The 57,671-nt window shown below is 71.3% G+C and carries 42 protein-coding genes and 2 pseudogenes (2 of these 44 only partly in view); 18 read left to right on the forward strand and 26 right to left on the reverse strand.

Going from position 1 to position 57,671, the window contains the following annotated elements:
- The 3 genes from G3I56_RS33340 to G3I56_RS33350 form a co-directional block, all read right to left on the reverse strand.
- Positions 1-381: the beginning of a VWA-like domain-containing protein gene (locus G3I56_RS33340; protein WP_164415605.1), read on the reverse strand. It extends 879 nt beyond the left edge of the window; only the first 381 of its 1,260 coding nucleotides appear in the window; it begins with the start codon at positions 379-381; its stop codon lies off the left edge, out of view.
- Positions 378-1,673, reverse strand: coding sequence for an AAA family ATPase (locus tag G3I56_RS33345; RefSeq protein ID WP_239135254.1), 1,296 nt, complete (start codon positions 1,671-1,673; stop codon positions 378-380). The genes G3I56_RS33340 and G3I56_RS33345 overlap by 4 nt, the downstream gene beginning before the upstream one ends.
- Before the next feature lie 64 nt (positions 1,674-1,737).
- Entirely contained in the window at positions 1,738-3,588 is a 1,851-nt protein-coding gene (locus G3I56_RS33350) for a hypothetical protein (RefSeq protein WP_164415607.1), read from the reverse strand.
- Positions 3,589-3,968: 380 nt separating this feature from the next.
- Here G3I56_RS33350 and G3I56_RS33355 point away from each other — a divergent pair, with 380 nt between their 5' ends.
- Positions 3,969-5,366 carry a carboxylesterase family protein gene (locus G3I56_RS33355; protein ID WP_343240124.1) on the forward strand — a complete coding sequence of 466 codons (1,398 nt, stop codon included), beginning with the start codon at positions 3,969-3,971 and terminating at the stop codon, positions 5,364-5,366.
- A gap of 469 nt (positions 5,367-5,835) precedes the next feature.
- Here G3I56_RS33355 and G3I56_RS33360 read toward each other — a convergent pair whose 3' ends face one another.
- Genes G3I56_RS33360 through kdpF form a run of 5 tightly spaced genes read right to left on the reverse strand, consistent with a single transcriptional unit; the run spans position 5,836 to position 11,094 of the window.
- Positions 5,836-6,519, reverse strand: coding sequence for a response regulator transcription factor (locus G3I56_RS33360; RefSeq protein ID WP_164415688.1), 684 nt, complete (start codon positions 6,517-6,519; stop codon positions 5,836-5,838).
- A 7-nt stretch (positions 6,520-6,526) separates the two neighbouring features.
- Positions 6,527-7,159: a potassium-transporting ATPase subunit C gene (locus G3I56_RS33365; protein WP_164415609.1), complete on the reverse strand. Its 633-nt coding sequence runs from the start codon at positions 7,157-7,159 to the stop codon at positions 6,527-6,529.
- A 4-nt stretch (positions 7,160-7,163) separates the two neighbouring features.
- Positions 7,164-9,275 carry a potassium-transporting ATPase subunit KdpB gene (kdpB, locus tag G3I56_RS33370; RefSeq protein WP_164415611.1) on the reverse strand — a complete coding sequence of 704 codons (2,112 nt, stop codon included), beginning with the start codon at positions 9,273-9,275 and terminating at the stop codon, positions 7,164-7,166.
- 56 nt (positions 9,276-9,331) lie between these two features.
- On the reverse strand, positions 9,332-10,996 hold the full coding sequence (gene kdpA / locus G3I56_RS33375; protein WP_164415613.1) for a potassium-transporting ATPase subunit KdpA: 1,665 nt from the start codon (positions 10,994-10,996) through the stop codon (positions 9,332-9,334).
- Positions 10,997-11,004: 8 nt separating this feature from the next.
- Positions 11,005-11,094 carry a K(+)-transporting ATPase subunit F gene (gene kdpF, locus G3I56_RS33380; protein WP_016434100.1) on the reverse strand — a complete coding sequence of 30 codons (90 nt, stop codon included), beginning with the start codon at positions 11,092-11,094 and terminating at the stop codon, positions 11,005-11,007.
- 370 nt (positions 11,095-11,464) lie between these two features.
- Between kdpF and G3I56_RS33385 the strand changes: the two genes are divergently transcribed.
- Both G3I56_RS33385 and G3I56_RS33390 read left to right on the forward strand, forming a co-directional pair.
- Positions 11,465-14,509 carry an SdrD B-like domain-containing protein gene (locus tag G3I56_RS33385; protein WP_164415615.1) on the forward strand — a complete coding sequence of 1,015 codons (3,045 nt, stop codon included), beginning with the start codon at positions 11,465-11,467 and terminating at the stop codon, positions 14,507-14,509.
- Positions 14,510-14,615: 106 nt separating this feature from the next.
- Complete coding sequence (locus G3I56_RS33390; RefSeq protein ID WP_164415617.1) at positions 14,616-15,425, forward strand: hypothetical protein; 810 nt, start codon at positions 14,616-14,618, stop codon at positions 15,423-15,425.
- A gap of 81 nt (positions 15,426-15,506) precedes the next feature.
- Here G3I56_RS33390 and G3I56_RS33395 read toward each other — a convergent pair whose 3' ends face one another.
- Positions 15,507-16,841 carry a right-handed parallel beta-helix repeat-containing protein gene (locus G3I56_RS33395; RefSeq protein ID WP_343240120.1) on the reverse strand — a complete coding sequence of 445 codons (1,335 nt, stop codon included), beginning with the start codon at positions 16,839-16,841 and terminating at the stop codon, positions 15,507-15,509.
- Positions 16,842-16,907: 66 nt separating this feature from the next.
- Here G3I56_RS33395 and G3I56_RS33400 point away from each other — a divergent pair, with 66 nt between their 5' ends.
- Positions 16,908-18,101 carry a Dyp-type peroxidase gene (locus tag G3I56_RS33400; RefSeq protein ID WP_164415619.1) on the forward strand — a complete coding sequence of 398 codons (1,194 nt, stop codon included), beginning with the start codon at positions 16,908-16,910 and terminating at the stop codon, positions 18,099-18,101.
- Between the two features lie 52 nt (positions 18,102-18,153).
- Here the strand turns inward: G3I56_RS33400 and G3I56_RS33405 are convergent.
- A pseudogene (locus G3I56_RS33405) lies at positions 18,154-18,819 on the reverse strand (L,D-transpeptidase family protein); the annotation flags it as partial.
- Between the two features lie 271 nt (positions 18,820-19,090).
- Positions 19,091-20,365, reverse strand: coding sequence for a cytochrome P450 (locus G3I56_RS33410; RefSeq protein WP_343240121.1), 1,275 nt, complete (start codon positions 20,363-20,365; stop codon positions 19,091-19,093).
- 223 nt (positions 20,366-20,588) lie between these two features.
- On the opposite strand from G3I56_RS33410, the gene G3I56_RS33415 reads away from it, so the two are divergent.
- Together G3I56_RS33415 and G3I56_RS33420 are read left to right on the forward strand one after the other, a co-directional pair.
- Complete coding sequence (locus G3I56_RS33415) at positions 20,589-21,032, forward strand: SRPBCC family protein (RefSeq protein ID WP_164415621.1); 444 nt, start codon at positions 20,589-20,591, stop codon at positions 21,030-21,032.
- 42 nt (positions 21,033-21,074) lie between these two features.
- Positions 21,075-21,719: an ATP-binding protein gene (locus tag G3I56_RS33420; RefSeq protein WP_164415623.1), complete on the forward strand. Its 645-nt coding sequence runs from the start codon at positions 21,075-21,077 to the stop codon at positions 21,717-21,719.
- Positions 21,720-21,893: 174 nt separating this feature from the next.
- On the opposite strand, the gene G3I56_RS33425 is transcribed toward G3I56_RS33420, so the two are convergent.
- The 5 genes from G3I56_RS33425 to G3I56_RS33445 all read right to left on the reverse strand — a co-directional run bounded on the left by G3I56_RS33425 (position 21,894) and on the right by G3I56_RS33445 (position 28,678).
- On the reverse strand, positions 21,894-23,045 hold the full coding sequence (locus G3I56_RS33425; RefSeq protein WP_164415625.1) for an XdhC/CoxI family protein: 1,152 nt from the start codon (positions 23,043-23,045) through the stop codon (positions 21,894-21,896).
- A gap of 55 nt (positions 23,046-23,100) precedes the next feature.
- Entirely contained in the window at positions 23,101-24,543 is a 1,443-nt protein-coding gene (locus G3I56_RS33430; RefSeq protein WP_164415627.1) for an NCS2 family permease, read from the reverse strand.
- Positions 24,544-24,790: 247 nt separating this feature from the next.
- Positions 24,791-27,190: a molybdopterin cofactor-binding domain-containing protein gene (locus tag G3I56_RS33435; RefSeq protein ID WP_164415630.1), complete on the reverse strand. Its 2,400-nt coding sequence runs from the start codon at positions 27,188-27,190 to the stop codon at positions 24,791-24,793.
- A gap of 1 nt (position 27,191) precedes the next feature.
- Positions 27,192-27,779: a (2Fe-2S)-binding protein gene (locus G3I56_RS33440; RefSeq protein ID WP_164415632.1), complete on the reverse strand. Its 588-nt coding sequence runs from the start codon at positions 27,777-27,779 to the stop codon at positions 27,192-27,194.
- Complete coding sequence (locus G3I56_RS33445) at positions 27,779-28,678, reverse strand: xanthine dehydrogenase family protein subunit M (RefSeq protein WP_164415634.1); 900 nt, start codon at positions 28,676-28,678, stop codon at positions 27,779-27,781. Before G3I56_RS33445 ends, G3I56_RS33440 begins: the two co-directional genes overlap by 1 nt.
- A 313-nt stretch (positions 28,679-28,991) precedes the next feature.
- On the opposite strand from G3I56_RS33445, the gene G3I56_RS33450 reads away from it, so the two are divergent.
- On the forward strand, positions 28,992-30,680 hold the full coding sequence (locus tag G3I56_RS33450; protein WP_164415636.1) for a PucR family transcriptional regulator: 1,689 nt from the start codon (positions 28,992-28,994) through the stop codon (positions 30,678-30,680).
- Between the two features lie 203 nt (positions 30,681-30,883).
- The gene (locus G3I56_RS33455) at positions 30,884-31,657 is read left to right on the forward strand and encodes a hypothetical protein (protein WP_164415692.1); all 774 of its coding nucleotides are present in this window, start codon (positions 30,884-30,886) and stop codon (positions 31,655-31,657) included.
- A gap of 118 nt (positions 31,658-31,775) precedes the next feature.
- On the opposite strand, the gene G3I56_RS33460 is transcribed toward G3I56_RS33455, so the two are convergent.
- Positions 31,776-32,663, reverse strand: coding sequence for a GntR family transcriptional regulator (locus tag G3I56_RS33460; protein WP_343240122.1), 888 nt, complete (start codon positions 32,661-32,663; stop codon positions 31,776-31,778).
- Between the two features lie 276 nt (positions 32,664-32,939).
- On the opposite strand from G3I56_RS33460, the gene G3I56_RS33465 reads away from it, so the two are divergent.
- Both G3I56_RS33465 and G3I56_RS33470 read left to right on the forward strand, forming a co-directional pair.
- A complete protein-coding gene (locus G3I56_RS33465) occupies positions 32,940-33,788 on the forward strand; it encodes a (2Fe-2S)-binding protein (protein ID WP_164415640.1) in 849 nt (282 codons plus the stop codon).
- A 332-nt stretch (positions 33,789-34,120) separates the two neighbouring features.
- Positions 34,121-35,167 carry a DUF2637 domain-containing protein gene (locus G3I56_RS33470; RefSeq protein ID WP_164415642.1) on the forward strand — a complete coding sequence of 349 codons (1,047 nt, stop codon included), beginning with the start codon at positions 34,121-34,123 and terminating at the stop codon, positions 35,165-35,167.
- A 63-nt stretch (positions 35,168-35,230) separates the two neighbouring features.
- Here the strand turns inward: G3I56_RS33470 and G3I56_RS33475 are convergent, their stop codons facing one another.
- The 3 genes from G3I56_RS33475 to G3I56_RS33485 form a co-directional block, all read right to left on the reverse strand.
- Positions 35,231-35,647: an ATP-binding protein gene (locus G3I56_RS33475; RefSeq protein WP_343240125.1), complete on the reverse strand. Its 417-nt coding sequence runs from the start codon at positions 35,645-35,647 to the stop codon at positions 35,231-35,233.
- A 427-nt stretch (positions 35,648-36,074) separates the two neighbouring features.
- Positions 36,075-36,590, reverse strand: coding sequence for a hypothetical protein (locus tag G3I56_RS33480; protein WP_164415644.1), 516 nt, complete (start codon positions 36,588-36,590; stop codon positions 36,075-36,077).
- 121 nt (positions 36,591-36,711) lie between these two features.
- Positions 36,712-37,389 carry a hypothetical protein gene (locus G3I56_RS33485; protein WP_164415646.1) on the reverse strand — a complete coding sequence of 226 codons (678 nt, stop codon included), beginning with the start codon at positions 37,387-37,389 and terminating at the stop codon, positions 36,712-36,714.
- A 258-nt stretch (positions 37,390-37,647) separates the two neighbouring features.
- Here G3I56_RS33485 and G3I56_RS33490 point away from each other — a divergent pair, with 258 nt between their 5' ends.
- Positions 37,648-38,889 (forward strand): helix-turn-helix domain-containing protein, encoded by a 1,242-nt coding sequence (locus tag G3I56_RS33490; protein WP_164415648.1) that lies wholly within the window; start codon positions 37,648-37,650, stop codon positions 38,887-38,889.
- A gap of 33 nt (positions 38,890-38,922) precedes the next feature.
- Here G3I56_RS33490 and G3I56_RS44275 read toward each other — a convergent pair whose 3' ends face one another.
- Positions 38,923-40,773: a protein phosphatase 2C domain-containing protein gene (locus G3I56_RS44275; protein ID WP_164415650.1), complete on the reverse strand. Its 1,851-nt coding sequence runs from the start codon at positions 40,771-40,773 to the stop codon at positions 38,923-38,925.
- Positions 40,774-41,105: 332 nt separating this feature from the next.
- Here G3I56_RS44275 and G3I56_RS33500 point away from each other — a divergent pair, with 332 nt between their 5' ends.
- Both G3I56_RS33500 and G3I56_RS33505 read left to right on the forward strand, forming a co-directional pair.
- The gene (locus G3I56_RS33500; RefSeq protein ID WP_164415652.1) at positions 41,106-41,588 is read left to right on the forward strand and encodes a DUF456 domain-containing protein; all 483 of its coding nucleotides are present in this window, start codon (positions 41,106-41,108) and stop codon (positions 41,586-41,588) included.
- A 131-nt stretch (positions 41,589-41,719) separates the two neighbouring features.
- Positions 41,720-44,068 carry a Tat pathway signal sequence domain protein gene (locus G3I56_RS33505; protein WP_164415654.1) on the forward strand — a complete coding sequence of 783 codons (2,349 nt, stop codon included), beginning with the start codon at positions 41,720-41,722 and terminating at the stop codon, positions 44,066-44,068.
- A gap of 21 nt (positions 44,069-44,089) precedes the next feature.
- Here the strand turns inward: G3I56_RS33505 and G3I56_RS33510 are convergent, their stop codons facing one another.
- Complete coding sequence (locus G3I56_RS33510) at positions 44,090-45,373, reverse strand: SGNH/GDSL hydrolase family protein (protein WP_164415656.1); 1,284 nt, start codon at positions 45,371-45,373, stop codon at positions 44,090-44,092.
- A gap of 129 nt (positions 45,374-45,502) precedes the next feature.
- On the opposite strand from G3I56_RS33510, the gene G3I56_RS33515 reads away from it, so the two are divergent.
- Positions 45,503-45,874 (forward strand): PPOX class F420-dependent oxidoreductase, encoded by a 372-nt coding sequence (locus G3I56_RS33515; protein WP_164415658.1) that lies wholly within the window; start codon positions 45,503-45,505, stop codon positions 45,872-45,874.
- Positions 45,875-45,886: 12 nt separating this feature from the next.
- On the opposite strand, the gene G3I56_RS33520 is transcribed toward G3I56_RS33515, so the two are convergent.
- The gene (locus G3I56_RS33520) at positions 45,887-46,435 is read right to left on the reverse strand and encodes a methylated-DNA--[protein]-cysteine S-methyltransferase (RefSeq protein ID WP_164415660.1); all 549 of its coding nucleotides are present in this window, start codon (positions 46,433-46,435) and stop codon (positions 45,887-45,889) included.
- Positions 46,432-47,823 (reverse strand): DNA-3-methyladenine glycosylase 2 family protein, encoded by a 1,392-nt coding sequence (locus G3I56_RS33525; protein ID WP_164415662.1) that lies wholly within the window; start codon positions 47,821-47,823, stop codon positions 46,432-46,434. The genes G3I56_RS33520 and G3I56_RS33525 overlap by 4 nt, the downstream gene beginning before the upstream one ends.
- Positions 47,824-48,087: 264 nt before the next feature.
- Here G3I56_RS33525 and G3I56_RS33530 point away from each other — a divergent pair.
- A pseudogene (locus G3I56_RS33530) lies at positions 48,088-48,369 on the forward strand (IS1380 family transposase); the annotation flags it as partial.
- Positions 48,370-48,777: 408 nt separating this feature from the next.
- Entirely contained in the window at positions 48,778-49,011 is a 234-nt protein-coding gene (locus tag G3I56_RS33535; protein ID WP_164415663.1) for a hypothetical protein, read from the forward strand.
- A gap of 126 nt (positions 49,012-49,137) precedes the next feature.
- Here the strand turns inward: G3I56_RS33535 and G3I56_RS33540 are convergent, their stop codons facing one another.
- Together G3I56_RS33540 and rsgA are read right to left on the reverse strand one after the other, a co-directional pair.
- Positions 49,138-49,929 carry a class I SAM-dependent methyltransferase gene (locus G3I56_RS33540; protein ID WP_164415665.1) on the reverse strand — a complete coding sequence of 264 codons (792 nt, stop codon included), beginning with the start codon at positions 49,927-49,929 and terminating at the stop codon, positions 49,138-49,140.
- A gap of 623 nt (positions 49,930-50,552) precedes the next feature.
- The gene (rsgA, locus tag G3I56_RS33545; protein ID WP_164415667.1) at positions 50,553-51,722 is read right to left on the reverse strand and encodes a ribosome small subunit-dependent GTPase A; all 1,170 of its coding nucleotides are present in this window, start codon (positions 51,720-51,722) and stop codon (positions 50,553-50,555) included.
- A gap of 482 nt (positions 51,723-52,204) precedes the next feature.
- Between rsgA and G3I56_RS33550 the strand changes: the two genes are divergently transcribed.
- A complete protein-coding gene (locus tag G3I56_RS33550; RefSeq protein ID WP_164415669.1) occupies positions 52,205-53,071 on the forward strand; it encodes a DUF4132 domain-containing protein in 867 nt (288 codons plus the stop codon).
- Positions 53,068-57,671, forward strand: partial view of a DNA-binding protein gene (locus tag G3I56_RS33555; protein WP_164415671.1) — the 5' portion only. It continues 292 nt past the right edge of the window; only the first 4,604 of its 4,896 coding nucleotides appear in the window; the start codon lies at positions 53,068-53,070; its stop codon lies off the right edge, out of view. The genes G3I56_RS33550 and G3I56_RS33555 overlap by 4 nt, the downstream gene beginning before the upstream one ends.

Genomic DNA, 57,671 nt, shown 5'->3' on the forward strand with positions numbered 1-57,671 from the left:
GAGCCCCTCGCCGAACACGTCGTCGTTGATCTCGAAGTCCGCGGCGATGTTCATCCGCAGCCGTTCCCCGGGGCCGGTGAGCCCGTGTTCCCGGGCAAAGCGGTCGCTGCGCCCGTGGTGGTCGCGCAGCAGGTGCGACACCTCGTGCACCCACACGCCGGCTAGCTCCTCGACCGGCATCCGGTCCACGAACGCCGGTGAGACGTAGCACCGCCAGTGCCGGTCGACGGCCATCGTCGGGACCTGCCGTGACTCGACGGGGTGCAGGGCGAACAGTGCCGTGGCCAGGTACGGGCGGGCCCGGACGGCGTGCAGCCGGGCGGCGAAGAGTTTGTCGAGGTCGAGGTCGAGGGCGAGGGTGCCCGGCGCGTCGGTGTTCATCGGCCGCCCCTCGTTCCCGCCCCTGCCCCTTCCCGGGCGGCCACGCGACCCGCCGCCCGGTCCGCCCGCCGGGACAGGGACACGACTCCGGCGAGTTTCTCGATCTCCGCCGGCACGTCCCAGTCCTCCTGGCGCAGCGAGGCCAGAGTGGTCGCCGGGACGACCACCAGGTCCGGAGCCCCGGTCTCCAGCGCCCGGACCAGCAGCGCCCACGCCGCGTCCCAGCGGGCCCTCTCCGGGCGCCCCCGGACCGCCGCCACCACGCCGTCCAGCACGGCCTGGCGCAGGTCGCCCCGCTCGGGCAGGACGGCACTCGCCGGGTCGGCGAGCAGCGACTCGGGGTCCGGGAGGTCCATCCGGTCCAGGCTCGCCAGCAGTTCCAGCCCCGGACCGTCCCCGACCGTGCCCCTCACCAACAGCGAGAGGACTTCCCGGGAGGAGCCTGCGGCGGTCGCGAAGGCGATCAGGCTCAGGGTCATGTCCCAGCTCCGGGGAGACGGCCAGGCGCCGCCCCGGCGCGTCTCGTTGCCCGGTAGTAGGTGCACGAGTTTGGGACGGGCGTCGAGCAGCCCGCACACCGCGCGGCGGGCGAAGTCCACGGCCTCGGTCAGTTTCTCGGGCGCGAGCCTTGGCAGGGTGGCCCGCGGCCAGGTCCCACCGAGGCCGCGTACGACGACCTCGTGGTCGTGGGTCCACTGGAGATGGACGAACCGGTTGGCCAGGGGCGGGCTCAGCTCCCAGCCGTCGGCGGCCGAGGACCGGGGGTTGGCGGCGGCCACGATCCTTACGCCGGGCGGCAGTTGGAGGGCGCCGATCCGCCGCTCCAGGACCAGTCGGAGCAGGGCGGCCTGAACGGCGGGCGGCGCGGTGGACAGTTCGTCGAGGAACAGCAGCCCCCGGCCGGCCCGTACGAGTCGTACCGCCCAGTCCGGCGGTGCCATCGGGACGCCGTGCGTCGCGGGATCGTCGCCGATGACGGGCAGCCCGGAGAAGTCGGACGGCTCGTGGACACTCGCGATCACCGTGGTGAGGGGCAGGTCGAGGGCCGCGGCCAGCTGTGTCAGGGCCGCGGTCTTGCCGATCCCCGGCTCACCCCACAGGAGCACGGGCAGGTCGGCGGCCACGGCCAGTGTCAGGGCCTCCAGCCGGGTGTCGGGACGGGGTTCGGTGGTGGTATCGCGCAGGAGGGTCAACAACTGGGCCGCGATGTCGAGTTGGGGGGTGCGGGGTCGCGCCGTGAGGGTTGTCGGTACTGGGGTCTCGGGAGCTGCGAAGGAGATGCCTGGGGCCATGTTTGATCACCTTTGGGTTCGTGATGAGTGGATGCCGAGGGGGGTGGGGACGGGCGTCCCCAGGTCAGCGGAACGTCGCCTGGCGCGGGCGGGAGCGGTGGTCGCGGGTACGGCCGCCGTCCGTGCGGAAGCCGTCGAATCCGGACCCGGGTCCGGGGCCGGTCAGGCCCGCCCTGAACAGGCCGTAGATGATCCGTCGCTCGGCGGCACTTTCCAGCTCGTCACGCAGGGCGCCGCCGCGCAGCACCGCGTCGGGGCCGAGGAGGCCTTCTACGACGGCCAGCGCGCCGGCGATGTCGCCGTGGTCCAGGCGTTCGCGGACGCCGGTGAGGCAGTCCGGGTGACGGTGGGCCTCGTCGATGGCTCGCAGGCAGGGCAGTGGCGTACCGGTCAGCTCGGCCAGGAGTTCTTCCCGGCGGATCTCGGCCGGGTCGTGGTCCAGCGGGGCGAGCGCCCCGTCGACCAGGCCGATCCGGTGCCGGGCGCCCCGGCATTCCACCAGGCGCGGCTCACCGGCGCGGTCCGGGTCCCGGGGTGGACCGGTCGGCGGACGGTGCGGTGCGAGTGCCGAGGCGACCAGCGGGTGCAGCCGGTCCAGCTCGATCGCGCCGGCGCGGATGAGTTCCAGGTCGGGCAGCACCCAGGTCGCCGCGTCGGGCAGGACCGGCAGTGCGGAGGTCCGGCCGCCTGTGGGCGCCCGCGAGATCCGCAGCGTGGGCGGCCCGCCGCCGTCCGGGGTCGCGACGAGATCCAGCAGCAGCCGTTGCCGGGCCCCGACCCGCACGATGACGGTACCCGTGCTGGTTCCGGGGCCGATTCCCACACCGGTGCCCAGGCCCGTGCCGGGGCGAGCACCCATTCCGGGGCCGATACCAAAACCCGTGCCCGGGCCGGAACCTAACCCGGGGCCGACCCCCGCGCCGAAACCTGATCCGGATCCCCTTCCCGTGCCGAAACCGGAACTGGGGCCCATACCCGCGCCGGGGCCCATGCCGGAGCCGAACGCGAGGCCCGTGCCCGTGACGGTGCCCGTGCCCGTGCCCGTGACAACGCCGGTACCGGAGCTGGTGGAGCCCACGCCTGTGCCGGAACCAACGCCCGTTCCGGAGCCGGAGGCGAGGCCCGTGCCCGTGCCGGATCCGGAGCTGGTGGAGCCCACGCCTGTGCCGGAGCCGGCGCCCGTTCCGATACCCGTGCCGGTGTCGGTGCCCGCGCCCGCCCCGGCACCGGTGGACCGCCCGTCGGCGTCGAGCAGCAGCCGGGCCTCGGCCGCCCACCGATCCACGGCACAGCGACGCCCCTGCGGCAGCTGCGCCAGGAGATCCGGGGCCGACGGCACCGGACAGTCGCCGCCGGGCGGCCGGTCCGCGCCGGACCGGGCTCGCAGTTCATCGGTTCTGCGCGCGTCCCACAGGTGGCGGTGCAGATCGAGGCGGAACCGCCGGCTGGGGTGCGGATGCGCGGAGCGGTGGGCGCCCGCGTCCGCGTGGGATCCGTCCCACAGCGTGAGGCTGATCCGCTGGCCGGCATCCGCCCAGGCCGGTGCGGTGCGGGCCACGAGGTGCACCGGGTGGGCGCCGGCCCGCCCAGAGGCGTCGTACCGGGCCAGGCCGATGGTCAGTCCCGGGCGCAACAGCCCGTCGGGGGCGATCCTCGGCAGATGCCAGCGCAGCAGGTCGGGCACCAAGTGACGTAGATCGGCGCGGAGTTGCTCCGCGAGTTCCCGGCCGTGGGCGCATGCCACGGACCGTAGGTTCAGATCGACATCGACGCCGGCGGCGGCACACGCACCCGCCCAGTCCCCGGCCAGGCGGCGGGCCGTCGCGGTCGCGATCATGGACGGCGGCACGGCGAACTCTCGTACGCGCGGCCAGTAAGAGAGGTGGGTGTCCCCATACGCGTTCTCAGTGAGCATCAGCACTCACCTTGCGCGGACGGGACCCCCGATCTGTGAAGGGAGTTGGTAGTCATCGTCCGAGACGGTAACGCTCGCCTCCCTCACCCGCCACCCGTTTTCGGCACGAGCGCAGCCGTGAACCATAAGCCGTGAGCCGTGAGCGGAAATGCGCAAATGCTGCAATTCATGACGGATCGATTTGGCTACAAGTTCCGAAATTATTCGTGACGGGTCCGCCACCCGGCCGAAATGCCCCGCTCATAGCTTTCTCGCCATCAGCCTCACAGGCCACATCGCGCCCACGGGGTCCTCCAGCGCTCCTTCGTACGGGGCATCTCCGGATCGGGAAGCGGTGACCCCCCATCGACCGCATCCACCACATCCACCACATCGCCGGTATCCCGGTCACCGTCCACGCCCCCGCCCCCGCCGGCCCAGTCGTCGGCCGGCGCATCGGGCCCGTGCAGCGCTTCCTCGGCATCCCGTACGCCCAACCACCCACCGGAGTAAGGCGGTTCGCGGCGCCGATCCGACGCGGCCGGTTCCCGGGGCCGTTCGACGCGTCCCGGCACGGGCCCACCTCGCAACGCGTGCCCCTGTTCGCCACGACCACCGTGCCGGAGCCGTCGGTGCCCGGCGACGACATCCTGAACCTCTCCGTCGTCGCTCCCGCACCGGCCGGCGGTCACGCGGCGCCCTGCCCGGTCCTGGTGTGGATCCACGGCGGCGGCTTCCTCGCGGGCAGCCCGGCGAGTCCTTGGTACGACGGCCGTTCCTTCGCACGGGACGGCGTCGTCTGCGTCACCGTCGGCTACCGGCTCGGCGTCGACGGATTCGCCCCGCTGGACGACGTACCCACCAACCTCGGGCTGCGTGACCTGCTGCTCGCACTGGACTGGGTCCAGGAGAACATCGGCTCGTTCGGCGGTGATCCCGGCCGGGTCACCCTCGCCGGTCAGTCGGCCGGGGGCGCGGCGGTACTCGCGCTGCTCTCGTCGCCGGCCGCTCACGGCCTTTTCCAGCGCGCGGTCAGCATCTCCGGCGTCCTCGTCGAAGGGGAGCGGGAGCCGGCCCGCCGGTTCGTCGAACGGCTCGGGGAGCAGGTCGGGGTGCCGCCCGCGCGAGCCGGATTCGGCAGCCTCGGCGTGGAGCAACTCCAGCGGGCCGTCATCGACCTGCGGGACGAACTCGGCGACGACATACTCCCGTTGGGGCCGGTGATCGGCGACGACGTCCTGCCGGTGTCCGTCATCGAAGGACTCTCCGGCCACGGACACGACGTGCCTCTGCTGCTCGGTGCGACGGGCGACGAGTTCGACTGCGGTGCCGCCCCGGAGAACCCGCATCCGAGCCCGTACAGTCCGGCCGAACTCGCCGCCGCCCGCGCGGCGGGCACCCGGGTGACGGACACCCTGTTCCGGGCCGTCGGCCCACGCGTTGCCGCCGCTCGCCGCGACGGCGGCGCCGGTACCTGGCTGTACTCCTTCGAGTGGCCCTCCCCCGTACTCGGGGGCGCCGGGCACTGCGTCGACATCCCCTTCTTCTTCGACCTGCTCGACGCGCCGGGCAGCGCGCAGGCACTCGGGCCCCACCCACCCGTGGAGTTGGCCGCCGCGATGCACGCCGATCTGGTCGGCTTCGTCCACGGCCTGGCGCCGGAGTGGGCACGGGCGACCGGTGGGGCGGGTGATCCGGCGCGCGAGTACGGTCGGCCGGACGCGGCCCTCGTCGCCGACACCACAGGCGTGTTCGATCCCGTCGTACGGGCCGTGCCCGAGGTGGGGGAGGCACGCTGATGTCCGGGACGAACGGCACGAACGGCCAGCCTCGATCAGAGTGTCGTCCGACGCGCCAACACCTCAGCGATCCCGCGGGCGTTGGCGGTGTCGGCCGAGCCGCCGGGTGACGGAGTCGGAGCGTATGCCGGCCAACGGGTGTGCGAGCCGCCGTCCCGCCCGGCGGTGCGAACTGCGGGCCGCACAAGCCCTGTTGGCCGCCGCGCAGATCACCGCCTCGGGCGCGTCCACGGTCGTCGCCGATGTCCGCGGCCGTATCCTCGGCCGGGCCCACCAGTCGCTGCGCGCCCACCCTGGATGCGCAGGTCACGCCCGACGACGTCGCGAACCCCGTGACGGCACTCCGGGCGGAGGTGACCGTCGCGCGGAGGGCCCGAGCATGATCGGCCGCGTGCCCCGGACAGCGAACCGACGTCCGTAGGCCCGTACCGTTCAGGCACCCGCGCACCCGCGCACCCGCCCGCGCCCGTCAGAACTCGAACCGGTACCCCGCCCCCGGCTCGGTGATCAGGTGGCGCGGATGCGCGGGGTCCGACTCCAGTTTTCGGCGGAGTTGGGCCATGTGGACGCGCAGATGGTTGGACCCGCTGCGCCGGGCGGCGCCCCACACCTCCTGGAGCAGGTGCCTCTGGCTGATGAGGCGCCCCGGATTGGTCACCAGGATCTCCAGCAGGTGCCATTCGGTGGGGGTGAGGCGGATGTCCCGGCCGGCCCGCGTGGCCTTCTTGGCACGCAGGTCGATGACGAAGTCGTCGGTCGTGACGACCGTCGTCCCGGGCGCGAACGGGACTTCTTCCGTGCGGCGGACGGCAGCCCGCAGTCTGGCCAGGAGTTCGTCCATGCCGAACGGCTTGGTGAGGTAGTCGTCGGCGCCCGCGTCCAGCGCCGCCGCCTTCTCGTCGGACGACCGGCGCGCCGACAGCACCAGGATCGGTACGCGGGTCCAGCCGCGCAGCGCCCTGATGACATCGACACCGTCCATGTCGGGCAGGCCCAGGTCCAGTAACACGACGTCCGGCCGACGGGCCGCCGCCAGCCGGAGGGCCGTGGTGCCGTCGGGCGCCGCGTCCACTCCGTACTGGCGTGCCCGCATGTTGATCACGAGTGCTCGTACGAGCTGGGGGTCGTCGTCCACGACCAGCACCCGGGTCATCACGGAATCACTGGCCCCTGATCAGTTCCCTGAGGGCGATGTTGAGTTCGAGGACGTTGACCCGGGGCTCACCCATGAACCCGAGGGTGCGGCCCTCCGTGTGGTCGTCGACCAGCTTCCGCACCCGGGCGACGGACAGACCGTCACGCTCGGCGATCCGGTGGACCTGGAGTTCGGCGTAGGCCGGGGAGATGTCCGGGTCCAGGCCGGAGCCGGAGGACGTGACCGCGTCGGCGGGTACGTCGGACGGCCTGACCTTGTAGTCGGCGGTCGAGTTGTCCTTGACGACCTTGGCCTTGGCCTCCTTGACCCACTTGATCAGGTCGGGGTTGTCGGCCGAGCGGTTCGTCGCGCCGGACAGGATCAGCTTGTACTGCGTGTTGACCGAGTTCACACCCAGGCCGTTGGCCGGGCGGGACTGGAAATAGTCCAGGTCGTAGCCCTGTTGACCGATCAGTGAGGAACCCACCACCTTCCCCTCGGACTTGATCTCCGAGCCGTTCGCCTTGCCCGGGAAGACCGCCTGGGCAACACCTGTGACGGCCAGCGGGTAGATCACACCTGTGAGCACGGTCAACACCAGCAGGGCGCGCAGCCCCGCTCCCAGCAACCGGGCAGTGTTCGTAACCGAGTTGTTCATGACGTCACCCAATGCCGGGGATGAGGGAGATCAGCAGGTCGATGATCTTGATGCCGATGAAGGGGGCGACCAGGCCGCCGATGCCGTAGATCCCGAGGTTGCGGCGGAGCATCCGGTCCGCGCTCATCGGCTTGTACCGCACGCCCCGCAGCGCGAGCGGCACCAGCGCGATGATGATCAGCGCGTTGAAGATGACGGCGGAGAGGATCGCGGAGTCGGGCGAGGACAGGTTCATGATGTTGAGCCTGTCGAGGCCCGGGTAGACGGCCGCGAACAGCGCCGGGATGATCGCGAAGTACTTCGCGACGTCGTTGGCGATGGAGAACGTCGTCAACGCGCCCCGAGTGATGAGGAGTTGCTTGCCGATCTCGACGATCTCGATCAGTTTCGTCGGGTTCGAGTCGAGGTCGACCATGTTGCCGGCCTCCTTCGCGGCCGACGTGCCCGTGTTCATCGCGACACCGACATCGGCCTGGGCGAGCGCGGGCGCGTCGTTCGTCCCGTCACCGGTCATCGCGACCAGCTTGCCGCCCGCCTGCTCCCGCTTGATGAGGGCCATCTTGTCCTCGGGGGTGGCCTCGGCGAGGAAGTCGTCGACGCCCGCCTCCTCGGCGATGGCCTTGGCGGTCAGCGGGTTGTCGCCCGTGATCATGACGGTCCTGATGCCCATGCGGCGCAGTTCGTCGAACCGCTCCCGCATGCCCTCCTTGACGACGTCCTTGAGGTGGATGACGCCCAACACCCTTGCCCCGTCGGTGTCTTCGACGGCCACGAGCAGCGGTGTGCCGCCCGCCCGGGAGATCCGGTCGGTGAGCGTTCCGGCGTCCTCGGACACCACACCCCCCTGCTCCTTCACCCAGGCGACGACCGATCCGGCGGCACCCTTGCGGATCTTCCTGCCGTCCACGTCCACGCCCGACATCCGGGTCTGGGCGGTGAAGGCGATCCACTCGGCACCGGCCAGCTCGCCCTGGTGGCGCTCGCGCAGCGCGTACCGCTCCTTCGCCAGCACGACGATGGACCGCCCCTCGGGCGTCTCGTCGGCCAGCGAGGACAGCTGGGCGGCGTCCGCGACCTCGGCCTCCGTCGCCCCCGCCACCGGCACGAACTCGGCGGCCTGGCGGTTGCCGAGCGTGATGGTGCCCGTCTTGTCCAGCAGCAGCGTGGAGACGTCACCGGCGGCCTCGACCGCCCGGCCGGACATCGCCAACACGTTCCTCTGCACCAGCCGGTCCATGCCCGCGATACCGATCGCGGAGAGCAGCGCGCCGATGGTGGTCGGGATGAGACAGACCAGCAGCGCCACCAGTACGACCATCGTCAGATGGGTGCCCGCGTAGTCCGCGAGCGGCGGCAGGGTCGCCACGGCCAGCAGGAAGACGATGGTCAGCGAGGCGAGCAGGATGTTCAGCGCGATCTCGTTCGGTGTCTTCTGCCGGGCCGCGCCCTCGACCAGAGCGATCATGCGGTCGATGAAGGTCTCGCCGGGCTTCGTCGTGATCTTGACGACGATCCGGTCGGACAGCACCTTCGTACCGCCGGTCACGGCCGACCGGTCGCCGCCCGACTCCCGGATGACCGGCGCCGACTCCCCGGTGATGGCCGACTCGTCGACGGACGCCACACCCTCGACGACGTCACCGTCCCCCGGGATGATGTCGCCGGCCTCGCAGACGACGCGGTCGCCGATGCGCAGCTCGGTACCGGGCACCTGCTCCTCGCCGTTCCCGTTCCCATCCCCGATGAGCCGCCGCGCGACCGTGTCGGTCTTGGCCTTCCTCAGCGTGTCCGCCTGGGCCTTGCCGCGGCCCTCGGCGACCGCCTCCGCCAGGTTGGCGAAGATCACGGTCAGCCAGAGCCAGGCGCTGATGGTCCAGCCGAACCAGTCGCCCGGGTCCTTGAAGGAGAAGACCGTCGTCAGCACGGACCCGACCAGCACCACGAACATCACGGGAGACTTGACCATCACCCGCGGGTCGAGCTTGCGGCAGGCGTCCGGCAGCGACCTCAGCAGCTGCCCGGGGTCGAAGAGGCCCGCGCCGACACGGCTCTCGGCGGGCTTGTGCCCGGTGGGTACGTCGTTGTGCGGCGCCCGGGTCGGAGTGGCTGTGGACATCGCGTCCTCTTGCTCGGTTGCGTCAGTTGTTTCGGTTGCGCCAGTGGCTTCGGTCGTCATGACGCCAGCCCCTCGGCCAGCGGACCCAGCGCCAGCGCCGGGAAGTAGGTCAGACCGGTGATGATGAGGATCGCGCCCACCAGCAGACCCGTGAACAGGGGCTTCTCGGTCCGCAGAGTGCCCGCGGTGACCGGCACCGGCTGCTGCTCGGCCAGTGAACCGGCCAGCGCCAGGACGAACACCATCGGCAGGAAGCGGCCCAGGACCATGGCCAGCCCCAGCGTGGTGTTGAACCACTGGGTGTCCGCGTTCAGCCCGGCGAAGGCGGAGCCGTTGTTGTTCGACGCGGAGGTGTAGGCGTAGAGGATCTCGGAGAAGCCGTGCGCCCCGCTGTTGGTCATCGAGTTGCCGGGAGTCGGCAACGCCATGGCGGCGGCGGTGAAGACGAGCACCAGGGCCGGGGTGATGAGGATGTAGCAGGCCGCGAACTTGATCTCGCGGGTGCCGATCTTCTTGCCGAGGTACTCGGGCGTACGGCCGACCATGAGACCGGCGATGAACACCGCGATGACCGCCATGATCAGCATGCCGTAGAGGCCCGAGCCGGTGCCGCCGGGCGCGATCTCGCCCAGCATCATGCCGAGCATGGTGATGCCGCCGCCGAGCCCGGTGAACGAGGAGTGGAAGGAGTCCACCGCCCCCGTGGACGTCAGTGTGGTCGACACCGCGTAGATGGAGGAGGCTCCGACCCCGAACCGGGTCTCCTTGCCCTCCATCGCGCCCCCGGCGAGCTGGAGCGCCGGCCCGTGGTGGGCGAACTCGCTCCACATCATCAGGGCGACGAAGCCGACCCAGATGGTGGCCATGGTCGCGAGGATCGCGTAGCCCTGCCTGACCGAGCCGACCATGACCCCGAAGGTGCGGGTCAGCGCGAACGGGATCACCAGCAGCAGGAAGATCTGCAGCAGGTTGGTGAACGGCGTCGGGTTCTCGAAGGGGTGCGCGGAGTTGGCGTTGAAGTAGCCGCCGCCGTTGGTACCGATCTCCTTGATGGCCTCCTGCGAGGCGACAGCGCCCCCGTTCCACTGCTGCGACCCGCCCATGAACTGGCCGACCTCATGGATGCCGGAGAAGTTCTGGATGACGCCGCACGCGACCAGCACGACCGCGACGACGACGGAGAACGGCAGCAGGATGCGTACGACACCACGCACCAGGTCGGACCAGAAGTTGCCCAACTCTCCGGTGCGTGAGCGGGCGAACCCGCGTACGAGGGCCACCGCGACGGCGATGCCGACGGCGGCGGAGACGAAGTTCTGGACGGCGAGACCGGCGGTCTGCACGACGTGGCCCATGGCCTGCTCGCCGTAGTAGGACTGCCAGTTGGTGTTGGTCACGAAGGACACGGCCGTGTTGAACGCCTGGTCCGGGTCGATCGAGGAGAAGCCGAGCGAGCCGGGCAGGACGCCCTGGAGCCGCTGGAGCAGGTAGAGGAACAGGACACCCACGGCCGAGAACGCGAGGACACCGCGCAGGTACGCGGGCCAGCGCATCTCCGTGTCCGGGTTGGCGCCGATGCCCTTGTAGATCCACTTCTCGACGCGCCAGTGCCGGTCGGAGGAGTAGACCTTGGCCATGTAGTTGCCGAGGGGGACATGGGCGAGCGCCAGTGCCGCTATGAGGGCGAGCAGTTGGAGCACGCCGGCGAGTACGGGACCCATGACGTGGCTCAGAACCTCTCCGGGAAGATCAGGGCGAGGACGAGATAGCCCAGCAGGGCGACGGCCACGACGAGGCCGACGATGTTCTCGGCGGTCACAGCTTCGTCACCCCCTTGGCGGCGAGAGCCACCAGCGCGAACACCGCGATCGTGATGACGACGAAGGCCAGATCGGCCATCGCGAGCTCCTAGCGAGACGTGAGGTGTGGATCGGTTCGGACAGTCCGAGCAAAGCGCCTCCGTGGCGGGATCCGGCCCCCGTTGACGGCTCCCATACGGCCGCTCACCCGCTCTTGACGGAACCCATACGCACCCGCGAGATCACCCCGGCGACGTCCGCCACAACTCTGATGGCTCCGCCCGACCCGTCCGATAATCCACCTTTTCCTCCGAACGGGCCGATTCGATCTTCTTCACCGATCCCATACATAGCTCAATAGGGGTGTTCGCTCCACGAGACGAGGACACAGTGTTCAGAGCAGAACCCGGCGTCGGCGCCTCGCGCCGGCGCCCGCACGACGCTCCGCCGGGACGGCGGAGACGGCTGGCCGGTCTTACCGGTCTGAGTCTTGCGCTGGTCGCGACCGGTTCACCGGCCGTCGCGGCCACCGGGCTCGGCCCGCTCGCCTCGACCGCGCGGGCCGCCGCCAACAGTGACGGCACCCTGACCGTGCGGGTCGTCACCGAGGTGGACGCGGACGGCGCGTACGACAGTGTGCTGGAGCCGGGCCTCGCCGGCGTCAAGGTCACCCTGACGGACGACGCCGGACAGGTCCGGACCGTGACGACCGCGGCCAACGGCACGGCCACCTTCGCGGCCACGACCGAACTCACCGGCGGCAAGTACCGCGTCCAGGTCACCAACCCGGCCCCCGCCAACCTCTCCCCCGCCGTCGCGGGCCTGGGCACGGGCGCCGACGTCATCCGCAGCAACGTCGGCTTCGTCGACGTCTCCGGCGGTACGAACGTCACGTACACCACCGGATTCTGGGATCCCAGCCTCTACTGCCAGGAGAACCCGACCCTGGTCACCTGCAACCTCACCAAGGGGGATGCCCCCGACACGCACAAGGGCCTGGTGTCCTTCGGCGGGGGCTTCACCGGTAACACCTACGGGGGTGTCACCCAGCTGACCGACAACACGAAGCAGCAGGCCGTGTTCGGCATCGGCGTGGACCGCACCGGCAACAAGTACATGGGAACCCTGGTCAAGCGGCACACGGCCTACGGTCCGGCGGGCGCCACCAACACGATCTACCGCCAGTTCGGCACCGCCAACGCTGTCGACACCTTCGTCACGCTGCCCGGCACACTCACCGCGCACGAGACCACCGACAACTGGCTGCACGACAACGCCGTCTACAGCAAGGTCGGCCGCGAGGGCATCGGTGACGTCGACGTCTCCGGCGACGGAAAGACGCTGTACGCGGTCAACCTCAACGACTCCAAGTTGTACAGCGTGGCCATCACGGGCTCCGGCGACTCCGTCACGCCCGGCACGCAGACGTCGTACGACATCCCGAGGCCGCGGGCCTGTGTCGGCCAGTGGCACCCGTACGGCCTCGGTGTGCGCGGCAAGCGCGTCCTGGTCGGCGGGGTGTGTGGGGCGGAGACGACCGTCACCTCGGACCTCCAGTGGGGCGACCCGGGGCAACTGAGCTCGCACGTCTACGAGTTCACGAACGGCGCGTTCAGTGAGATCTTCACGCACGCGCTGGATTACCCGCGCGGGTGCGCCTACCGGTTCCTCCCGTTGAACCCCGGCAACACCGACTACCGCTGCACCAAGCCGTCCACGGTCGGCCAGGTGATGAGCGGCGCATGGGAGGCCTGGAACGAGCGGGTACCGGGCACCGAGACGCACTCCTTCATCTCCGCCCCGCAGCCGATGCTGTCCAACATCGAGATCGCCGACAACGGCGACCTGGTACTCGGCTACCGCGACCGCTTCGGCGACATGACGGGGTCCAGCACCTACGCCTACAACAGCACGACCGAACGGCTGCTCACCGGTATCGCCGCCGGCGACGTGCTGCGCGCCTGCAAGTCCGGGACGACGTACACGCTGGAGAACAACGGCTCCTGCGGTTCGCTGAAAGGCAATCTTCCGGACAACACCGAGGGCCCGGGCGGCGGCGAGTTCTACGCCGACTCCACGGTCCTCAATGACGCGGTCCACGACCAGGTCGGCCAGGGCGCCACGGCACTCCAGCCGAACGGCGACAAGCTGTGGGGCACGGTCTACGACCCGATCAACGCCTACGAGCAGGGCGTCCGCAGCTGGACCGCGGACAGCGGCGCGGTCCAGGGCAACCTGATGGTCCAGGCGACCTGGGACAACGACCTCGCCCAGCGCCAGAACCTGTTCGGCAAGGCCAACGGTCTCGCTGACCTGGAGCTCGTCTGCGACCAGGCGCCCGTCCAGATCGGCAACCGAGTCTGGTACGACTCGAACGGCAACGGCATCCAGGATCCGTCCGAGCCGCCCGTAGCGGGCGTCCGCGTCACGCTGACCCCGCCGACCGGGCCTGCGCTGACCACCACGACCGACGCGAACGGCGAGTACTACCTGGGCACGGCGGACGGCCTGAAGCCGAACACGGCTTACACGGCCACCTTCGACTACAGCGGGATCAACCCGTCGACGCTGCCCGGCTCCCCGACCATGGCGGAGCTGAAGTGGACCCAGCAGGGTGCCGGTTCCGACCGTGCGCTCGACTCGAACGTCGACTCGGCGGGCCGGACCACGGTCACCGTCGGCGACCCCGGCAACGTCAACCACACGATCGACGCGGGGCTGGTCGGTTCGATCAACAAGCTGGGCGACTACGTCTGGTACGACACCAACGGCAACGGCATCCAGGACCGGGGCGAGCCCGGCGCCAAGGACGTCACGGTCGAGCTGATCGACCCCGCCACCGGTGACGTGATCAAGACCACCAGGACGGACGCGGCCGGGAAGTACCTGTTCGCCGACCTGCCCGACGGGCGCTACAAGGTCTGCTTCCGCAGTCCGCGCGGCTACCTGTGGACCAGGCAGAACGCGGGCGGGACGGGTGACGACTCGGTCGTCGATCCGACCGGCGGCTGCTCCCCGGTGGTCACCCTCGGCCCGGGCAACCACGAGGACCTCACCCTCGACGCGGGCCTGGTCAAGGAGTTGGCGCTGACGGTCGTCAAGACCGACAAGAAGACCGACAAGCCGCTGCGCGGCGCGGTCTTCCAGCTGTGGTTCGACAGCAACGGCAAGACCGGCCTCCAGCGAAACGGCGCCAGCAAGGACCGGATGGCCGGCGACTGTGTCACCGGCCGGACGGGCAAGTGCTCCTTCGACGGCAACCGGATCGGGACGTACTACCTCGTGGAGAAGGACGTCCCCGAGGGCTACGTCCTGCCGGACAACCCGGTCTTCGGCCCCTACCGGCTGACCCTGGCCAACGGTACGGGCACCGAAGGGCTGATCGTGAAGATCGCCAACAAGCGCGGAGAGCCGTGCAAGGGCAAGAGGTGCTGACGCCCTGCCCAGTGGGGTGACGGCCGCGCACCCGGGAGGGTGACGCGGGGCGGGCCGCGTACCGGTGTCGACCGGTACGCGGCCCGCCCGCATGTAGAGACGTCCCATGCGACGCATCAGGAGCGGCACGACCGAGAAGACACCGAGGACGCCAAGGAAGCGAAGGGTACGGCGGGCCTGGTGGGCGGCGGGGATCCTCACGGCGGCGGCCTGCGCCGGCCTCCTCCTCACCGGCGGTGGCGATGCCGGCCCCCGGCCCCTCTCCGCCGACGAGGCCCAGCGCCTGGCCCTGGCCCGCTTCCGTACGTACCGGATCAGCCCTTCGGAGATCACCGTCCACACGGCGTCGGGTGACGGCACGGCCGTGGTGCGCGCCGTCGTCGACCACCGCAGACACCGGGCTGTCGGGTGGTACGAGGTGACGGGCGACGGACGCCCGAACGGCGGTCTGCTCGCCTGGGACCAGAGCGGGCTGGCGGTCGCCGACGGGTCCCCCACGGCTGCCGCCAAGGGTGCGCTGCGCGCGGCGGAGCGCCTGAAGCCGACGGCGTGGACGCGCCGCGCGTTCGGCGCCGCGCCGCTCGACACCGCCCTGAAACTGGCCCTGTCGCTGGGCGCCGACCGGCCCGACAACGCGCAGCTGCTCGCGCAGTCGGGGCCGTTGCGGTTGCGCGACGAGCGCGTGGACGGTCGGCGCTACGACGTCTTCTCGGGGCCGCGGCCCCGTCCGAACGCGTCCGCGTCCCCGGCCGGCCCTCGCCGCGACCGCTCTCCCCTGTCGTACTGGATCGACGAGGAGGGGGGTATGCGGCGCGTTCGGGTGGATCTCGGCGAGGGTCGGACTGTCACTCTGGATCTGGGTGGGGTTCGGGTGCGGGGGGTTGTTCTGCCGGGCGCGCCATGGGGGGAGCGGTGAGGGTGGTGTGGCGGCTGCGGGTGCGTTGTGGCTTGTCGCGCCCACGCGGCGGAGCCGCACATCGATACAGCCCCGCGCCCCTTATGTCGTACCCGGCAACTTGAACTCACCCGGGGTCACCTTGCCGGGTAGGCCTACTGCCGCTTGCGCCGGAGTTGTACCAGCCTGTGGCATCGACCGCTGGCTCGGCGGGGGCGGTACGTCCTGGAAGGAGATGCCCGGGGGTGCCTGGACGGGGGTCGGGTGGCCCAGTGGATCGCGGACCAGCCCGGTGTCCGGCTCCGTCCGCGTGGCACCCCGGGTGCCCTTTGCGCAGCTCGCCTCCCGGGGGAGTCTCGCCGGGCTCGTCACCGACTCCCCGTTGCCGGTGAAGCAGTTGCCGGCCGGGGTGCCGGTGGCCAGGACCAGGTCGGTGCCGTTGCCGGTGACCCGGTTGGCGCGCACGGTGTTGGCACGAGCCGGATAGCCCTGTACGTCGCTCAGCAGCACCCCGGCCGACCTGTTGCCGCTGATCAGGTTGCGCTCCAGGACGTTGGCGCGCCCGCCGCCCGCCCCGACGCCGATCCCGAAGCCGCCGTCGGCCTGCTCGGGACTGGCGTCGTCGTTGTTGTCGGTGAGCGCGTTGCCCGCGACGACGGCGCCGTGCTGTGGGCCGAGCGCCTCCAGGTCGTTGGAGTTGAGGGTCAGGCCGACCCGGTTGCGGCGTGCCCGGTTGCCCAGCAGATAGAGCCGTTCGGAGGCGTTGGTGACCTCCAGGCCCACCGCGTTGTGCTCGACGGTGTTGTGCCGCACGACGGTGTCGCAGGGGCGGCACTGGCCGACGTAGATCCCGGAGTCGGCGTGCCCGGAGGCGTAGGAGTGCTCGATGATCCCGCTGCGGGCGTCGAAGGCGTAGATGCCGTACAGCGCGTTGTTGTACGCGGTGACGTAGGAGGCCCGGAAGCCCTTCAGTGGGGGGAACCTGACAGTGTCGAGGGGGTCGTACGCCGAGCCACCGGCGCGGCCCGCCCGCAGGGCGGACTCGTCGGTCACGCCGGTGAACAGAACGCCGTTGGCGAGGTTGTTGCGGACGGTCAGGTTCTCCACGACGGAGCCCGCGCCGGTCACGGTGATGCCGTTGGCGCGCTCGAACTCCCCGTCGACGACCACCCGGGAGCGGTCGAGGCCGCGCAGCACGACCCGCGCCTTCGAGACGGTCACGCTCTCCCGGTAGACGCCGGGCGACACCAGGACGAGACCGCCCTCGCCGACCCGGTCGACCGCGTCCTGAAGGGAGTTGGTGTCCTGCGGTACCCGGACGACCGAGGCGGGCGCGGCCCCGCCGGAGCCCCGGGGCGAGGAACCCGTACAGGCGGTGGCGCCGGTGAGGAGGCAGACGGCGACGAGCAGGCCCCGGGAGATGGTCCGCCGGGACACGGATCGCCTGATTCGCGGAATGAGAATGTTTGGCACGATCGCAGATGTATCGTCCCTTTCACTCTTATGACAGCACATGACGCTTTTCCCACGCCCGACGGCGCGTCGGCCCCCGCTCGCCGGGATGTCCTGACCCGCGCCGCAGCCCTCGGCACCCTTGCCGCGTCCGCCTCCGCGTGCTCCGGCGACACACGCTCCCGTCCCGCCGCCGCGGGCCCGCCGGGGTTCCGCTTCCGGGGCCCGCGCCAGGCCGGCGTGACGACCCCCCAGCAGACCGCCGCTCTCGTCACGGCGTACGACCTCGCCCCGGCGGTACGGGGAGCGGGCGGCGTGCGTGCCCTGCGGGAGGTGTTCGGGCGGTGGACGCGGGCTCTGGCGGAGGTCCTCGACGGTGAACTCTCGCCCCCAAGTCCCGCACAGGCGAAGGAGATCAAGGAGATCGGGGGCGCCGGGAGGTCCCGGCTCACCGCGACCGTGGCGATCGGTCCCCGGCTCCCCCGCCTTCTGTGCGTCGCCGCGCCGCCCGCGCTGCGTGAGCTGCCGCCGTTCCCCGACGACCGGCTCGACCCCGCGTACGGCGGCGGCGATCTGCTGCTCCAGCTCTGCGCCGACGACCCGCGCGTCACGACGGCCGCCGCTAGCGCGCTGACCCGGCTGGCGGGCGACACGCTGCGCCCGCGCTGGCGGCAGACCGGGTTCCTGCCGCCGACCCCGGCCGGGCAGACACCGCGCAACCTGATCGGCTTCAAGGACGGCACGGAGAACCCGACACCCGAGGAGTGCGAGCGCTGGGTGTGGTCCGACGACGCCACGTTCCTCGTCGTACGGCGTGTCCACATCGACGTGGCCGGGTTCGGGGCGCTCGGCACGAACCAGCAGGAGCGGATCATCGGGCGGCACCGGGCGAGCGGGGCGCCCCTGGGACGGCGGCACGAGCACGACGACGTGGACATCTTCGCGAAGACCCCGCAGGGGCGGTACATCATCCCGCTGGGAGCGCACGTACGGGCGGCCAGTCCCCGGCTGGACGCGGGCGCGCGGATGCTGCGCCGGGGCTACAGCTACGACGCCGGGCCCGACGACCGGGGCCTGCTGTTCCTCGCCTTCATGCGGGATCCCGCGCTGTTCACGCGCGTCCAGCACCGGATGACGGCGACGGACGAGCTGAGCCGCTTCACCGAGCACCGGGGTTCGGCGGTGGCGTACGTCCTACCGGGTGCCCTTCCGGGCGAGGACCTGGGGGCACGTCTGCTGGCGTGACCGCGTCCCCGGACTCCCCCGGCTCCGCCGACTGTGGCCTCAGCTTCCGTTCCGTACCCGGCTTCACACCCCACACGTACACGGCGTCGTCCACGGCGAGGGTGTTCCAGAGCCGCTGGGCGTCGTCGAGGCGCAGATTGACGCAGCCGTGGGAGCCGCCGGAGAACAGGTCGCCGGGGGTGCCGTGGAATGCCTGGCCCTCGCTGAAGAACTGGGAGTAGGGCATGGGCGCGTTGTCGTACAGGTCGGAGTAGTGGTCGAGGTCCCGCCAGTAGACGGTGAACCAGCCGGTGCGGGTCTCGTTGCCGTCCCGCCCCGAGCGGATGGGCACGGGCGCGTACACCACCCGGCTTCCGGTCTGGACCCACATCAGCTGCCGGGTCAGATCGACACAGGCGACGCGGTACGCGCGGACCGGGCACCTCCCGGCGGCGTTCGGGTTGGCGCGGGCCTCGACGACGAGCATCGTGCGATAGGTCGTGAGACCCGCATAACCGTCGGCGGGCCGCACCCCGTTGCGGCTCTGGAAGGTGCGGATCGCCTCGCAGTCGGCGGGCGTCTGCCGGCCGTCCGCGGGCAGCTTCAGATGTTCCTCCAGCTCCTGCTGGTAGGGGCCGGTGCCGACGGTGCAGGCCTCGGGCGTGGGTGCGGCGGCGGCCGTGGCGATTCCGGTCGGCACCAGCGCCCCCAGGAGGAACCCCACGGCCACCGCCGACATCGTCACTCGGGATCTCGCCACAGCGCCTCCTCAGCGGGCCGGCATGCGTCCTCCTCCCAGAGATACGTCACTTCGCCGGGGCGGGGCCGGTCGGACTGGGCCGAGCGGGCTAAGACGTTCCGCCCCCTCGACGACGACCCTGCCGAAGGTCCGGACGCCGGACGCCGGACGCCGGACGCCGGACGCCGGACGCCGGACGCCGGACGCCGGACGCCGGACGCATGGAACGGAACGGGAACCCGGCTCGTGCACAGGTCACCTGGTCACCTGGTCACCAGGTCAGACGCAGGCTCTGCGGAGAGCGGTGGATCATCGTCGGGCGCATCGTGACCGGGTGATCCTCGGCCAGTCGTAGGCCCGGCAGGCGGCCGGTCAACTCCTGCAGCGTGAGCCGGAGTTGTTCGCGGGCGAGCTGGGAGCCGGGGCAGGCATGGGCGCCGAAGCCGAAGGCGAGGTGGCGGACCGGGGTGCGGGTGATGTCGAACTCGTCCGGTCCCGGGTACCGCTCACCGTCCCGGTTGGCGGCGCCGAAGGCGACGAACAGGGTTGCCCCGGCCGGGAGTTCGGTGCCCGCGAGGGTGACCGGGCGGGTGGTGACGCGGCGGAATCCCTGGAGCGCCGTGTCGTACCGGGCGGCCTCCTCCACGGCGGCCGGGATGCGGTCCGGTTCAGCGCACAGCAGCTCCCACTGGTCCGGGTGCCGGAGCAGATGCAGGACCGTCGTGCCGATGAGCGCGGTGGTGGTGAGGTGCCCGGCGATCAGCAGGTTCTGGAGGTGGGAGACGACCTCGTGGCGCTGGTCGAGGGTGAGTTCGGCACTGCCGTCACCGTCTCCGCCACCGTCGCTGGGGGCGGTGACCGACGTGACGATGTCCGTGCAGAGGTCCTCTCGGGGGTCGGCGTACCGGTCGCGGGCGTACCGGTCGAGGATGTGCTGTGTCGCCACCACGTCCTGGGCGACGGCGATCTGCTCGTCCTCCGGCAGGGGGCGGAAGAGGAGTTCCTCAGCGCGGTATCCGCCGTGCACGACGGCCGGGATGTCGGCGGGGTCGAGTCCGACGATCCTGCCGATGACCTCTCCGGGCAGACGGCGGGCGTACTCGGACATCAACTCCACGTGCCCGCCCTTGTGTTCACCGACCTGACCGTGGTCACCGTTCACGATCGCGTCGACCAGGGCGGCGGCCCGCTCGGCGGCGTACGGCACGACGGCGGCGACCCGGGCGGGCGAGAGGCCCTTGACGATCGGGGCCCGCAACTCCTGGTGCCGGGTTCCGTCCGCGCCGACGACGACGGGCCGCCCGCCGAAGCCGCCGCCCAGCACGGCGAGCGCGGCGGGCGCCGGCATGACGTCGGGGCGCAGCGCACCGGCCGAGGAGAAGTCCTCGGCGCGGCGTAGCACTTCGCGTACGTCTGCGTCCCGGGCGACCAGCCAGGCGTCGAGTTCGGCGACGAAGGTCAGCCCCTCGGCGTCACGGGCTCGGGCGTAGTGCGGATAGGGGTCGCTCATCAACTCGTCGAGTCTGTCGTGCGGTTGACGGACCACGCGGTGCCCTCCGGCCGGTGGTGCGGGTCACACGGGTCACGAGCTCGCGCCCATGGTGCCGTACGCCGTGCGGTGGCGGAAGCGGTCCTCGGGGCACATCCTCGCCCCGGGTCCACCGCTCCCACCGTCCTCACCACGGCGCGGCATGTGAGTCCACTGTGAACACGCGCGCCGGAACCCCGGAACGTGCCGTGTCGCGCGTCGGGTTCCCTACGATCGTGCCGTGGTCAACTTCCTCCTCGAACGTACGGTGCCGCTCCCCCTCGACGAGGCCTGGAGGCGGCTCACGGAGTGGTCCCGCCATGCCTCCGTGGTCCCGCTGACCCGCGTCACGGTGCTCACCGTGCCCCCGACCGCCGAGGGCACGGTGTTCGTCGCCCGCTCGGGGGTCGGCCCCCTCTCCTTCGACGACCGTATGGAGGTCACCGTCTGGCGGCCCCCGACGGACGACGCCCCGGGTGTGTGCCGCCTGGAGAAACGCGGCCGGGTCGTCCTGGGCTGGGCGGAGATCGAGGTGCGCCCGGGCCCGGGAGGCCGCTCGCGGGTGATCTGGCGCGAGGAGTTGCGGGTACCCCTGCTGCCGTCCCTGTTCGACCGTCCGCTGGCGGGGGCGTCGCGGTATGTGTTCGGGCGGGCGATGAACCGGCTGCTGAGGCTGAGCGGTTGATTTCGGCGACCTCGGGGGAAAGCCCCGACCGATACTTGCCGGATGGATGGATCAAGAGCTTCCTGGGTCAACACCACGCACGATTGGGCCGGCCTCGTGGACGCGGACCATCTCTCTCGGATCCGCCAGGGATCCGCCGAGTTCGCTCCGGGCGGGCCGGGACACCTGGTTCTTGAGATCGTCGCCTACGCCGCTGACGAGGCGGCGAGCCGGGGCGGCGGACGGTGTGTGGTCACGCTGCACACTGACGGCTCGGTGTCGGTGCAGGATGACGGCCGGGGCACCGACACCCGGGCCGACGAACATGGCCGGGTGGTGCAGAAGCCGGTCATGGCCACGAAGGACCTTCGGTTCTTCGACCTCCCGGAGGCGGAGCGGCTCCCGGACGGACATCCGCGTCGCGGCATGTCCGTCGTCGCGGCCCTCAGCGAGTGGCTGATTCATACCAACCGGCGCCTCGACGGATCCTGGAGCCGGCGCTATGAGCACGGCGTCCCGGTCACCGACCTGGAGCCCATCGAGGCAGACGGGACCACGGGGACCTGCGTCCACTTCCTGCCGGACGAAGCCCTGCGTTCGCGGTGGTCGTCGACCGAGGGTGATCTGGCGCGGTGGTCCGAGCACTGGCCCGACCTGACTGTCTGCTTCGAGGAGCAGCGCGACGGCGGAATCCGGTCAGGTCGGTGACCGCGGGGCGTCACGACCGAGCCGCACCGGGGAGAGTGGCCGGGTCGGCTCCCGACCGCGGATCCAGTGCTCGGCCTCGGCGGCCCGAAGGCGGTGGGAGTCGGAGCCGGTCTCGATCCGTAACTCCACCCGTAAAGTCCAACTCGGCTATTTGCGAACGGAGTTCGAGTAGCGTCAGGCGACCGACCCGATCCGCCCCAGCGCCGTGGACGTCCCGTCGTGGTGGATCGGAGTGTGCGCCCCGGTCAGCGAAACCCCGCTCCCGCCACGCCTGTTGGCGACGATCTCCGACGCGATGGACAACGCGGTCTCCTCGGGCGTACGAGCACCGAGGTCCAGCCCGATCGGTGACCTGAGCCGCGACAGCTCCAGCTCGGTGACGCCGACTTCGCGCAGCCGCTCGTTCCGGTCCAGGTGGGTCCGGCGGGAGCCCATCGCGCCGACGTACGCCACCGGCAGCCGCAGTGCGAGCCGAAGCAGGGGTACGTCGAACTTGGCGTCGTGGGTGAGGACGCACAGGACCGTACGGGCGTCCACGGCCGTCCGTTCCAGGTACCGGTGCGGCCACTCGACGACGATCTCGTCGGCCTCGGGGAAACGGGCGGGCGTCGCGAAGACCGGGCGGGCGTCGCACACCGTCACGTGGTAGCCGAGGAACTTGCCCATGCGGGCCAGCGCCGACGCGAAGTCGATCGCGCCGAACACGATCATGCGGGGCGGCGGCACCGAGGACTCGACCAGGACCGTGAGCGGTGCTCCGCAACGAGAGCCCCGCTCTCCGATCTCCAGGGTGCCGGTTCGGCCCGCGTCGAGATGGGCGCGCGCCTCGGCGGCCACTGTGCGGTCCAGCTCCGGGTGGGCGCCGAAGCCACCCTCGTACGAGCCGTCCGGGCCGACGAGCAGGGCGCGGCCCAGCAGCTCTCCCGGGCCGGAGGCGATCCGCGCCACGGCCGCCGCCTCCCCGCTCGCGGCGGCGGCCAGAGCCGAGGCGAACACGGCACGGACCGGCGCCGACGCCCGTACCGGCGTCACCAGGATGTCGATGACTCCACCGCAGGTCAGGCCCACGGCGAAGGCGTCGTCGTCGCTGTAGCCGAAGCGTTCGAGGACCGACTCGCCGTCCGCCAGGGCCTGCTGGCACAGCTCGTACACCGCGCCCTCCACACAGCCGCCGGAGACCGAGCCGATCGCCGTGCCGTCGGTGTCCACCGCGAGGGCGGCACCGGGCTGGCGGGGGCCACTGCCGCTCACGGCCACCACGGTGGCCACGGCGAAGTCGCGCCCCTGCTCGACCCACCGGTGCAGTTCTTCGGCGATGTCCAGCATCTCGGTCTCCTCGACAACAATTGTACGGAAGGGCTTGCGGGGCTCGGCTGCTCGACTAGTGCACGCCCAGCCAGCCCTCAAGAGGATGGAGGGCGAAATAGACGAAGAAGATGCCTGTCAGGGCCCACATGAAGGCGCCGATCTCCCGAGCCCTGCCCTGCGCGACCTGGATGGCGACGTACGAGATCACGCCGGCCGCGACGCCCGCCGTGATCGAGTACGTGAACGGCATGATCACGACGGTCAGGAAGACCGGGACGGCGGTGGCGCGGTCTGCCCAGTCGACGTGCCTGGCGTTCGACATCATCATCGCGCCGATCACCACCAGGGCTGCCGCCGCGACCTCCCCGGGCACGATCGCCGTCAGCGGGGCGAAGAAGAGGCAGGCCGCGAAGAACAGGCCGGTGACGACGGAGGACAGGCCCGTCCGGGCACCCTCCCCCACGCCCGTCGCCGACTCCACGAAGACCGTCTGGCCCGACGCGCCGGCGACGCCGCCGATCGCCCCGCCCGCGCCGTCGATCAGCAGCGCCTTGGACAGGCCCGGCATCCGGCCCTTGTCGTCGGCGAGCCCGGCCTCCGTGCCGACGCCGATGATCGTCGCCATCGCGTCGAAGAAGCCTGCGAGGACGAGGGTGAACACGATCATGCCGACCGTCATCGCCCCGACCTTCCCCCAGCCGCCGAACTCGACGCCCCCGAGGAGCGAGAAGTCCGGCATCGACACCGCGCTGCCGTGCAACTCCGGTGCGCCGCCGGCCCATTGCTTCGGGTCGATCACGCCCGTCGCGTTGAGCACGACGGCAAGGACGGTACCGCTGACGATGCCGATGAGGATCGCGCCGGGGGTGCCGCGCGCCTGGAGCATGACGATCAGGAGAAGGGTCGCGGCGAACAACAGCACGGGCCAGCCGGCGAGTTCGCCGGTCGGTCCGAGGGAGAGGGGAGTTGCCGTGCCCTGGTGGACGAAACCGGCCTTGACCAGGCCGATCAGCGCGACGAACAGGCCGATGCCCATGGTGATCGCGTGCTTCAGCGCCAGCGGGATCGCGTTCATGATCATCTCGCGTAGGCCGGTGACGACCAGCAGCATGATGACCACGCCGTACAGCACGCACATGCCCATCGCCTGCGGCCAGGTCATGACGGGCGCCACCTGCGAGGACAGTACGCCGGACACGGACAGGCCGGCCGCGAGGGCGAGGGGGACCTTGCCGAGGAAGCCCATGAGGAGCGTGGCGAGGGCCGCCGCGAGGGCGGTGGCGGTGATCAGCGCGTGCTGGCCGAGGGTGTTTCCGGCGGCGTCCTTGCCGGAGAGGATCAGCGGGTTGAGGAGCAGGATGTACGCCATCGCCATGAAGGTGGTGATGCCGCCGCGGATCTCCCGGCCGGGGGTGGACTTGCGGGCGGTGATCTGGAAGTAGCGGTCGAGTGAGGACCGGTCGGGGGCCGCCGGGTCCTGTGTGCGGCTTTTCGACTCCAGTGACTGTTGGGTCATGTGTGCCGACTCCCAAGGTTCATAGGGGATTGGAAGGTGCACGACCCGGGGGACGGCCCGAGGCGAATGGGGTACTTGCGGTGTGCGTTGTCGGGTGCGGGCCGGTGGGACTTCTCGCGCAGTTCCCCGCGCCCCCGAAAAGCAGGGGCTGCGCCCCGTGCTTTTCGGCCCGCAGGGGCCGTTGCCTTTAGGGGCGCGGGGAACTGCGCGAACAGCCCCCACCGGCCCGCACCCGACAACGAACCGCCTACGCCGTACCCGTGAGGTGCTCCGGGCGTACCGGAGTCTTCGTCAGCTCCAGACCCGTCGCATTCCGGATCGCCGCCAGGACGGCCGGAGTCGACGACAGGGTCGGGGCCTCGCCGACACCTCGGAGGCCGTACGGGGCGTGCTCGTCGGCCAGTTCGAGGACGTCGACCGGGATGGTCGGAGTGTCGAGGATGGTGGGGATCAGATAGTCCGTGAAGGACGGGTTCCTCACCTTGGCCGTCCTCGGGTCGACGATGATCTCCTCCATCACCGCGATGCCCAGGCCCTGAGTCGTGCCGCCCTGGATCTGGCCGACGACCGACAGCGGGTTGAGCGCCTTGCCGACGTCCTGTGCACAGGCCAGTTCGATGACCTTGACCATGCCCAGTTCGGTGTCGACCTCGACGACGGCCCGGTGCGCGGCGAACGAGTACTGGACGTGTCCGAAGCCCTGGCCGGTGCGGAGGTCGAAGGGTTCGGTCGGCCGGTGCCGCCACTCCGCCTCGACCTCGACGGACTCGTCGCCCAGGACGTCCACCAGGTCGGCGAGGACCTCCCCGGCGTCCGTGACGACCTTGCCGCCCTCCAGCAGCAGTTCCGCCGTCGCCCAAGCCGGGTGGTAGGAGCCGAACTTGCGGCGCCCCACCTCCAGTACCTTCTCCCGCACCAGCTCGCACGAGTTCTTGACGGCGCCGCCGGTGACGTACGTCTGCCGGGAGGCCGAGGTCGAACCGGCCGAGCCCACCTGGGTGTCGGCCGGGTGGATCGTCACCTGGGTGACGCCCAGCTCGGTGCGGGCGATCTGGGCGTGGACGGTGACCCCGCCCTGGCCCACTTCCGCCATCGCCGTGTGGACCGTGGCCACCGGCTCGCCGCCGACAACCTCCATACGCACGCGGGCGGTCGAGTAGTCGTCGAAACCCTCGGAGAAGCCGACGTTCTTGATGCCGACCGCGTAGCCGATGCCCCGGACCACGCCCTCGCCGTGGGTGGTGTTGGAGAGGCCGCCGGGCAGCTGCCGTACGTCCGCCGCCTCACCCGCCGCCAGCCACTGCTGCTCCGGCGGGAGGGGCATCGCCTTGACCCTGCGCAGGAGTTCGGCGACCGGGGCCGGGGAGTCGACGGCCTGCCCGGTCGGCAGCAGCGAGCCCTGTTCCATGGCGTTGAGACGGCGGAACTCGACCCGGTCCATGCCCACCGCGTCGGCGAGCTTGTCCATCTGGGCCTCGTAGGCGAAGCACGCCTGGACCGCGCCGAAGCCGCGCATCGCGCCGCAGGGCGGGTTGTTGGTGTAGAGGGCGATGCAGTCGATGTCGACGTCGTCGACTACGTACGGGCCGGCGCCGAGCGAGGCCGCGTTGCCGACGACCGCCGGGGAGGCGGAGGCGTACGCGCCGCCGTCGAGGACGATCCGCGCCTTCAGGTGGGTCAGCTTGCCGTCCTTGGTGGCCCCGTGCTCGTAGGTGAGCTTCGCGGGGTGCCGGTGGACGTGGCCGAAGAAGGACTCGAAACGGTTGTAGACGATCTTCACCGGTTTGCCGGTGCGCAGGGCGAGGAGGCAGGAGTGGATCTGCATCGACAGGTCCTCGCGTCCGCCGAACGCGCCGCCGACACCGGACAGTGTCATCCGGATCTTGTCCTCGGGCAGGCCGAGCACGGGCGCGATCTGGCGCAGGTCGGAGTGCAGCCACTGGGTGGCGATGTAGAGGTCGACTCCGCCGTCCTCGGCGGGGACCGCGAGGCCGGACTCCGGGCCCAGGAACGCCTGGTCCTGCATGCCGAAGGTGTATTCGCCGGTGACGATGAAGTCGGCGCGTGCGCGGGCGGATTCGACATCGCCGCGGACGATCGGCTGACGGTGGACGATGTTCGGGTGGTCGACGTGACCGACGTGGTGGTCGGTGCGGTTCTCGTGGAGGAGGATCGCGTCCGGCGCGGTCGCGGAGGCCTCGTCGGTGACGACCGGCAGGTCGCGGTACTCGACCTTGATCTTCGCTGCCGCGCGGCGCGCGGTCTCCGGGTGGTCGGCGGCGACGATGGCGACCGGTTCGCCGTGGTGGCGGACCCTGCCATGGGCGAGGACGGGGGTGTCCTGGATCTCCAGGCCGTAGTTCCGCACGTCGGTCGGCAGGTCGTCGTACGTCATGACCGCGTACACGCCGGGCAGCGCGAGGGCCTCGGCCGTGTCGATGGACACGATCTCGGCGTGGGCGGTCGTGGAGCGCAGGATCTGGCCCCAGAGCATGTCCTCGTGCCACATGTCGGACGAGTAGGCGAACTCGCCGGTGACCTTGAGGGTGCCGTCGGGGCGGAGCGTCGACTCGCCGATGCCACCCTTGGTCTTCGAGCCCTGGGTGACCTTGGTGGGGGTCCCGAGGGGAGCGTTCTTGCCGGGCATGTCAGACCGCCTCTCCCTGTCGGGCCGCCGCGAGCCGGACCGCGTCCATGATCTTCTCGTAGCCCGTGCAGCGGCACAGGTTGCCCGACAGCGCCTCGCGGATGTCCGCGTCGGTCGGGGTGGGGTTCTGCTCCAGCATCTCGTCGGCGGCGACCAGCAGACCGGGTGTGCAGAACCCGCACTGGACGGCGCCGGCGTCGATGAACGCCTGCTGGATGGGGGCCAGTTCGGTCCCCTCACCGGTCTGGGAGTCGGTGGAGCCCTTGGGCTGCCACTGCTTGGCCGCGTCAAGTGACGTACCGCAGGGGCCCGTTCCGCAACTACCGTGCTCTGTACGCTGTCTGGCGTAGTCGGCGAGCCCTTCGACCGTGACGACCTCGCGCCCTTCCGCCTGTCCCGCCGCGACGAGACACGAGCACACCGGTACACCGTCGAGGCGGACGGTGCACGAACCGCACTCACCCTGCTCGCAGGCGTTCTTGGAGCCCGGCAGCCCGAGCCGCTCCCGCAGGACGTACAGCAGGGACTCGCCCTCCCACACGTCGTCCGCTTCCTGCGGACGGCCGTTGACCGTGAAATTGACGCGCATCAGGCGACACTCCCCTTCTGGTGGGTCCGGCCGTCCGTGCCGCGGTACGACTCCCAGGTCCACGTCAGCGTGCGCCGGGCCATCACGCCGACCGCGTGGCGGCGGTAGCTCGCGGTGCCCCGGACGTCGTCGATGGGGTTGCAGGCACCCGCGCACAGGTCGGCGAACTGCTTGGCGACCGACGGCGTGATGATCTTCCCGTTGTCCCAGAAGCCGCCCTCTTCGAGCGCCGCGTTCAGGAACTCCTCGGCGGCCTTGGCCCGGACGGGTGTGGGCGCCGCCGAACCGATCCCCGTACGGACGGTCCGGGTCGACGGGTGCAGCGCGAGCCCGAAGGCGCAGACCGCGATGACCATGGCGTTGCGGGTGCCGACCTTGGAGTACTGCTGGGGCCCGTCCGCCTTGTTGATGTGGACGGCGCGGATCAGCTCGTCGGGGGCGAGCGCGTTGCGCTTCACCCCGGTGTAGAAGTCGTCGATCGGGATCAGCCGGGTCCCGCGTACCGACTCGGCCTCGACCTCCGCGCCCGCGGCGAGGAGCGCCGGGTGGGCGTCGCCGGCCGGGGAGGCGGTGCCGAGGTTGCCGCCGACGCCGCCCCGGTTGCGGATCTGCGGGGAGGCAACCGTGTGCGAGGCGAGGGCCAGGCCCGGCAGCTCCCCGCGCAGGCTCTCCATGATCCGGGTGTACGGGACCGAGGCGCCGAGCCGCACGCTCTGCTCGCCGGTCTCCCACTCGTAGAGATCTCCGATACGGGTCAGGTCGAGCAGGTACTCGGGCCGGCGGTGGTCGAAGTTGATCTCGACCATCACGTCGGTGCCGCCCGCGATCGGCACAGCGGTGGGGTGCTCGGCCTTCGCGGCGAGCGCCTCCCCCCAGCTGGCGGGGCGAAGGAAGTCCATGACCGGCTCTTTTCCTCTTCGTCGCGTGAGTCGTACCCGTGGGCAGTACCAGTGGGCAGTACCCGTGGATCGTCCCCGCGGGTCGTGCGAATGGCTCGTTCATGCGCTGTTCACGTGCGGTGTAGCCAGTACACAGGGCTGTACTCCGCCCGGGTCAGTCACGGAAACCATGAAGGAGTTGGCTGGCCAGGGCGATCGTCTTGTAGATTCGTATGAACAGAGGCCATCAGTAACCTCTCTGATTTTCCCTGGAAACAGTGATCGCCGCGCAGGCGGAAAAGCGCGGCTCGCAGACAGAACGGCGGCGACGAGAATGCGGCTGCGCGCACTGCTGGACACCGACGCGCTGGGCCTCACGCTGCTCGGCGGCGAGGACGAGCTGGACCGCACCGTGCGCGGGGTGATGACCACCGACCTCAGGGACCCCAGCCGTTACCTCTCGGGCGGCGAGCTGGTGCTCACGGGCCTGGCCTGGCGCCGGGACCCCGCGGACTCCGAGGCGTTCGTACGGCTCGTGGCGGGGGCCGGGATCGCGGCCCTGGGCGCCGGCGAGGCCGAGCTGGGGAACATCCCGGACGACCTGATCGCGGCCTGTGCCCGGCATCGGCTGCCGCTGTTCGCGGTGCACGAGTCGGTCGCGTTCGCAACGATCACCGAACACGTCGTCCGGCAGGTGTCCGGTGAGCGCGCCGGAGATCTGGCGGCGGTCGTGGAGCGGCACCGGCGGATGATGACCTCGGGCCTGGCGGGCGGCGGCCCCGACGTGGTCCTGGACCTGCTCGGCTCGGACCTCGACCTGGGCGCCTGGGTCCTCTCCCCCGCCGGACGGCTCATCGCGGGCTCGAAGGTCTCCGGCCCCGCCCCGGCCTCCGACGTGTGCGCGGCGCTGGCCGCCGAGCACCTGACGGCGGCCCGCACCGGGAGCCGACATGCGCTCAGCCCCCACCGGGTGACGGTGGGCGGCACGACGTACTCCCTCTTCCCCGTACGCGGCAACAGCCGCGCCGCCGCGCCGGGCGGCTCCCGGGACGTACGCGAGACCCTGCTGTCCGACTGGCTGCTCGCCGTCGAGGCGGACGCCGGGGACTGGCCGGCGGAGCGACTCGATCTGCTCCAGGGCGTCACGCAGCTGATCGCGGTCGAGCGCGACCGGCGCGACGCGGCACGCGTGGTGCGGCGACGGCTCGCCCAGGAGGTCCTGGATCTGGTCCAGACAGGCGCCGCGCCCGCCGAGATCGCGGCCCGGCTGCGGGTCGCCGCGCCGGTTCTGCTGCCCGGCCTCGGCGCGGCCCCGCACTGGCAGGTCGTCGTGGCCCGCGTGGACTGGACGGGCGGCGGGATCGAGGGCGGCCCGGTGGCCCAGGCGTTGCTGGAGGAAATCCTTGTCGACCCGCTCCTGACAGGCCCGGAGCACTCCGACCGGATCGCCGTGGCCCATACGGGGGACGAGGCGATCGCCCTCGTACCGCTGCCGGCGGTGTCGTCGGAGCACGACGGTTCGGAGGCGGGAATCCTGGCCGAGGAACTGCTCACCGCCGTACGGGACCCGCTGTCGGCGGGTCTGGACGACGACGGGCGGCTCACGATCGGCGTCAGCGCGGCCGTGCACTCGGCGGAGGGGCTGCGCGGGGCGCTGGAGGAGGCGCGGCACGCCCGCCGGGTGGCCGGGGCTCGCCCCGGCCGGGTGTGCGCGGCGGGCCACCACGAACTGGCCTCGCACGTGCTTCTGCTCCCGTTCGTCCCGGACGACGTCCGCCGCGCCTTCACGGCCCGCCTCCTCGACCCCCTGCGGGACTACGACCGGCGTCACCGGGCCGAGCTGATCCCGACGCTGGAGGCGTTCCTGGAGTCCGACGGCTCGTGGACGCGGTGCGCCGCGCGGCTGCACCTGCATGTCAACACGCTGCGGTACCGAGTGGGGCGGATCGAGCAGTTGACGGGCCGTGACCTGTCGCGGCTGGAGGACAAGCTGGACTTCTTCCTGGCGTTGCGGATGAGCTGAGCCCAGGGAGGTGTGCGTTGCCAGGGGTCCGGGGCGTGCGGTCCTGGCACGCGCCGGGTGGGGCCGGTCGCGCGGCAACCAGGGCACCCATTCTTCCCCGACTTTGTGAATTCTTTCACCCATCCCCTTGGCCCGGCACCAGGATTCGTGCTGAGATGCCGCCACCACTCAACAGGCTCGATGGCGTGCTCGGGGAGGGCAACGTGGCGTACACCGCCATGTCTGGTTCGGGAACGACCTCTGGGGACGATCCGCTCCAGACCGCGGTATGGCGGCTGCGCTCACGCGCCTGCTGGGCGGACGCGGCGGCGCTGCTCGACCCCAGCACGGCCGACGCCTCGCTCCAGCGGGCCGCGCTGCTCGTGGAGCGGTGCCTGTACACCGAGCAGGGCTGGGGAGAGGCCGAGGACGCACTCCGTACGGCGGAGGCGGTGGCCCAGAGCGACGACGAGCGAGGCGCGGCGGCGTGTGAGCGCGGGCAACTGGCTTACGCGGCAACCCTGCTCGGGGTACGGGACCGGGCCGACGAGGCGCGGGCCGCGCTGGGGCGGGCGGCGGCGCTGATCCCGCCGGGGGCTTCCGGGCGGGCGGTGCTGGACTTCCGGCGGGGGCTGCTGGCCGAGAACCTGGCGCGCTCTCCGCAGGCGGCGCGGGCCGCGTACCGGCGGGCACACGCGGGGGCGACCGCGCACGCCGATCCGCTGCTGCTGTCGTTCACGTGGCGTCATCTGGCTGGACTCGCCCTGCGCGAGGGGGAGTTGGCGGAGGCGCGGCACGGGTTCAGTGAATCACTGCGGATTCGGGAGGAGTTGGGGTATCTGGTCGGGACGGCGCCCGCGTTGGCGTCGCTCGCCGACGCGGAGTCCGAGCCGGAGGCTTCGCGGCTGCGGGCCGAGGCGGGGCGGCTGTTCCGGTTGCTCGGGGGCGTACCGACCTGGCTGGCGCGGCAGTTGGCTCCGCCGGCGGCATCTGCGTAGTTGCGCCCACTGTAGGGGGCAGTGCGGTTGTGGGGCGAGTGCGGGTACGTTGTGGCTTGTCGCGCCCACGCGGCGGAGCCGCACATCAGACACAGCCCCGCGCCCCTTCAGTGTCGGTTCAGTGAGCGCCTGTCACATGGTTCCGCACCAGCGACTGGACCACTGACACGTCCCCTGCCGCCAAGGCGTCCAGCAGAGTGCCGTGGTCTGCCGCGTCGGCCATGAGGGCCGATCGGCTCGTGTCGGCCTTCGTGTCCACCAGGGGCCACTGGGCGCGGCGGTGGAGGTCGTCGGCGATCCGGACCAACTGGGTGTTGCCGGCGAGGGACAGGACCGCCCGATGGAAGGCCCGGTCGGTCTCCGCGTAGGTGGCCCGGCAGCCGGTGGACGCCGCGTGGGCCGTCGCCTCGGCGAGGGGGCGGAGTTCCGTCCAGCGTTCGGCGGGCATCGTGCGGGCCAGGCGAAGCAGGACCGGAAGTTCGAGCAGGGCCCGGATCTCGGCCAGCTCGGCCAGCTCTCGGGCGCCGCGTTCCACGACGCGGAAGCCCCGGTTGGGGACGACCTCGACGGCGCCCTCCATCGCGAGCTGCTGCATGGCCTCGCGGACGGGCGTCGCGGACACCCCGAAGCGGTCACCCAGCGCGGGGGCCGAGTACACCTCGCCGGGTGCGAGCTCGCCCCCGACGAGCGCGGCGCGCAGCGCGTCGAGGATCTGGCCGCGCACGGAGGAACGCTGGACGACGGGACGCGCCTGCGCCGGGCGGGACTGTGCCGCACGAGGCAACGGGATCGGCTGCTCACTGTGCGTGTGCTCACCCCGGGCGCCGTCGGCCGGCACACCCGTACCCGCGGTTCCGCGAGCCGTCGGACCGCTCACCCCTGGGCCCCACGCTCGGTCCACGTCCGCGGCCGTGGCCTGCGGTGGAACGCGTACGGCACCCGGGTGCGAAGCCGGCGCCCTCGTCTCGGGCGAGCCGTGCGCGCCCTGTGGGCCGGCCTGCTGCACGGGGGCCTCCTTCGGGCTAGATGGCACCTTGACGGCACATGGGGTCATTGCGGCGGGTTGTTACTCGCCCGTCAAGCACCATAGGCGCACATTCCGTCAGTTCAAATCCCGATTCGACTCCAGGTTCGGATACAGGCCGGATCCAGGCCGAATCTCAGCCGGATCCGGTGTTAAATCCCGATCACATCGCGGGCATGATGAGTAAGGTAAGCCTTACCTTTGACCTTCCGAGTTGCCCAGCGATCCAGTGATCTATCGAGATGCGGTGGTCCCGACATGTCCGCTCCCGTACAGACCCGCTCCGCCGTCGCGGACTCGTACGACCGGCTCGCCGATGCCTACCCGCACGCCACCGTCGTCGAGCTGGGCCCCGGACAGGCACACCCGAGCGGCGCCGGATGGGTCCGGGCCGCCGGGCTCGCGGCCGGGGACGGCGACCTCGACTCCTTCCTCGCCTGGGACGACGAGCAGGTGCTGCGGGACTACGGCGAGCGGGGCCGCCCGGACGTCGTCGCGAGTTTCGGGCTGCACCGGTACGCGTGGACCGCCTGCCTGCTGATCACCGTGCCCTGGTTCCTGCACCGCCGGGTGCCGCGGCTGCCCGTCGAGGACGTCTCCTACCACCGCGTCGACGGGCGCTTCCGCGTCCGCACCGGCGCCTTCGCCTGTCTGCCCGACGACCCGGCGGCGGCCCTGCCCGGCGCCCGGGTCGTCGGTGACGAGGAAGCACTGCGCGGGGAGGTGCGGGCGGCGCTCACCGAGCATCTGGAACCCCTGCTCGGCGGTTTCGGGCCGCGGATGCGGCGGCGCGGCCGGGCCCTGTGGGGCGTGGTGACCGACGACGTCGTGGAAGGCCTGCACTACATAGGACAGGTCGTCGGCGAGGCGGACCGCGCACGGCGAGAGCTGGAGCTGCTGCTGCCGGGCTCCGGCCCCACCCGGCCGTTCGTCGGGTCGGCGGGCTTCCGGGACACGACCGGGCCGGACAGCGCCGCCCCGCCCACCCGCGACCGGGCGAGCTGCTGCTTCTTCTACACGATCCGCCCGGCCGAGATGTGCGACAACTGCCCGCGCACCTGCGACAACGCCCGCGCGGCCAAGCTGACGGCCACTGCCGTGAGTTGAGGCATCCTCAGCAATTGACCCCCTCCCCGGACGGCGGCCACGGCGTGCCGTAGGATCGCCGCCGTAAGATCACGTTCGACTGGGGCTCCCCAACGTTACGGTCACTTCACAAGTTCCTCACTTGTCGCAGGAACTTTCCGAGGAACCACCCGTACGGGTAGTCTTATTCGAACTCAACTCCCGCCCCTCAAGCGGCAGTTCGAGCAGAATGTCGCCCTGAGCATCCCCTTGCACCCCCTTAGGCGGCCTCTTGCCCCGAAACCCCCTGAGGGCTGAGGGGATTGGGCCACTATGGCGGGCGTTACGCCCTATCCCAATGCAAGGGACCCCAGATGAGACTGACCGACATATCGCTTAACTGGCTGCTTCCGGGCGCCGTACTGCTCCTGGGCGTGCTGGCGGCGGTGGCGGTGCTGGCGCGCGGCAAGCGCTCCTCGGGGACGAAAGCGAGCCAGGACGACTCGTGGGAGCGCACCGAAGAGCGCCGCAGGCGCAAGGAAGCCATCTTCGCCTCGGCGTCCTACCTGCTCCTCTTCTGCAGTGCGGCGGTCGCCGCAGCGCTCTCGTTCCGCGGCCTCGTCGGCTTCGGCGAGCAGAACCTGAACCTCACCGACGGCTGGCAGTACCTTGTCCCGTTCGGTCTGGACGGAGCGGCGATGTTCTGCTCCGTGCTCGCGGTGCGCGAGGCCAGCCACGGTGACGCGGCCCTCGGCTCCCGGATACTCGTATGGCTGTTCGCAGCCGCGGCTGCCTGGTTCAACTGGGTGCACGCACCTCGTGGTCTCGACAACGCGGGTGCCCCGCAGTTCTTCGCCGGCATGTCCCTGTCCGCCGCGGTGCTCTTCGACCGCGCGCTGAAGCAGACCCGCCGGGCCGCGCTGCGCGAGCAGGGTCTGGTGCCGCGTCCGCTGCCGCAGATCCGTATGGTCCGCTGGGCGCGGGCGCCCCGTGAGACGTACAAGGCCTGGTCGCTGATGCTCCTGGAGGGTGTACGCAGCCTGGACGAAGCGGTCGACGAGGTACGCGAGGACAAGCGCCAGAAGGAGCAGACGCGTCTTCGCCGGCGTGAGCAGGAGCGGGCCGAGCGCGCGCACCTCAAGGCGATCAGCCGGGGCCACCGCGGCCCGTTCGGCGGCGGTGGCGGCGGTGGCGGTCAGCAGGTCGAGGTGGAGCGGGCGCCCGCCCAGGTCACCTCGGAGCCTGCCATATCCGCCTCCGCGGAGCAGCTGCCTCTGCGCGCCCGTCCCTCCCTCCAGCCCGTTCGTGGCAGCACCGACTCGATCACTGTCGACCTCACCGCGGAGGACGACACGATGGCCCTGCCCCGCCTGGACTCCCTGGAGCGCAAGCTCCGGGACCTCGAGCAGCAGTACGGCTGAGCAGCACCGCTGAACACGGGTTGAGCGCGAACCGAGCGCTACCGACATGGGGGCGTGGCCTGTTCAGGCCGCGCCCCCGTTCAGTTCGAACCACACCGCCTTGCCCACGCCGTGCGCCCGCACTCCCCACGCGTCGGCGAGGGACTCCACCAGAACCAGGCCTCTGCCATTCGTACTCTCGTTGGCGTTCGGTGCACGCATCCTCGGCCTACGTCCCACGAAGTCCCGTACCTCCACGCGTAATCCGCGCGGCGAGACGGTGGCCGTCAGGACCGCGTCACGGTCGGTGTGGACCAGCGCGTTGGTGACCAACTCGCTCGTGAGCAGTTCCGCTATCTCCGAACTGCCGGGCTTCCCCCAGTGCCGCAACAGCTCACGCAGTGCCCTGCGGGCCTCCGGTACCTCCCGTAGATCCGAACAGCCCAGCCTGCGCCTCAATTGCGGCGCCTCCCCCCGGTGCACGCCGTCGTCATCGCCGATGGCGTTGCCGTCGTAGTTGTCGTCGTGGTTGTCGTCGTAGTGGTCGTAGTGGTCGTTCTCGGTCGTTTCCTCCGCTGTTTTCGCCGAGAAGGCCCCGATGACCACGGGACCACCTCCTCGCGCCTGCCTCTTCATGACCCCCGCCCGGACTCCGGTTCGCTGTCCCCTCCTGATCGAACGCGTTCACGGGATCCATGCCCCCGACCTGAACACGGCAGTCATGTCGAATTCTCAACGACCGGATGTACGGGGCTGGTTGGACCGTTCCTGGCCGGATCAGGACCTCGGTCGCACCCGATGGGCGCTGCTGGAGGGGCGTTTGGAGCGGACGCTGCGACAGTTCACGCGCCCGTCCAGTCGTGGACGGGCGCGTGAGGGCGGTGGATCGGCCGAACTGTCCAGTGCGGGCTACCGATCCCGCCGTAGGTCACTTCCCGCCGATGCCCTTCGTGCCGATGTTGATGATCCGGTGGTCGCGGGTCATGTCGACGACCAGCTTGGTGGTGCTGGTGGTGCTCCCCGAGCCCCAGGTCAGTGTGATGCCGACCTCCGTGTAGTCGGCGGTGCCGTTGTCGGTGACCGTCCAGCGGACGGGGACGTTCTGGGCGCGCAGGACGCCGTCCGCGTGGTTCTTCGCCTCCCAGGCGACCAGCTTCTTCAGGTAGTCGGGGTGGATGTAGAACTTGCGGAGTTCGGCCGCGAGCTTTCCGCCGTCGGCGGGACCGCTCTGGGCGTCGATGTAGGCGCCGTAGAAGTCGGCGATTCGCGTCACGGAGTCGGACGGGCTGCCGGTCACCGTCCGGGGCGCAGAGGCGGCGGGCTTGGCCTGGGTCGCCTCGGCCGAGGCGGTCAGCCCCAGCGGAAGGGCGGTGACGGCCGCGATACCGAGGGCGAGGGCGACGGCACGGCGGGCGGGCCGGCGAGAGATGGTGCGGCGGTGCATTTCGGTGTTCTCCCCGTGAGTGATCAGTCGATGATCAGTTGAGCTGCTGGTCGCTGGAACCGGCTCGGTACAGCTGGTCGGTTGAACCGGCTCGGTATGGCTGGCTGGTCAGTACTGCCGGTCAGTAGAGCTTCTTGACCGCCGTGGTCGTCGTCTTCTTGAAGGCCTTCACCGGGGCACCCTTGAAGTCACCCAGCTGGCCCCATTCCACGACCGTGACGGCGCGCCCGTCCCGGCCGACCGACAGGAGGTGGATGTCGGTGGCGCCGTACGAGGTCTCGGTGTGCAGTCCGTAGACGTGCGCACCCTCCTCCACCGCGAGCGTGCCGTAGTCCCTGGACTCGGCCTCGATCTCGGGGTCGGCCTGCTCGATCCGCTTGGCGCACGAGCGCATGTCCTTGTTGAGGCGCTCGGCGAGAGCCTTGGCCTTGGCCTCGCTGGCGACAACGAGCGTGAGCTGGACGGCGCCGGTGTCCAGTTCGGTGCGGAACTCGCGGTAGCGGGAGTCGTAGCCCAGCAGCGCCTTGCCGAAGCAGAACTTCAGCTGGTCCGGCACCCCGTCCTTGACCCGGTCCGCCGTCCAGGCGGAGCTGCGGTGCGGCGGCAGTTCGGAGGCCGAGAGGAACTTCGGCGGAGTCGGGGCGCTCGCCTTCGCGGCGGCATCGGCCGGGGCCGCCAGGCCGAGTCCGGCCGCGGCGAGGGCGGTGATCGCGGAAATCGCGGTGAGCAGGCCGGCCCGGGTGGACCTGGTCGCCCCGGTGGAGGTGGCGGCGGCGGCCTGGACATCGTGAGTGAGCATGGGTGTCCCCCGTATATGGGTGCACGACTGTGCACGGGTCTGGGTTGCTGGGTGTTGTCGGATGTCGCCGCGCCAGATGGTCGGTCCGGCAGCGGTCGGTGCGACGTCCAAAGCATCCGCCGCCACCCGGAGCAACCGCAACCGCCGACACGCGATCCACGACGGTGGAACCATCCCATCCCCTCTGACGTGCAGGTATATGGAGTGCCTGGGACACCGTTCCGGGACACGAGGATCAGCTGAGGACGGGGGAAGGGTGTGTCGACGTACGACGACGACGTGGCGGAGTTCGCGACGCTGCTGACGCTGCTGAAGGGACGTACGGACCGCAGCTACGGCTCACTGGCCCGGCGCCTGGGCATGAACACCTCCACGCTGCACCGCTACTGCTCCGGTGACACGGTCCCCTTGGACTTCGCCCCGGTGGAGCGGTTCGCCGCGCTGTGCGGGGCGTCGCCGGAGGAACGCGTGGAGCTGCACCGCCGGTGGATCCTGGCGGTGGCGGCCCGGCAACGGGCACGTACGCCCGCGGAGCCGCATACCCCCGTGGAACCGCGTACGCCCGCGGACCCGGACACGTTGGCCGACCCGGGGCCGTCCGACCCGAGTGCGTCCGACCCGAGCGCACCCGATGCGGAGGACGGCGCCCCCGCGGAGCCTGTCGCCCCGGACGTGTCCGCTCCTGTCAGCCGCCGTCCCGCTGCCCGGCGCCCCTGGTACCGCCACCGCCGGATCGCGGTCACCACGGCCGTGGCCGGCACGCTCCTCGCCACCCTTGGCACGCTGGGCGGTCTGTCGGCCCTGTCCACCGACCGCTCCCCGTCCAAGGCATCCCCGACCCCCTCCTCGACGCCGACCCCTGCCCCGGTGCCGAGCAAGGTCTCCCCCGCGCCGATCACCTGGACCGCGAACTCCCAGGCCTGGTCGCTCGGCTGCGGCCACGACTACGTCATCGCCAAGTCACCGGCGGAGGTCCCTCCGCCGCCTCCCGCGCAGGACGCCGCTCCCTGGGCGGCGAGCCAGCACGCGGTGCACGGAGGTGACACCAACGTCGAGATCTCGGTGCAGGGGCGGACCTCGACGGCCGTGGTCCTGGAGGCGCTCCGGGTCCGGGTGGTCGGTCGGAGCGCTCCCGCCGAGGGCACCGCGTACTCCATGGACCAGGGCTGCGGCGGCTCGATCACTCCCCGGTACTTCTCCGTCGACCTCGACAAGGACCGGCCCGTCGCCCGCTCGACGCCCGGCAACGACGTGGGGACGCCGATCCCGGCGGTGCGCTTCCCCTACCGCGTCTCCGCCCAGGACCCGGAGGTGCTGCTGGTCACCGCCCGGACCGTGACCTGCGACTGCCGCTGGTACCTGGAGCTCGACTGGTCCTCCCAGGGCCGCACCGGCACCGTCCGCATCGACGACGAGGGCCGCCCGTTCCGGACCAGCGGCATCAAGGGGCTGCCCCGCTACTGGTACTCGATGCGCGAGTGGGTCCCGCGCACGGACTGAGCAGCCCCTTCCCGTGCATCCCGTTACGCCCCGTCACATCTCCCAGACGGCGGCGGCCGTACGGTCGTCCGCGTATCCCTTGACCCGCACCTGGGTGTCCGCGAGGAACGCGGCGAGGCCGGGCGGGGTGCCGCCGGACCATCGCCCCGTGAGGTACTCGCACAGTTCGGGCTCACCGCGCAACGGCTCGGCGAGGCCGCCGGTGCACAGCAGAAGCGTGTCCCCGGGCCGACCGACCGAGGCGCGGAACCGGAAGGGTTCGCGGGGCGGTTCGGGGGCGGGCTCGTACGGGCTCGGAGGTGTGGTGATGCCGAGGTCCATGGTGAGCCGGTCGCCGTCCGGGGTCTCGTGGGGCGGCGAACCGAATCCGACGACGGGCTCACCGGCCGGGAGCTCGGTGACACGCGGTTCGATGTCCTGCCACTCGCCGTCCCGGAGCCGGAACAGTCCGCCCGCGCCGACACCGAAGAACACGCGCGTACGGCAGTCGGGGTCGGCGGGGAGCAGCAGGCAGCGCAGGCCCGCGGTGTACTCCTCGGGCGCGATGCCCTGCTCGGCGGCGCTCGCCCTGAGCTTGCCGAGGCTGCGGTCGGTGAGCCGGTGCAGCCCCGACTTGAGGTCACCGCGCCGGGCGGCACGGAGGTCCTCGGCGAGCCGTACATGGCTGCGTCCCACCGCGCGCCCGATCCACTGGCACGCCTCGGCGGCGGCCCGGTGTGCGCCGGGTGTGGCACGGGCGCCGGTCGCCATCGCGATGAGGACGAGCGCGTGGTCGCCCGATCCGAAGCGGGCGGTGAGGAGCGAGTCGCGGCGGGGCTCACCCCGGAACCGCGCGGAGTCCCCGCGCAGCGAGACGGCCCGGAGTGTGCAGGCGCCGTACTGCGCCCCGTCGAGCACGGTGTCCGCGACGAGGTCCCCCAGGTCGTCGGGGTCGGCGGGCGGGAGGGCGGTGGGTTCGGGGGCGTAGGTGGGGGGACCTGAGCCGACGTGATCGACGGTGGCGGGAGACTCGCCGACGGTCAGGACGGAGGAGGTGAGGTCGGGGCTCTTCGGCGGCTCCGCCGTTTCGGGCGGCAGAGCGGAGACGTCCCGGCGGGTGGGGGTACGGCGGACCGGGCGCCGGAGGAAGGAGGACTCGGCCAGGAAACCGTCCTGAGCGGGATCGGCGAGATCGGCTGGGGTGGCGTCGCGTGGGGCGGAGTGCGGCGGGGCGTCCCGCACGGCGTCCGTGGCCTCCGTCATGTCGGCACCTGCCCCCTGGACGCTCTCGCGGGCCGTCAAACCACCCGCGGCGCCGCTGCCGCCCTCGTCCACGAACGCGGCGCCGGGCGCGGGCGGCTGCGTACGGTCCTGGAAGCCCGGCGGCTTGGGGCCGGGCGGGAAGGACGCGGGGCTCGGGGGCATGGCGGCCGGCGGCTCCCAGGGGGCGCGGGGCTGCCCGGGCTCCCTGCTCCAAGCCGCGTCCCGCGTCCCATGGGGGACACCGTCACGCTGCGGCGGAAGTGAGGGGACCGGAGGCGACGCCGGTTTCGGAGGGGACGTGGGGGCCGGAGGCGGCACGGGACGCGAGGGCGGTGGCGGCAGCTGTGGCGGAGCCCCCGTTACCGACTCGTCCCACTCGTCGAAGGCCCGGGAGCCCTCGGAGGCCCCGGAGGCATTCCCTGGCACGGGCTCTCGCCCGAACGCCCCGCCTCCCCCGTCCCGCCCGTCCCGCCCCGGAATCGCGTCGGCCTTCGTGGTGTCGACGGTGCCCGACGCCGAGGCGAACCGGTCGTCCAGGGAGTCGCCCGCGGCCGTGGGCCCGGTGTCCTCGGTGGAGTCGTCGTACAGCTGCCCCCACCAGTCGTCCTCGTGACCGGTGGACCTCTCCCCCTGCTGGCTCATGACCTCAATTGTCCACCGGATGGGCCGGTTGAAAACGGGGCATCCGGAAAATCCGGCGGGGTGTTCCGTGATGAACGGCGTGTTCGACGGCGTGTCGGATGACATGCCGGACAAACGTACGAAACAAGTCGCCGGACGACCCCACCCCCCACGGGAGAGCCGCCCGGCGACGCCGGGGTGACCTGTGCCGGTCCGCCGAGACCGAGTGTGACCGCTCTCCCTTGGGTTCTGCTGTGCTTCACGAGGGCGACACCTTGGCGCCGGGACGGAACCAACGGCCCCCTCCCTCTTCCTGGCCTGCGGTTTCCCGCATCCTCCGGCACTCTGGGCAGATGGGAGCATGGGATCTCCTGCTGATCGGCGTGGTCATGCTGTTCGGGCTGTGCGGAGTTCTGGTGCCCGGGGTGCCGGGGTCGTGGCTCGTGTGGGCCGCGGTTCTGTGGTGGGCGCTGAAGGCTCCACAGGCGGTCTCCTGGTGGGTCCTGGTGAGCGCGACCGCCGTTCTGTTCCTGTCCCAGGTGATCCGCTGGCAGTTGCCCCCGCGCCGACTGCGCACGGGTGGCGCCACCCCCCGGATGGCGGTGTACGCCGGGGCCGGCGCTCTTCTCGGCTTCTTCCTGCTGCCCGTGCTCGGCACGTTCCCCGGGTTCGTGGGCGGCGCCTATCTCCACGAGCGGCTGCGGCTCGGTCGGCACAGCGAGGCGGTGGCGGCGGTACGGCGGGTGATGCGGGCGGGCGGCACCAGCGTCTTCATCGAACTCTTCACCTGCCTGCTGATCGCGGGTGCGTGGCTGGGCGCCACACTCTGGGGCTGACACATCGGATCTCTCCCATCTTGTTGACGGTCATCCACCTCTTCTCTACGTTGAATCTCGGGATAGCTCCGATGAATCAATGAGTTGGCGAATGATCCAGGCCACAGTGATCCGAGCCGCCGGGAGGCAGCGTGCCCAGCCCGTCCAGACGTACCGTCCTCGCCACCGGATCCGCCCTGGGCCTGGGCGGGGGGCTGATCGCCCAGGGGCTTCCCGCACAGGCGCGGGCAGCCGACGCTGGTGAACACACCTCCGACGATCCCTGGCGTACCGTCCTCGACGACGCCGACCTCGTCTGGCAGCGGATGCCGGCCACCTGGTACGAGGGCCCGTACCTCGGCAACGGCTTCCTCGGCTCCGGCATCTACGCCGAGCCCGGTGCTTCCACCAAGGCCGTCCGTTTCAATGTCCAGCACTCCGAAGTGCAGGACCACAGGCCCGAGTTCGGTTCTCTCTTCGGGCTCGCGCGGCTACCCGTCGGGCACTTCACGCTGGAGCCGGTGGGCACGATCACCGGGCTCGACTGGCGGCTCGGTCTGCGCGACGCCGAACTCACCGGGACGCTGACCACCGACCGGGGCACCCTCGCCCTGCGGGCCCTGGTGCACAACGACCGCTCCGTTCTCGCCGTCGAGGTCACCCCGAGCGAGGGCGAACGCGGCTTCCGGTGGGTGTTCCATCCGGCCGACGCGATCAGCCCGCGCGCCGCCTTCAAACCGCTGCCGGACGGCTACCAGGGCAACGCGCCCGCCCAGCTGGACGAGCACGACGGCATCCGAACCGCCGTACAGCCGCTGCTGGCGGGCGGCGAGCACGTGACGGCGTGGCGGGAACGCGGCCGGGGTACCGGCCGGACGGGCCGGGGTACGAGCCGGACGCTGTACGTACATGTGGCGCACTCGTATCCGAGGCGCACGGCACTCGGCCGGGCGGTCAAGGAGGTGCGCGAGGCGTCCCAACTCCCTTACTCCGCACTCGCGTCGACCCACCGGGACTGGTGGCACGCCTACTACCGCAGGAGCTTCCTGTCCCTCCCCGACGCCCGTATCCAGCGTTTTTACTGGATCCAGCTCTACAAGACGGCGTCCGCCGCCCGCCGGGACGCGCCCGTGATGGCGACCTGCGGCCCCTGGCTGGAGTCCACCCCCTGGCCCAACACCTGGTGGAACCTCAACGTGCAGCTGGAGTACTGGCTGATCCACGGCTCCAACCACCTCGAACTCGACGCCGTGACAAGGGCGTTGAGCGAGTTCCGGGACAACCTGGCCAAGGAGACCGCGCAGCCGTACCGCGCCGACTCGCTCGGCATCCCGCGCACCACCGACCCCCACCTCGTCAACGGCGCCGCCGGCACCCTGACGGGCTATGGCGTGGGCATCCCCGGCCGGGACCCGCCGACTCCCGAGGTGGGCAACCTGACCTGGGCCCTCCACAACGTCTGGCTCAGCTACCGCCACACCATGGACGAGCGGATCCTGCGGGACGTCCTGTACCCGCTCCTCCGCAAGGCGATCAACTACTACCTGCACTTCCTTGAGCCGGGCCCGGACGGGAAGTTGCACCTGCCTGCCACCTTCTCCCCGGAGTACGGCGGTAACTCCCGCGACTGCAACTACGACCTGATGCTGCTCACCTGGGGCTGCCGCACGCTCCTCGAATCCGCCGAACTGCTGAGCGTCGAGGACGAGTTGGCCCCGCGCTGGCGCGAGGTGCTCGCGCGGCGGGTGGCGTATCCGACCGACGCGAACGGCTTCATGATCGGCGCGGACATCCCCTTCGCGAAGTCCCACCGGCACTACTCGCATCTGCTCGCGGTCTACCCGCTGTACGAGTTGACCGGCCGCACACCGGACGAACGGGCCCTGATCGAGCGGTCGTTGGCGCACTGGGTGGGCTTCGAGGGCGCCCTTCAGGGCTATACGTTCACCGGCGCCGCCTCGATGTCGGCCCTGCTGGGCAAGGGCGAGGACGCGCTCGCCTATCTGGGCGAACTGATGTCCCGCTTCATCCAGCCCAACACCATGTACAAGGAGTCGGGCCCGGTCATCGAGACGCCTCTCTCGGCCGCCCAGTCCCTGCACGACATGGTCTGCCAGTCCTGGGGCGGGATCATCCGCGTCTTCCCGGCGCTGCCTGCCTCGTGGGCGGATCTCACGGTGCACGACTTCCGTACGCAGGGGGCGTTCCTGCTGAGCGCGGTCCGGGAGGCCGGTGTCACCCGCTGGGTTCGGCTGCTCAGCGAGGCGGGCGCACCCTGCGTCGTACGGCACGGCATCGCGGGCCGGGTCGAGGTACGGGACGGACGGGGCCGCGCCCTGCGGTACCGGGACCTCGGCGAGGGAACGGTCGAACTCGCCCTGCGGAAGGGCGGGTCGGCGATCGTCACGGCCCGGGGCGACCGGCCGGACCTGACGATCGCGCCGGTCCGGCCGAACGCGCAGGCTCCGCGCTGGGGCCTGCCGCTGCTCACGGACGCCTGAGGCTCACAGGCTCCTGACGGCTCACAGACTCCTGAGGTCCGCCAGGTTGATCAGGTCGGCCATGGCCCGCATGCCGGCGTCGTTGAAGTGGAGGTGGTCGCCGGGGTCGTAGGCGGCACGCATCCGGTGCGGGAACGCCGGGTCTCGGACGGCGGCGTCGAAGTCGACGACCGCGTCGAAGATGCCGCCGGTGCGGATGAAGGTGTTCACCTGCCGGCGTACGGACTCGCGGGCCTCGCTCCATCGGCCGTGGCCGCCGTACGGCGTGATGGTGGCGCCGATGACGCGGATGCCGCGGGCGTGGGCGCGGTTCACGAGCGACTTGTAGGCCTCCACGAAGGCGCGCGGGACGGTCTGTTCGGGGGTGCCGTTGATGTCGTTGATGCCCTCGAACACGATCAGCGCGCGCACTCCGGTCCGTGAGAGGACGTCGGCGTCGAAGCGGGTCAGGGCGCGCGGGCCGACGCCTTCGAGGAGGACGCGGTTACCGGAGATACCCGCGTTGAGGACGCCGAGACGGCGGTCCGGGGGCAGTGCGGCGAGCCGGTCGGCCAGGCGGTCGGGCCAGCGGCGGTTGGCGTCGGTGGTCGTGCCGGCGCCGTCGGTGAGGGAGTCGCCGAGTGCGACCACGCTGCCGACGGCGGGTGCGTCGAGGACGTCCACGCCGGTGACGTAGTACCAGGAGCCGACGGTCTTGGTGTAGGCGTCGCCGTTCTCCTCGGCGGCCCAATCGCCGCTCAGGGCAAGGAAGTTGGTCTGCTTGGCCGTACGGTGGTAGGTCACCGGGCCGGAGTCCCCGGGCGTGTGGACCGTGACGAGCAGGTTGCTGTCGGCCGGTACGGCGAGCTTCACGGTGTCGGTGACCCGGTCCTCGCCCGCCGGGATCGTCACCGTGGAGGAGCCCGCGAAGGTGGCCGTACGCATCGAGCCGGGCACCGCGTCCGGGCTCTTCGGTTCGCCGGGTTCCTGGAGGGCGACGGTGACGGCACCGAGGCGGAGGGGCTGGGTCCCGAGCCGGTTGGTGAGGCGGACGCGCAGCGCGCTGCCACCGACGCTGACGTGCAGGACGTTGCGGTAGGAGGCGCCGGGCCTGGCGGCGACGGTTCCGGAGGGTGCGGTCTCCCAGGTCCCGGTCCAGACAAGGGGAACGGGGGTTTCCCGGACGGGCGAAGAGGAGAGGGAGGGAGAGGGAAGCGGTGGCGGTGCGGGGGTGCTCCCCGTGTCGGCTCTCGCTGCGGGCGGGGTGAGCGCCAGGGCGGTCACCAGGGCCGCGAGGGTGTGCCGAACCATGATCGCGCGGGTCATGTGCGCATGGTTCCCCGAGCGGTGAGCCGCGCCAACGCAATGTCACACCCATGGCGGCACGGACGTATGTTCGCACGTACACCCGCGTTTCCGCTGCGCCCGCCGGGGCCTCCGTGTTTGGCTTCCGGCATGACCGAATTCAGCGCGGCCGAGCGTGCCTATCTCCGGACCCAGCGGCTGGGTCGGCTCGCCACCGTCGACCCTCACGGGCAGCCGCAGGCGAACCCCGTCGGCTTCTTCCCGCAGGACGACGGGACGATCCTCATCGGCGGTTACGCGATGGGCACCACCAAGAAGTGGCGCAACCTGGAGAAGAACCCGAAGGTGGCACTGGTCATCGACGACGTGGTGAGCCTGAGCCCTTGGAAGGTGCGCGGCGTCGACATCCGGGGCGAGGCCGAACTCCTCACCGGCCCGCACGAGTTGGGCCCTCACTTCAGCGAGGAAGTGATCCGTGTCCACCCGAGGCGCATCCACAGCTGGGGCTTGGAGGAGGACTGAGAGCCGCCACCGTCACGGGGTCAGGGGGACGCCCTCCAGGCCGAGCAGGTGGCGCTTGCGGTCGAGGCCGCCCGCGTATCCGGTGAGAGATCCGTTCGCGCCGATCACCCGGTGGCAGGGCCGCAGGACGAGCAGCGGATTGGCGCCGATCGCCCCACCGACGGCCCGTACGGCGGCCCTCGGGGCTCCGATCCGCGCGGCGATCTGCCCGTACGTGGTGGTCTCCCCGTACGGCACCGAGTCGAGGGCGTCCCAGACCCGCTGCCGGAACTCTGTCCCGGTGCTTCTCAACTCCAGCTGGAACTGGGTGAGTTCACCGGCGAAGTAGGCGGCGAGCTGTTCTTCCGCCGTCCGGAAGAGCCCGGGATCCTGCCGCCAGCCCTCCTCGGCGCCCCGCACGCTCCGGCCGCCCTTCTGGCCTGGCACGGAGAGAGAGGTCAGCGCGCCCGACTCGTCGGCGGTGAGCAGGAGTTGACCGACGGGGCTGTCGAGGACGGTCCAGTGGACGGTCACGGAAGCAGGCGCGGAAACGGTCGTGGAAACAGCGGGGTGTGTCGTCATGATGTGGGCTCCCACTCGCCTGCGGCGATGAGGTGATGGAGGGCGTACGAGCGCCAGGGGCGCCAGGTGCCGGGCACGTCCACGCCGGGCGGCGCGACGTCGGGGTCGCCGAGGGCACGGGCCCGGATGACTGCGACGGTAGAGGCGTCGAGTCCCGGCAGGGCGTCCAGTGCGCGGCGGGCTTCGTCGCGGTCGGCGCCGGGGTCGAGCCGCAGGGTGCCGTCGGCGAGGGCGGCGGTGAGGGCCCCGAGGGGACTGTCGTCCGCCCTGGCCGCCTCCGCCAGCGCCGCCGGCTCGGGGAAGAGGTGGGTGAGGGTGCCGGAGGGGGCGTCGAGCAGTTTGCCGTACCGCGTCACCAGCCGCTCCGCCGTCGCCCGGCCCACCAGCGCCCGCACGGCCAGCTCGGCCGGATCGGCGGCGCCGGGGACACGCAGGCCGGGTCGGAGCGCGACCAGGTGGGAGAGGCGGGGGTCCGCGCCGAGGTGCTCGTCGACGGCGTACGGGTCCGAGTCGAGGTCGAACAGGCGTCGCAGCCGCTGTACGGCGGTCGTCAGGTCCCGCAGGTCGGTGAGGTACAGCCGGGCGTCCAGCCAGCGGCCCCGGGGCCTGGCCCCACGCTCCTCGACGGCGGCGACTCCGGTGCCGTACGGGAGGCGCAGCGTCCGGCGGTACGTACGGCCGCCCGGGCTGCCGCTCAGCTCCTCGACGCCGGGGACGGCCTCGCGGGCGAGGAGGTCGAAGACGGCGGCGGAGTGGTAGGGCCCGCGGTGGGAGAGGCGCAGGGGGATCCCTGGCGGGGTGGACGTGGACGTGGGCGCGGGGGTGGCTCGGGGGGCCGTCACGCGCAGGGCGCTCGGGGTCGCCGCGTACACGGTTCGGATCGTGTCGTTGAACTGGCGCACACTGGCGAACCCGGAGGCGAACGCGATCTCCGTGACCGGCAGCGCGGTGGTCTGCAGGAGCACGCGTGCGGTGTGCGCCCGCTGGGCCCGGGCCAGGGCGACGGGGCCCGCCCCGAGCTCGGCGGTGAGCTGGCGCTGCACCTGCCGGGCGCTGTATCCGAGCCGTACGGCGAGCCCGGCGACGCCCTCCCGGTCCACGACTCCGTCGCCGATCAGGCGCATCGCCCTCCCCACGACGTCCGCGCGCACGTTCCACTCGGCGGAGCCGGGGACCGCGTCCGGGCGGCAGCGGCGACAGGCCCGGAAACCGGCGCCGTGCGCGGCGGCAGCCGTCGGATAGAACCGCACGTTGTGCCGCTTCGGGGTGACGGCCGGGCAGCTGGGGCGGCAGTAGATACCGGTGGTCTCGACGGCGAAGAAGAACTCGCCGTCGAAACGGGAGTCCCTGCTGCGCACGGCGGCGTACCTGGTGTCTTGGTCGGTCACGCTGTCCAGTTTGCGGTACGGAGGGATGCGCGGCTGGCGGCTATCGGACACCACGTTTCCCACCCACCCGCCCGTCTCGGTCCGTTTGCCGGAGGCCCTCGAACCGCAGGCGGTGCCCCTCGGGCGCCGGCCCGCACCTCCAGCCCGTCCACCGGATACCCGTAACTGGTAGTTCTGTGGATGGGCCGAAGGGGATCCGCCCGACGTATGGCTGAACGGGGGCCCTTCCTCGTCTGTTCCGCAATTCACCAGGCCGTACTCACGGTGCCGCTCACCGCATGGACGCCAGCCGTCGAGCCGGACGGAGAGATCCGCGACGGGGCCTGGGTCGCCGAACTCACCGGCGGCATGCTCGACGGCCGACCGAAGGGCATGCGGCTGATCGTCCGGAAGGAACGACCGCACCCCGGAGCCCAGTTGAGGATCACGGATGCCGACGGCATGCGGATCACGTGCTTCGCCACCAACACCACCGGCCGCCCCATCGCCGAGCTCGAACTCCGCCACCGCCTGCGGGCACGGGCCGAGGACCGCGTCCGGGCTGCCCCGACCCGCTGCCGGGGTGGGGCTTACGCGGCATGGGGGATCACCTCCGATGGGGTGGGAAAGTCGGCCGTGGGAAGATTCACGCGGGTCGGCAGCGAGCCGGTCCGGTGAAAGGGCGTCATCACATGGCAGCGGGATTTTCGGAATGGAAAGTCAACCGGCAGTACTCAGTGAATGACCGTGCTGCCTACTTGGGCAAGCAGTATCGCTGCTTGGTGACACACAAATCGAATTCTGCATGCAATCCGAAAGCAGCTGTCACAATGTGGCAAAAGTACACTGCCTAGCCGCTGTATCACCTGCCTCGGTGCGAGCCATGAAAAGCTCATATCGGGGCAGTGCCATACGCGGGCCGAATGGGATTCAAACCGCCGCTACCGCCGGATTCAGCACGGGGACCACTCGTACATGAACCACACCAAGCGTGCACTTGCTGCTATCGCCCTCGCAGGGGCTGCCCTGACCATGACCGGGACCGCGCACGCTGATCAAGGGACCGGTCAAGGGGACATCGGCCCGGTCGGCCGTGACGAGTCGTTCAACTTCGACTCGCATTCCTTCGGGGACTCCGTCAATAACGGTATCGGCAATGTCATCAATGCAGTCGCCGACCTGCAAGGTATCGGCAACCAGCTGGCCTAGCCGCTCCCAAGGTCGCTGCACCTGCTCCCGGCCTGCGGGAACAGCCTTTAAACAGGCGGCAGCGTTCTCACCCTGAAATCTTCGCGCGTCTTGAGCTTGTGGCAGCCCCGACAGAGCGCGGCCGGGTCAGCCCGGCTTGACCGCCAGCGTCGCAAAATAGTGCGACATGTATTGAGCGGATGCGTTGGATTGGTGCGGCGCTTCCGCGAAGCCGGTGAGGACGAACCCCGCGGCGAGTTGCCCGCCGATCTGGTCGGTGAAGGTGTGGCTGTATTCAAGAGGGGCATCCGCGCCGAACTTCGTGGCGCGTTCCTCGACGGAGTACTGCGTGACATCGCTGTAGGGCAGCTTGTGCACGACGGTCAGCTCGCCGCGCTCGTCGAGTGCCTCGTGGTCGAACAAATACACATCAGGGTTGAGGAAGCCCACGAGCAGAGTTCCGCCCGGTCGCAGGACGCGGAAGCACTCACGCCACACCGGCGCCAAGTCTGGTACGAACAGGTTGGAGACCGGATGGAATACGACGTCGAATGTTGCGTCGCCGAAGGCGCTGAGGTCGCGCATGTCGCCCAGGACGGTGCGCAGCTCGAGTCCGTCGCGCTCCGCCACCATCTGGTCCTGGCCGAGCTGGCGAGGTGAGTTGTCGAATACGGTGACCCGCGCCCCTGCGGCGGCGAGGATCGGACCCTGCTGGCCACCGCCGGAGGCCAGGCACAACACGTCCTTGCCGGTCAGGTCCGTCGGCAGCCAGGAGCGGTCGACCGGCTCACGCCCGATGAGAACAATCGACCAGTCGCCCATGCGGGCGCGCTCGACATCCTCAGCACTCACCGGCCTCGACCACTCGTTGCCCTCTTGGACACACTTGTCCCAGGCTGCCCGATTGTGGGCAACGGGGTCGACAACAATGTCCTGCACGTTCAACTCCCTGCTACAGCCAAGCGGACACCTGCGGTACTGACAGTTCGGTGCCGCCAGCCAACACGATCGCAGGGTGCGCGCTCAACGAAATTAGCGGGCATCGAGGTGTACACGGGCTCGACGGGTGGTCGCGCCCCTCTGTCGTCGGGGCACCCGCGGCCACCCCGAATGGATGCGCGGTGCACGGGTGGAGCCGGTGTGAGAGTCGGGCACTCAGACCGCCGTTTCCGGGCTGGTGGGGTACGCGGTAACCCGCTCTCACTGTCTGGTGTGTAGTAGGGACCAGCGAATTCCCGGCCCGTACGTTCCGTTGAACCGGTGCCGGTCTGGTGTATGTGGTGCGAACCAGCAGATTCCCGCGCGCCACATCATGACGGCATGAAGTTCGGATGGGGTGTAGCGGTCATGTCCCGTGTGGGGACCGGCACATTCCCGTGAGGGCGGGCGAGATGGGCGGTGAGGGTGTTCACCCGTGATCACCCCGGAGTGGTACGTCTGGAGTGTCCGGACCGGCGTTTGAGGACGAGGTCGAGGCCCCTTCAGGGCCGATGCGGGGGTCTGGGGGCGGCAGCCCCCAGCGGGCGGCGGGGGCTGCACAACCCCCGCGTCCCCCGGCAGCGTTACCGCTGCCGCCCTCGCTTCGCCTCCATCGCCGCCTTCCCCTCCGCCCCCTTCTTCTTCCAGTCCTTCCGGATCTCCGCCCGCAAGCGCGCGTCGGTCTTGGCGACGATGTACTGGTTCTCCCGCTGCAGCTTGCGGTAGCTGTCGAGACGCCGCTGAGCCAGCACCCCCGAGTCGAGCGCCTCCAGCACCGCGCACCCGGGCTCCGCCGTGTGGGCGCAGTCCTGGAAGCGGCATCCGGCGGCCAGTTCCTCGATCTCGGCGAAGACCTGGCCGACGCCGGTACCGGCGTCCCAGAGGCCGACGCCGCGCAGCCCCGGAGTGTCGATGAGGACGCCCCCACCGGGCAGGACGAGCAAGTTGCGGGTGGTCGTGGTGTGCCGGCCCTTGCCGTCGGCGTCCCGCGTGGCCTGGACCTCCATGACGTCCACGCCGAGCAGCGCGTTCGCGAGCGTCGACTTGCCCGCACCGGACTGCCCGAGCAGCACGGCCGTACCGCCGGCGACAACCGCGGCGAGGACGTCGATGCCGTCCCCGTCGGTGGAGCTGACGGTGAGCACCGGCACGCCGGGGGCGGCGGCCTCCACGTCCTGGACAAGGTACGAGAGGGTCGTCGTGTCCGGGACGAGGTCGGCCTTGGTGAGCACCACGACGGGCTGCGCACCCGAGTGCCACGAGAACGCCGACGTATTCAGCAGGGCCTCGCCGCTCGAACTGGACATGGCGAGCGCCAGGAACCGCTCGATCCGCCCGAGGTCGAGTTCGGCCGCGAGCGACACACAGATGACGACGTGATCGATGTTGGTGGCCAGCACCTGGCCCTCGGAACGCTTCGACGACGTCGAGCGCACGAACGCGGTGCGACGCGGGAGGAGTGTCCGTACGTACCGCGGGTCGCTGCCTTCGGGGTCGACGGCGACCCAGTCCCCCGTGCACACCACCTTCATCGGGTCACGGGGAACGACGAACTCGGTGTCGGCACGGACCGTGCCGACCGGGGTGACGACATCGCACTGGCCACGGTCGACCCGCACGACACGACCGGGCAGGAGACCCTGCCCGGCATACGGGGCGAACTCGGCTTCCCAGTCCGCGTCCCAGCCGTACGGCACGAGCGGATGCGTTGAAGAGGGAGACGAGGACGAACCCAGGAGAGGAGAGAAAGACAAGGGGTGACCCTTCACAAGGGTGGCCCCGGCACCGCGCTCACAGGCGCGGGAGAAGAGTGGTCAGCCGGCGGCCACAGGAGTGGACTTGATGAACTTCCGGATGCGGGCAGCGCCCATCTCAACGACAGCCATCGGTCACACCTCCCAAGCACAGATCACCCACGGCAAACGCGGGTTGCCACTCGAACGCCACCGAGCCTAGAGGTATCCGGGGCCGCAGCGCCATCGAATAACGGGGTATCTGCCGGCGGCTCGCACGGAGTCGAACCTGCGCACCGCGTTCCCGCCCTTGATCCCCGACGCCGAACGCCGAACGCCGATCGACTCGCGGACGCCGGAGGAGTTCTCCCCGTTCCGTGCCGGAGGATCCGCCGGACCGCTTGTCAGTGGCTGCCGATAGCGTTCGCCGCATCGTCAGAGCAAGACCGGGACGCACCGGCTCAAGCGTGCTGTTTTCCGGACGGTGTCAGGGGTGGGGACCGATGGGTTGGTTGTCGGCGGGCGACGGGTACGAAGTCGCCCTGGTGGAGGGCCGGGTGGCCGCGCGGGCCACGTCCGGACGGGCGGCGGGAAGGCAGCTGAAGTCGCTGCCGAAGGCGGTGCGGGAGCACCCGGAGGCGGAGCGGCTGCGGCGGTTCGGCGAGTGGCTGGACCGGCACGCGGTGGCGTGCGTGGCGCAGGTGGACGCCTGGATGGTGTCGTCGCTGCCGGTGCCCACCGGGCTGTTGGCCCGGCTGTGGCCGGACGAGGCGTGGCAGTCGGCGCTGCGTGACCTCGCGGTCGTCGGGGACGACCCGGACGAGGTGGGCTTCCTGCGGGACGCGACGGACGCCGGTGAGCTGCGGGTGGTGAACCTGGACGGCGAGACGGTCCGGCTGTCACCTCGTACGGTGACGCTGCCGCACCCGGTGCTGCTGCCCGACCTGGAGGACCTGCGGGAGTTCGCGGCGGAGCTGGGTGTGACACAGCGGGTGGAGCAGATCCACCGGGCCACCTGGCTCAGGCCGGAGGGCCTCGCGGAAACAGTCACCGAGATACGGGAGTTCGCGGGCGGGACGTACGACTCGCGGTTCGGGCTGGCCGCGCGGGCGACTTCGCTGGGCTACCGGGTCTCCGGCGGCTACGCGACCTCCCGGGTGCGGGACGGCGGGCGCGGTGTCGAGGCGTCGGTGTGGATCGGGGAGCCGTACTGGGACGGGGACACCGAGACCGGCGGCCTGACCTGGAGCGACGAGGCGGGTCGCACGGTGCGACCGGCCCGGGTCGGCCCGGTCGCCTGGTCCGAGGGGATGCGCATGGCGGCGGCGCTGTACGCCGGCCGCAAGATCGAGAAGGGCACGGACGCATGAGCGACACGGGGACCGTCGGGCAGACGGAGGCCGCCGAACTGCTGGCGGCCGGGGCGGTGCTGCCGCCGGGTACGGAGGGGGCCGGTGAGCGGGCGGTGCCGCTGACCGCGCGTGCGTACCGGCATCCGGGGCTCGACGGCCGGGTGGTGGTGCGGCTGGTCGCGGCCGAGCTGGGCGCGGCGGAGGACCTGGCCACCGGTTTCCTCGGCCTGGAGCCGGACGGCGAACCGGCCGAGGTCGGTCTCGGCCTGCGGCAGTCGCTGGGCTTCCCGGAGTGGGTGCTGGTGCACCACCCGGCGGACGGCCACCACGCGCTGGGTGTCGTACCGGAGCTGGACCGGGTGGCACGGCAGGCGAAGTCCAAGCCGAAGGCCGCGCTGGACGCCTACCAGGTGCTCGCCGGTCAACTGGCGGCGGCCGTGCCGCACTTCCTGCCGACCTTCTACGAACAGACCGGGCGGGTGTTCCTGGGCGTGGAGAACGCCACGTACGCGGCGCAGATGTTCACCCGGGCCCGCAGGTCCGAGGCCGAGCACGGTCTGACGGTCGACGAGGAGCGGCTGGACGCGGTGTTCCTGGAGTTCGCGCTCGCCGGGGCGCTGCCGGTGAAGGTGCTGTCGGGGTACGCGAAGGAGCTGGTCGCGCGGGTCCCGGCGCAGGAGGCGTTCCACCGGTTCCGCCGGCTGTGCGTGCGGCGTACGGCGGGCGGGCTGGCACCGTCCGCCCAGATGGCGGGCGATCTGCGCAAGCTGGCCAAGGCAGCGGGACTGGACCCGGTGGCGGAGGAGGGCGCGTATCTGGCCGAACTGCTGGCGCTGCCCGCCACGTTGCGGGCGGCGGCGGGCTGGTGGAAGGCCCACCGTCCGGCGCTGGCGGCACTGGCCCGGCGGGAGCCGGAGGTGCGCGGGACGCTGCTGGCGCTGATGCCCTCGGGCGACGACAGGGAACTGCCGGGACTGTGGCTGGAGTTGCTGGAGGAGTCCGGCGCCACGGCGGGGCTCTGCGACGGCACGCTGCCGGAGGCCGAGCGCCCGGCGGACGGGGCCGCGGGCTGGCTCGGGCGGTTCCTGACGTTCCGTGACTCCGGGTGGCGGCGGCGCGGCCGGCTGCCGGGGCTGTACCCGCTGGTGAAGCGGATGGCCGACCGGCTGCGCTCCGAACTGGCCGGGTCCGGTGGCACGTTGCCGGTCACGACCGATGATGTGGACCTGCTGGACCTGCTGCTGTCGCTGGAGCTGCCGGTCGCCGATCCCGAGGAGCGCGTCGGGCTGAGCCTGGAGCAGTGGGCGGAGGGTGAGGATCGGCGCGATCTGGTGGCGCTGGAGGCCGATCCCCGTTTCCGGCCCGCGTTCCGGCGCGGGGCCGACCGGTTCGGTAACGACAAGGACGGTCTGCGGGCCCTGCGGGTACTGGCCCGGTCCCCCGGCGGGCGGCCGATGCTGACGGAGTGGGTACGCGAGGTCGCCGGGCGGTTCGCCGCCGTCGGTCTGCCGGAACTGCCCGACGCCCTGGGCCGGTTGACGTGGCTGCCGGGCGAGACCCTGGCCCTCGCCGAGGACGAGGTGCGCGCCGCGGTCGGCACCGACCTCGCCCCGGTCCTCGTACGGACCCTGCGGGCCGGGCTCCTCGACGAGCTGGGCTGGCCCGCCTGGGAGGAGGCCGCCGCCGCGCTCGTGCCCGCCAAGGACATCGACGACCTGGTCGTCGCGGACGCCTGGCCGCAGCTGATCGCCTCCGGCTCCTCGCAGGTCCGGGTGCTCGGCGCCGAGGGCAGCGTGCTCACCCACGACCTGCGGATTCCGGACAAGGACTGCTACGGCGATCCGGGATGCCACTACGTGGACGGCGAACTGCTCGTCTACTGGCGGTCCCGCGAGGCCAACAGTGAGCTGCGCGGCTACTGGCACCACTCCGCCGACCGCCGGCAGCCCGTGCAGGGCGCCGGCACCCGGGGCACCCAGGTCAACTATCTCGGCAACCTCGGCGCGGTCACCCTCCCGCTGCCCGGCGGGGGCCGGACCACGGGCACCGGTGTGGTGCACCGGGGCGACACCGCCGTCCCCGAGGAACGGTCGGTGATCAGCGACGGCACCTCGTACTGGGTGTGGGACTGGGACGGCCAGGACCGCGAGACCGCCGGTTGGTACGAGTATGTCCCGGCCACCGGTGAGCGCGGCCGGCGGAGCCTGCCCGGCTTCCTCGCCGACGCCACCCGCACCGCCCCGGCGGGAAGCACCTTCGAGTCCGGCTGGGTGCTGCCCGCTCCGGGCGGCGGGCTGCTGGGCTGGCGCGTGGTGAAGCTGCCCGACGGCTCGCTGCGCGGCGAGGACCCGGCCGGGAACGCTGTCACCCTGCCCGGCGACGCCGGACGGCCGGTGCGGGCGCTGCTCTTCCCCGGCGCCGACCGGCCGGTGGCCGTCGTCACGGGCTCCTACAACCTCAGCCTGATCGACCAGGACGGCGTCGTCACGGCCACGGCCAAGACGGACAACAAGCCTGGCACGTTCGCGGCCGGCACGCTGGTGCTGCCCCCGCTGCGCTTCTGGCACTTCCTCCGGCCCCGTGATCCGCAGGGCTCCGAGGCGCTGCGCCGCGTCGACCGCGACACGGCGGCGGCGCTGCTGACCGACGCCGCCCGGGAGCGCGGGGCGGCGGACCCGGACGAACTGCCCGCGCTGATCCGTACGCTGCTGCCGCAGGTCGGTCATGACGCACTGGTGACGGGCATCGCCGCCGTGGTGCGGTTCGCGGCCACCCAGCAGATCGCGCTGGACGCGGCGGCTGCCCGGCTCGCCCTGGAACTCGCGGGCGGGCAGCCTGAGGAGGGGCCCGTCGGTCCCGCCGACCGGTTGCTCGACGCCGCGCTGGGCGGGCTCGGCCACGTCAACTCCTGGTACGGCTACGACGACACCGACCAGGTCTGCCGCCAGGCGCGGTTCGTCGGCGAGGCGCTGCGGAACGCTTCCGAGCCGGTTCCGGCGGTCCGCCTGCACCTCGACGGGCCGGAACTGCCGTCGGCACGGCTGGACTGGGAGTCCCTTCCCGACCTGGCCATCACCGCGGCTTTCCGGGCCGCTGCCGCGACCACCGAGCCGGAGCACCGGGAGGCGTTGGCGGAGCTTCTCCGCCAACTGGACACCCAGGGCCTGGCGGTGGTCGACCCGGCCCGGTGGCGCCGTTTCGAACTGCGGCTCGACAGCGGCCTGTTCACCCTGGCCGACGGCACTGTGCGGTCCGGGTCCTGGCGAGGTCTGCTCCGGTTGGGCGGCGGCGCGTTCCTGGCCTTCGTCGACGTGGAACGCCCGGACACCGGCAGCTGCGAGTTCACGGCGCTCTTCCACGACCCGGCCGGGCTGTTCGAGGTTCCCGCGCCCTACACGGTGACGTCCTCGTCCCCGGTGGGCGAGGCCCGGGAGGCCGGGTGGCTCCGAGCGTTCCTGACCGAGCTGGCCGGGCGCGGTGCTGCGCCCTGGTTCCCCGAGGCCGCCGAGGAGTTCACCCGCCTGACCGGGGTCACGCCGACCACGGCCAGGCTGATCGTGGCCGGACTGCCGCAGGTGGACAGGTACGAGCGGAACTTCCTGACCACCGGAGCCCGTACGACGCTCGGGGTGAAGGTCGCCGACGCCGCCCTGGCCAAGGACGAGCTGCGCGGCCTGGACGCGGGCTTCCGGCGGGCCGTCGTCCGGGCGCTGCTGCCCGCCGAACCCGCACGGCTGTGGACGGAGGGCCCCGATGTGGCCGCCGCCGCGCAGGTCTGGAACGCCGAGCTGGGCCGGCGGGCCGCGGTCCCCGAGGCGCTGCTCGCCGAGGCCGTCCGCGCGGTGAGGACATCGTGGGAGCCCAGCCGGGCGCTGCCCGCGCTTCTCGACCCGGCCGCCGAACCGCAGTTGAGCCGCGATCTGACCTGGCACGTCAGCGGTGACCGGGTTCACCCGGCCGACAAGGACGCCACCGGTTTCACCGCCGGCACTTTGACAAGCACCGTCACCCTGGCCGCCTGGCTGGCCCACCGGCTCCCGGCGGGCGACCCGATCCGGGCCGCTCTCCCGGCCGCGCTGAGCGCCGTACGGGACCGGCTGGCCAACCCCGGGCTGATGCTCGACCTCGACGAATACGTCAGCCTGTCCGACTTCCGCAAGGTGGCCGGCGCCCCCACCGAGACCGGCGAGGGCTACGAGCGCTACGGCGCCGTCATCATGGCCACGGCGGACGACCAGCCCGCGCCGGGAATCCGTACGGCGCTGCTGGACGAAGCAGGGACCGACCCGTTCCTGTCCGTCCTGCGCACCGGCGACCAGCGGCCCTTCGCGGCCGAGGTGGCGCTGCGTACCGCCGGCGACCCGCGTTTCGCGGCCCTCCTGGCCGATCCCGGTGACCCGCAGGCGGGGGCGCGGGACAAGGACGGCACCTGGTGGCCGCAGGACCCCGCCCGGTCGGTGCCGGACCTGGTCGGCGAGGCGGCGAAGGAGTACGGCCTCGGGGAGGACTCCGCCGTGCTCCACCTGATGCTGCTGGCGATGCCCGATCCGACCGACCGCAACACCGCGCGCTGGACGGGGTGGCAGCAACACCGAGGCGGGGCTGCCCGGCTCAAGGC

Source organism: Streptomyces sp. SID12488 (assembly GCF_010548275.1).
Classification (GTDB): Bacteria; Actinomycetota; Actinomycetes; order Streptomycetales; family Streptomycetaceae; genus Streptomyces.

Excerpts from the sequence above, each read along its gene's own strand:
- G3I56_RS33345 (WP_239135254.1), bottom strand. The coding sequence starts at position 1,673 with ATGGCCCCAGGCATCTCCTTCGCAGCTCCCGAGACCCCAGTACCGACA.
- G3I56_RS33350 (WP_164415607.1), bottom strand. The coding sequence starts at position 3,588 with ATGCTCACTGAGAACGCGTATGGGGACACCCACCTCTCTTACTGGCCG.
- G3I56_RS33360 (WP_164415688.1), bottom strand. The coding sequence starts at position 6,519 with ATGACCCGGGTGCTGGTCGTGGACGACGACCCCCAGCTCGTACGAGCA.
- G3I56_RS33365 (WP_164415609.1), bottom strand. The coding sequence starts at position 7,159 with ATGAACAACTCGGTTACGAACACTGCCCGGTTGCTGGGAGCGGGGCTG.
- kdpB (WP_164415611.1), bottom strand. The coding sequence starts at position 9,275 with ATGTCCACAGCCACTCCGACCCGGGCGCCGCACAACGACGTACCCACC.
- kdpA (WP_164415613.1), bottom strand. The coding sequence starts at position 10,996 with ATGGGTCCCGTACTCGCCGGCGTGCTCCAACTGCTCGCCCTCATAGCG.
- G3I56_RS33390 (WP_164415617.1), top strand. The coding sequence starts at position 14,616 with ATGCGACGCATCAGGAGCGGCACGACCGAGAAGACACCGAGGACGCCA.
- G3I56_RS33400 (WP_164415619.1), top strand. The coding sequence starts at position 16,908 with ATGACAGCACATGACGCTTTTCCCACGCCCGACGGCGCGTCGGCCCCC.
- G3I56_RS33420 (WP_164415623.1), top strand. The coding sequence starts at position 21,075 with ATGGATGGATCAAGAGCTTCCTGGGTCAACACCACGCACGATTGGGCC.
- G3I56_RS33425 (WP_164415625.1), bottom strand. The coding sequence starts at position 23,045 with ATGCTGGACATCGCCGAAGAACTGCACCGGTGGGTCGAGCAGGGGCGC.
- G3I56_RS33430 (WP_164415627.1), bottom strand. The coding sequence starts at position 24,543 with ATGACCCAACAGTCACTGGAGTCGAAAAGCCGCACACAGGACCCGGCG.
- G3I56_RS33435 (WP_164415630.1), bottom strand. The coding sequence starts at position 27,190 with ATGCCCGGCAAGAACGCTCCCCTCGGGACCCCCACCAAGGTCACCCAG.
- G3I56_RS33440 (WP_164415632.1), bottom strand. The coding sequence starts at position 27,779 with ATGCGCGTCAATTTCACGGTCAACGGCCGTCCGCAGGAAGCGGACGAC.
- G3I56_RS33445 (WP_164415634.1), bottom strand. The coding sequence starts at position 28,678 with ATGGACTTCCTTCGCCCCGCCAGCTGGGGGGAGGCGCTCGCCGCGAAG.
- G3I56_RS33450 (WP_164415636.1), top strand. The coding sequence starts at position 28,992 with ATGCGGCTGCGCGCACTGCTGGACACCGACGCGCTGGGCCTCACGCTG.
- G3I56_RS33465 (WP_164415640.1), top strand. The coding sequence starts at position 32,940 with ATGTCCGCTCCCGTACAGACCCGCTCCGCCGTCGCGGACTCGTACGAC.
- G3I56_RS33470 (WP_164415642.1), top strand. The coding sequence starts at position 34,121 with ATGAGACTGACCGACATATCGCTTAACTGGCTGCTTCCGGGCGCCGTA.
- G3I56_RS33480 (WP_164415644.1), bottom strand. The coding sequence starts at position 36,590 with ATGCACCGCCGCACCATCTCTCGCCGGCCCGCCCGCCGTGCCGTCGCC.
- G3I56_RS33485 (WP_164415646.1), bottom strand. The coding sequence starts at position 37,389 with ATGCTCACTCACGATGTCCAGGCCGCCGCCGCCACCTCCACCGGGGCG.
- G3I56_RS44275 (WP_164415650.1), bottom strand. The coding sequence starts at position 40,773 with ATGAGCCAGCAGGGGGAGAGGTCCACCGGTCACGAGGACGACTGGTGG.
- G3I56_RS33500 (WP_164415652.1), top strand. The coding sequence starts at position 41,106 with ATGGGAGCATGGGATCTCCTGCTGATCGGCGTGGTCATGCTGTTCGGG.
- G3I56_RS33510 (WP_164415656.1), bottom strand. The coding sequence starts at position 45,373 with ATGACCCGCGCGATCATGGTTCGGCACACCCTCGCGGCCCTGGTGACC.
- G3I56_RS33515 (WP_164415658.1), top strand. The coding sequence starts at position 45,503 with ATGACCGAATTCAGCGCGGCCGAGCGTGCCTATCTCCGGACCCAGCGG.
- G3I56_RS33520 (WP_164415660.1), bottom strand. The coding sequence starts at position 46,435 with ATGACGACACACCCCGCTGTTTCCACGACCGTTTCCGCGCCTGCTTCC.
- G3I56_RS33535 (WP_164415663.1), top strand. The coding sequence starts at position 48,778 with ATGAACCACACCAAGCGTGCACTTGCTGCTATCGCCCTCGCAGGGGCT.
- G3I56_RS33550 (WP_164415669.1), top strand. The coding sequence starts at position 52,205 with ATGGGTTGGTTGTCGGCGGGCGACGGGTACGAAGTCGCCCTGGTGGAG.